The sequence below is a fragment of the Streptomyces sp. NPDC023723 genome (assembly GCF_040639815.1).
Classification (GTDB): Bacteria; Actinomycetota; Actinomycetes; order Streptomycetales; family Streptomycetaceae; genus Streptomyces.
Genome location: NZ_JBFAAP010000027.1, coordinates 57,672 through 108,332, shown reverse-complemented (window position 1 = coordinate 108,332; position 50,661 = coordinate 57,672). Strand labels below are relative to the sequence as shown.

Genomic DNA, 50,661 nt, shown 5'->3' with positions numbered 1-50,661 from the left:
GCCCGCGCCGCGAAGTCCGCGGTCCGTACGCCGGCCCGCGCGCCGCCCGCCACGGCGCCGGCCGCGAGGCCCGCCGCGGGCGCGGCGCCGCGCGCGAGCAGCCGGGGCCCGGCCAGCACGAGCCCGGCCGCGGCCCCGGAGGTACGGGTCAGAAGTCCAGCCCCCATCACCACGGCCGCTCAGCCCGCCTTCCGGCCCGTCCCCGTCGACTTCCGGCCCGGTTTCCCGGCAGCGGCGGCCCGCTCGGCCGCCGACCCGCTCTTCATCGCGGCCCCACTCCGCGCCACCGCCCCGGCACCCTTCGCCACGGCGGTGTTCTTCGCCCGGGTACCCGTGGCCATTCCGCTGTCGGCGGGGGCGGTTCCGGCGGAGGTGGTCCGCTTGGCACCGGCGGTCGCCTTCTTGACCGGGGCGGCAGCCGCGCTCGCCGGGGCGGAGGTCTTCTTGGCCGAGGCGGAGGCCGTCTTCGGGGTCCCGGACGTCGTCTTGGTGGCCCCGGCGGCCCCGGTGGCCTTCTGGGCAGCCCCGGCGGTCCTCTTGGCGGCCGCAGCGGTCGTCTTCCGGCCCGCCACGGCCGGCTTGGCGGCCCCGGTCGTCTTCTTGGCAGCCGCGACGGCCGACTTCCGACTCGCCACGGCCGGCTTGACGGTCCCAGTGGTCTTCTTGGCAGCCGCGACGGCCGACTTCCGGCCCGCCACGGCCGACTTGGCCGTCCCAGCCGCCGACTTCCGAGCGGCGACCGTCGACTTCGCCGTCCCGGCGACCGTCGACTTCGCCGTCCCGGCGGCCGCCGTCTTCCGAGCCCCGGCGGCCGACTTACCGGCCGCTCCAGGGGTCCCGGCGGCCCCGGCGCCCCTCTGCGTCCTCGCCCCGGCCGTCTTCCCGGCCGTCCCCGCCGTCTTACGGGTCCCGGCCGCCGTCTTACGAGCCCCCGCCCCCGTCTTCCCGGCCCCCGCCGCCGTCGTGGCCGACCGCGCCGCCGTCTTCCGTACGCCGGCCGCCGCCTTACGGGCGCCGGCCGCCGCCTTACGGGCGCCGGCCGCCGTCTCCTCGCCAGCAGCCGCAGCCGCAGCCGTTCCCGACCGCGTCCCGCCCCGAGCCGCCGTCACCGCCCCGCCCCCGGCCCCCTCAGCCGTATCCGAGCCCGCGCCCGAGCCCACCGCCCCCCGGCCCCGACCCTGAGCCCTGCCCGAATCCCGCCCCCGCTCCTGATCCCGCTCCCGCTCCCGCCCCCGCTCCTCATCCCGATCCCGAGGCCGCGTAAGCCAAGCCACCGCCGCTCCCGCGGCCGCCACCGGCCACTCCACGAGCCCGGCGATACCCGCCACTCCCGCGCCGGTGTAGACGGCCAGCCGCCGCCCGCGCGGCGACACCGCGCCGATCCGGTCCAGCACCCCGCCGGCCACCTTGCCGACCGTCCCGGCACCCGGCACCCGTTCCAGCGCCGTGACGGCGGCGCCGAGCGGCCCCGGGAGCCCCTGTGCCGCCGACTTCTGCTCAGCCATGACCGTCCTCCACGCGCGTGCTCGCCCCTGGCAACATCACCTTCCGGTAAGCGCCGGGTTCCCGCACCTCGGACAGCCATCCGTGCTAGCTGGACCGGCTGGACCGCATCCGCAACCCCCGCACCAGCAACCCCACCACCGCCTCGAACTCGTCCTCGATCCCCGGCCGCCGCCACTCCCCCGCGTGGCACGGGTCGTGGAAGTGGGCGGTGGCCCGGAAGAACGCGCCGGCGGCCGTCGCCGGGTCACCCGCCGCGAAGTCCCCCGCCGCCATCCCGTCCCGCACGATCCGGGTCAGCTGGGTGGTCAGGTCGTCCAGGTGGTCCCCGACCACCGTGCCGTTCTCCCCGACCAGCACCGAGTACGTGGCGAACAGTTCGGGATCGTCGCCCGCCTTGCGGCGCTTGGCCTCGAACAGCGCCCGCGCCCAGTCCCGCAGCCGGGTCTCCGGGTCGCCGTCGGCGGCGACGATCCCGGCCAGCGCCTCGGAGGTGCGGTCCAGCCACCGCTTGGTGACCGCCTCGCGCAGCGCCGCCTTGGTCCGGAAGTGCCGGTAGACACTGCCGTGGCTGACGCCGAGCGCGCGGGCCACGTCCACCACGGTGGCCTTGGCCGGGCCGTGCCGGCGCAGCACCTCCTCGGTGGCTTCGAGGATGCGCTCGGCGGTCAGGGTCTCGGAGGTCGGTGCCATGGCCTAGACCGTACCGGGCGCCGGTCAGCGCTCGACGTGGGCCATCTGGGCCGCCGGGTAGCGGTCTCCGGCGGCGGCGCCGGCGGGTACCGCCTCCTCGACGGCGGCCAGGTCGGCGGCGTCCAGCGTGACGTCCACCGCGCCCAGCGCCTCGCCGAGCCGCTCACGGGTCCGGGCACCGATCAGCGGCACGATGTCCGCGCCCCGGGAGAGCACCCAGGCGATGGCGACCTGGGCGACGCTCACGCCCTTGCCCGCGGCGATCTTCCGCAGCGCCTCGACGAGGTCCAGGTTGTGCCGGAGGTTGTCGCCCTGGAAGCGCGGCGAGTGGGCGCGGAAGTCGGTGGCGGCGAGCTGCCGGTCCGCGGTGAAGTGCCCGGAGATCAGCCCGCGCGAGAGCACGCCGTACGCCGTGACACCGATGCCCAGTTCCCGCACGGCCGACAGGATCTCGTCCTCGATGCCGCGCGAGATGAGCGAGTACTCGATCTGGAGGTCGCTGATCGGCGCGGTGGCGGCGGCCCGCCGGATGGTGCCGGCCCCGACCTCGCTGAGGCCGATGTGGCGTACGTACCCCCGCTCGACCAGCTCCGCGATGGCGCCGACCGTCTCCTCGATCGGCACGTCGGGGTCGAGCCGGGCGATGCGGTAGACGTCGATGTGGTCGACGCCGAGCCGCTGGAGCGAGTAGGCGGCGAAGTTCTTCACCGCGGCGGGCCGCCCGTCGTAGCCGGACCAGCCGCCGTCCGGGTCGCGCAGCGCGCCGAACTTCACGCTGACCAGCGCCCGCTGCCGGGCGGCGGCGGGGGCGGCGCGCAGCGCCTCGCCGATCAGCATCTCGTTGTGGCCCATGGCGTAGAAGTCGCCGGTGTCGAGCAGCGTGACCCCAGCGTCGAGGGCAGCATGGATCGTGGCGATGGACTCGGTCCGGTCCGCCTCTCCGTAGAGCGCGGACATGCCCATGCAGCCGAGGCCGAGGGCGGAGACCTGGGGGCCGGTGGTTCCGAGGGAGCGCGTTGGCATCGTCATGCCACCACGATGACATAACAACTGACAGATTTCAATATCTGTCAGTTGTTACTCACTGCGGTGGGCGCCGGAACGCCGCCGGCCCCCGCCCCGGACCCGGAGGTCCGGCACAGGGGCCGGCGAAGACGGAAGGGACGGGCTCAGCAGCCCACCAGCCGCCCGGCGAGGTAGCCCTCGATCTGGTCCAGCGACACCCGCTCCTGCTTCATCGAGTCCCGCTCGCGCACCGTCACCGCGTTGTCCTCGAGGGTGTCGAAGTCGACCGTCACGCAGTACGGCGTGCCGATCTCGTCCTGCCGGCGGTAGCGGCGGCCGATCGCGCCGGCGTCGTCGAAGTCGATGTTCCAGTTCTGCCGCAGCGCCTGGGCGAGCCCCTTGGCCTTCGGGGACAGCTCCGGGTTGCGGGACAGCGGCAGCACGGCGACCTTCACCGGGGCCAGCCGGTGGTCGAGCCGCAGCACGGTCCGCTTCTCCATCTTGCCCTTGGCGTTGGGCGCCTCGTCCTCGATGTAGGCGTCCAGCAGGAACGCCAGCATCGCGCGGCCGACACCGGCGGCCGGCTCGATGACGTACGGCGTCCAGCGCTCGCCGGCCTCCTGGTCGAAGTAGGAGAGGTCCTGGCCGGAGGCCTTGGAGTGGGCGCCGAGGTCGTAGTCGGTGCGGTTGGCGACGCCCTCCAGCTCACCCCACTCGCTGCCGCCGAACTGGAAGCGGTACTCGATGTCCGCGGTGCGCTTGGAGTAGTGCGAGAGCTTCTCCGCCGGGTGCTCGTACCACCGCATGTTCTCCTCGCGCATACCGAGGCCGGTGTACCAGTTCCAGCGCTGCTCCATCCAGTACTCCTGCCACTTCTCGTCCTCGCCCGGCTTGACGAAGAACTCCATCTCCATCTGCTCGAACTCGCGGGTGCGGAAGATGAAGTTGCCGGGCGTGATCTCGTTGCGGAAGGACTTGCCCATCTGGGCGATGCCGAACGGCGGCTTGCGGCGCGAAGTGGTCTGCACCTGGCCGAAGTTGGTGAAGATGCCCTGCGCGGTCTCGGGCCGCAGGTAGGCGACGGAGCCGGTGTCCTGGGTCGGGCCGAGGTGGGTGGAGAGCAGGCCGGAGAACTGCTTGGGCTCGGTGAACTGGCCCTTGTTGCCGCAGTTGGGGCAGTTGATGTCGGCGAGGCCGTTCTCCGGGGCGCGGCCCTTCTTCTCCTCGTACGCCTCTTCCAGATGGTCCGCGCGGAACCGCTTGTGGCAGGCGGTGCACTCGGTCAGCGGGTCGGAGAAGGTGGCGACGTGACCGGAGGCGACCCAGACCTCGGGGGCGAGGATCACGGACGAGTCGATACCGACGACGTCCTCGCGCGAGGTCACCATGTAGCGCCACCACTGGCGCTTGAGGTTCTCCTTGAGCTCGACACCCAGCGGACCGTAGTCCCAGGCGGCACGCTGGCCGCCGTAGATCTCACTACAGGGGAAAACGAAGCCACGGCGCTTGCTCAGGCTGACGATGGTGTCGATCTTGTCGGCGGCCACGGTGCTCTCTTCATTACGACGACGGGCGACGAAGCGAGATGCTTCCAGCGAATGCTTCAGGTTACCGGCGCCGCCCGGCCCGTAACCAAATCGGGTCCTTGTTGACAACCGTTTCCAGATTTGTTGAAAATGAGTGTCATGAACGTACGACGACGTCCCATATCCGGCATAGCGGTCGCCGCGGTCACCGCGCTCGGCCTCGGCACTCTCTCCGCCTGCTCCAGCGACAGCGCGGAGGCGAGCGGCGGAGGTGGCGACAAGCTCGACGTCGTCGCGTCGTTCTATCCGATGCAGTACCTCGCCGAGCAGATCGGCGGGGACCATGTGAACGTCACCACCCTCACCGAGCCCGGCCAGGAACCGCACGACCTGGAGCTGAGCACCAAGCAGACCGCCGAACTGGGCGAGGCGGACGCGGTGCTCTACCTGAAGTCGCTGCAGCCCGCCGTGGACGAGGCGGTCGCCCAGTCCGGCGTCAAGACGAAGATCGACGCGGCCTCGCTGACCAAGCTGGAGAACCACGGCGACGTCGAGCACGAGCACGCGGACGAGGAGTCCGGTTCCGCCGAGGAGGAGTCCGCCCTCGACCCGCACATCTGGCTGGACCCGGTGAAGTACGCCGAGGTCGCCAAGGGCGTCGCCAAGGCCCTGGAGCAGGCCGACCCGGACCACGCCGCCGACTACAAGAAGAACGTCACGGCGCTGACCACCAAGCTCGACGGACTGGACACGGCGTACGCGAACGGTCTGAAGAACACCACCACCAAGGTCTTCTTCACCAACCACGCCGCCTTCGGCTACCTCGCCGAGCGCTACGGCCTGACCCAGGAGGCCATCGCCGGGCTCGACCCGGAGAGCGAGCCCAGCCCCGCCCGGATCAAGGAACTCCAGCAGGAGGCCAAGGCCGACGGCGTGACCACCGTGTTCTACGAGACACTGGTGTCGGACAAGACCGCGAAGACGCTCGCCCAGGACGCGAACCTGAAGACCGATGTCCTCGACCCGCTCGAAGGCATCACCGACAAGTCCGAGGGCGAGGACTACATCGAGGTCATGCAGTCCAACCTCGAAGCGCTGAAGACCGCCCTCGGCGCCAAGTGACAGCTCCTGACCGTACGGAGGCCCTCGTGAGCGACGAGCCCGTCATATCCCTGCGCGGAGTCCGCGCCGAACTGGGCTCGCGCCTCGTCCTGCGCGGCATCGACCTCACCGTGCGCCGCGGTGAGGTCGTCGCGCTGCTCGGCGCGAACGGCTCCGGCAAGTCGACGGCCGTGCGCGCCGTCATCGGCCAGGTGCCGGTGGCGGCCGGCGAGGTCGAGCTGTTCGGCACCCCGCGGCGCCGGTTCCGCGACTGGGCCAAGGTCGGCTACGTCCCGCAGCGCACCACGGCCGCGGGCGGCGTGCCCGCCACGGTGACCGAGGTGGTCTCCTCCGGGCGGCTGTCCCGGACCCGCTTCGGCGTGCTGCGCAAGGCCGACCACGCGGCGGTGCGCCGCGCCCTGGACCTGGTCGGCATGGCCGAGCGCGCCAAGGACTCGGTCGACGCCCTCTCCGGCGGTCAGCACCAGCGCGTCCTGATCGCCCGCGCGCTCGCCGCCGAACCCGAGCTGCTGATCATGGACGAGCCGATGGCCGGCGTCGACCTGGCCAGCCAGCGGGTGCTCGCCGAGACCCTGGAGCGGCAGGTGGCGGCCGGTGCGACGGTGCTGCTGGTGCTGCACGAACTCGGCCCCCTGGAACCTCTCATCGACCGGGCGGTCGTCCTGCGCGACGGCTGCGTGCTGCACGACGGCCCGCCCCCCGAGGCGGTCGGCCAGCACGCGCTGCCCGGCCACGACCACGTACACCCGCACGACACGGCGGGCGCCGAACCGATCCGCACCGGACTGCTGAGCTGATAGCCGATGGAATTCCTGAACTACGCCTTCATGCAGCGGGCCCTGCTGGCCGCCGTCCTGGTCGGCATCACCGCGCCCGCGATCGGCATCTACCTGGTCCAGCGCCGCCAGGCCCTGATGGGCGACGGCATCGGCCACGTCGCGATGACCGGCGTCGGCCTCGGCTTCCTGCTCTCCTGGTCCCCGGTGTGGATGGCCACCCTGGTCTCCGTGCTGGGCGCCGTACTGATGGAACTGATCCGCTGGTACGGCCGCACCCGCGGCGACATCGCCCTCGCCATGCTCTTCTACGGCGGCATGGCCGGCGGCGTGATGTTCATCAACCTGGCGCCGGGCGGCTCCAACGCCAACCTCACCTCGTACCTCTTCGGCTCCCTGTCGACGGTGAGCGAGTCGGACGTCACCGCGATCTGCTGCCTGGCCGCCTTCGTGGTGCTGGTCACCCTGGGGCTGCGCCGCCAGCTCTTCGCGGTCAGCCAGGACGAGGAGTTCGCCCGGGTCACCGGGCTGCCGGTGCGCGCGCTGAACCTGCTGACCGCCGTCACCGCCGCGATCACCGTGACCGTCGCCATGCGGGTGGTCGGCCTGCTGCTGGTGTCCGCGCTGATGGTGGTCCCGGTGGCCGCCGCGCAAGCGCTCAGCCGCAGCTTCGCCGCCACCTTCGCCATCGCCGTCGCGATCGGCGTCGCGGTGACCCTCGGCGGCACGGTCACCTCGTACTACCAGGACGTGCCGCCCGGCGCGACGATCGTGCTGCTGACCATCGCCGCGTTCATCGTGCTGAGCGCCCTCGCCACCCCGCTGGCCAGGCGACGCGCGCGGGCGGCCGCCGCCGCGCGGGGCGCCGCCGACCCGGCCGAGTGCCGGGTCCCGGCGGGGCGGACGGCCGGCGACGAGGCCGGCGTCTGATCGGCGTCCGGCCGACGGCTGCCGGGGCTGGCACAATGGCCCCGGCAGCGCAGACGTGAGGAGGCAACCCGGTGACCACCGCTGGACCACCCGTGAAGGGCCGCGCCACACGGCAGCGCGCCGCCGTGTCGGCGGCCCTCCAGGAGGTCGAGGAGTTCCGCAGCGCGCAGGAACTCCACGACATGCTCAAGCACAAGGGCGACTCGGTCGGGCTGACCACGGTCTACCGCACCCTCCAGTCCCTCGCCGACGCCGGCGAGGTCGACGTGCTGCGCACCGCCGACGGCGAGTCCGTCTACCGCCGCTGCTCCAGCGGCGACCACCATCACCACCTGGTCTGCCGCTCCTGCGGCAAGGCCGTCGAGGTGGAGGGCCCCGCCGTGGAGAAGTGGGCGGAGGCGATCGCCGCGGAGCACGGCTACGTCAACGTGGCCCACACGGTGGAGATCTTCGGCACCTGCGCGGAGTGCGCCGCGGGTTGAGCGGGGTTCGTCCGCGGGTGTGGGAAAAGCGCGGCGCAGCCGCGGCTTTTCAGGGGCGCGGGGAACTGCGCGACCAGCCCCCACCCACCCGCACCCGACCGACTACCCCTCGGCCCGCGGCACCTCGTTGGGGATCGCTCCGCCGAAGCGCCGGTCCCGGGAGGCGAACTCCAGGCACGCGCGCCACAGATCACGGCGGTCGAAGTCCGGCCACAGGACGTCCTGGAAGACCATCTCCGCGTACGCGCTCTGCCACAGCAGGTAGTTGGACGTGCGCTGCTCCCCGCTGGGCCGCAGGAACAGGTCGACGTCCGGCATGTCCGGGTAGTAGAGGTACTTCGCGATCGTCTTCTCGTTGACCTTGGACGGGTCGAGCCGCCCGGCCGCCACCTCCTCGGCGATCGCCTTCGCGGCGTCCGCGAGCTCGGCCCGGCCGCCGTAGTTCATGCAGAAGTACAGCGTGAGCCGGTCGTTGCCCTTGGTCTGCTCCTGGGCGATCTGGAGTTCCTTGGCGACCGACTTCCACAGCTTGGGCATCCGGCCCACCCAGCGCACCCGGACCCCGAGCCCGTCGAGGGTGTCGCGGGACTTGCGGATGAAGTCCCGGTTGAAGTTCATCAGGAAGCGCACCTCGTCGGGCGAGCGCTTCCAGTTCTCGGTGGAGAAGGCGTACAGGGAGATGCTCCCCACGCCCATCTCGATGGCCCCCTGGAGCACGTCCATGACCTGCTCGGCGCCGACCTTGTGGCCCTCGGTGCGGGGCAGCCCGCGCTGCTTGGCCCAGCGGCCGTTGCCGTCCATGACGATGGCCACGTGCTCCGGGACCAGTTCCCCGGGGAGCTTCGGCGGCCGGGCGCCGGACGGGTGCGGCTCGGGTGTCCGGTACTCCCGGCGCTGGCGCCCCAGAATCCCGCGTACGGCCATATCGCTACATCTCCTACTTCTTGTCCTACGTCTCGTCCTACGCCGCTACTTCTCGACGTACCGCAGGGAGCGCAGTCCCCGCTCCAGATGCCAGTGCAGGTAGGCGGAGACCAGTCCGCTGCCCTCCCGGACGTGCCGCGGCTCGGCCGCGTCCGCCGTGGCCCAGTCTCCCGCAAGCAGCGCGCCGAGCAGTTCCAGGGCCTGCGGCGAGGGTACGACGGAGCCGGGCACCCGGCAGTCGACGCAGACCGAGCCGCCCGACCCGACCGAGAAGAACCGGTTCGGGCCCGGCATGCCGCACTTCGCGCAGTTGCCGAAGGTCGGCGCGTACCCGTTGACGGCGAGGGAGCGCAGCAGGAACGCGTCCAGGACCAGGCCGGGGGCGTGCTCGCCCCGGGCCAGCGTGCGCAGCGCCCCGACCAGGAGCAGGTACTGCTGCACCGCCGGTTCGCCCTCGTGGTCGGTGAACCGCTCCGCCGTCTCCAGCATGGCCGTCCCGGCGGTGTACCGGCCGTAGTCGGTGACGATGCCGCCGCCGTACGGCGCGATGGTCTCGCTCTGCGTGCACAGCGGCAGCCCGCGGCCGACCAGCTCGCTGCCCTTGGCAAAGAACTGCACGTCGACGTGGGAGAACGGCTCAAGGCGGGCGCCGAACTTGGACTTGGTGCGCCGCACGCCGCGTGCCACGGCGCGTACCCGGCCGTGACCGCGGGTGAGCAGCGTGATGATCCGGTCCGCCTCACCCAGCTTCTGGGTGCGCAGCACGATGCCGTCGTCGCGGAACAGACTCATGGCACCCATTGTCGCCCACGTTTCAAGGCACCTCGCCGCGGCTGCGGGCGTTGGCGTACGCCGTGCCCGCGCCGATCCGCTCGGCGGGCGTGGCCCGGCGCACCGCGCCCGGTTCGGCGTCCCACTCCCGTCCGCCGCCGCACGGCCGCAGCTGGACGTACGGCCCCTCGTGCCCCATGACGATCCCCACCCTTCCGTTCCGGGTGTCCACGACGTACGAACCGACGGGTTCCAGCACCGCGTCCTCCGCTCCTCGGCCCCGTTCGCTGCGGGCCGATCACCGTTGTCCGACCGAGTCCCCCGTCTCCTCTGTTTTTCGGTTTCGCGCCCCGCCTCCCCAAGGTGACGTTTCCCCACCTGCCCCGCGAGCCGCCCGCGCCCCGTAAGTGCGGTGGGAGGCAGGGGAGTTCGGGATCGTCGCCGGGTACGGGGGGAACCTGCCGTTCGAGCATGTGATGCCCAGGGCGGACGGTGTTCGAGTAAAGGACCCGATCGGGTACGAGGGGGCGTCTCGGGGGCGTCCCCGAGACGGCCCCGGGGGCAAACCCCCAGGCGGATCGGGTGCTTCCCGGATGGGTCCGACGGCCCGTCTCGGCGACGCTGCTCGTATGACACAGACCACACGCAAGCCGCACACCACACCTGCGACGGGCGCCGCACCTGCTACGGGCACCACACCCGCGTCGCGGACCGTGCACGCGTCGCGGACCGCGGCCGTCCCGCGCCCGCGGGGCCGCCGCACCGCCGCCCTCGTGGGCGCCGGTGCCGTCCTGCTCGGCCTGACCGTGCCGGTGACGGCCATGACGGCCATGACGGCCGTGCCCGCCGCCGCGGCGCCGGCCGCCACCGCCCCGCTCGCCTGGACCGCGTGTCCCGAGGGGCCGGGTGTCGATCCCCGGCAGCGGTGCGCCACCCTGCGCGTTCCCCTGGACCACGCCGACCCCGGCGGCGGGACGATCGGCATCGCCGTCTCCCGCGTCCCGAGCGAGAAACCGGCCGCCCGGCGCGGCTCCCTGTTACTGATCCCGGGCGGACCGGGCGGCTCCAGCCTCAACGACCCGTCCGGGAAGGGCCAGAAGCTCCCTCAGGAGGTACGGGACGCCTACGACCTGATCGGTTTCGCGCCGCGCGGCGTCGCGCCCTCCACCGCCGCCGACTGCGGCCTGGACCCCGCCGACCTGGCACCGGCCGTCACCCGCCCCTGGCCCGCCCCGGACGGCTCGATCGACGGCAACCTGGCCACCGCCGCGCGGATGGCGGCCGCCTGCGCCCGCAACGGCGGCGAACTGGTCAAGCATCTGAGCACGGTCGACGAGGTCCGGGACCTCGACCTGCTGCGGGCCGCGCTCGACGAGCGCCGGATCTCCGCGTGGGGGGTGTCGTACGGCACGTACGTCGGCGCGGTCTACCGCGAGCTGTTCCCCCACCGCACCGACCGGATCGTCCTCGACAGCAACGACGACCCCGACCCGAAGCGGGTGGCCCGCGCCTGGCTGGCCGGGCACGAGCAGGGGGTGGAGGACGTCTTCCCGGACTTCGCCGCCTGGGCGTCCCGGCCGGGGCCGTACCGGGTGGCGCGGACGGCCGCCGAGGTCCGGCCACTGTTCCTGGAGCTCGCCGCCCGCCTGGACCGCGAGCCGATCCCGTGGCCGGGCGCCAACCCGCCCGAACTGACCGGCAATGTGCTGCGGCAGACCATGCTGGACAGCCTCTACTCCCCCGCCAAGTATCCGGTGCTGGCCGAGCTGATGAACGCCGCCCGCCGGGGCACCGTGCCGCCCGCGCCGGCCGCCCCGCCCGAGGCCGTGCTGCAGAACGTCACCGCGGTCGTCGCCGCGACCATATGCAACGACGTGGCCTGGCCCCGGACCGCCGCCGCGTACCAGCAGGACGTCGCCGAGAGCCGGGCCGCGTACCCGCTCACCGCGGGCATGCCGCGCAACGCGATGCCGTGCGCCGCCTGGCCGTACCCGCCGCGGCGGGCACCGGTGCGGATCACGGACCGGGGGCCGTCGAACGTGCTGCTCATACAGAACGAACGGGACGTCGCCACCCCGCTCGCCGGCGCGCACCGGCTGCGGGCCGCCCTCGGCGGGCGCGCGGTCATGGTCACCGTGGACGCCACCGGCCACGACGCCTACCTGGCCAACGGCAACGCCTGCGGGGACGCCGCGGTCTCCCGCTTCCTGGCGACCGGCGAGCGGCCGGCCGGCGACACGTACTGCCCCTGACCGAACCCGCCGGGAGGCCCGGCTCACCCCTGGTCGACCATCCAGGTGCCGTCCTCCTCGTCGTCGACGCGGACCTCCAGTTCGCGCAGGTTCATGCCCGCCTCCCACAGCTCCCGGAACCGCTTCATCCGGTCCTGTACGTGGTCCTGGCGGGCGTTGAGCCGGGTGCGGACGTTGACCTCGCGCAGATCCTGCTCGATCTCGAAGGTGACCTCCTCGTCGTAGACGATGAAGTCGTCGGTGGTGCCGCGCTGGAGGTGCGGCGGGAGTTCGGGCAGCACGGCGACGCGGATCTCGATGCGCAGCAGTTCCTGTTCGTCGCACAGCCGCAGCAGTTTGTCGTCGAGTTCGCGGGCGCTCTGGAGCAGGAAGAGCCGGCTCACCGGGATGCCCCGCTCCTCGATCACCTCCTTCTGGGCCTGGAGGTAGCGGCTGGCGGGCTCGCTGTTCCAGAATTCGCGGTCCACGGAGGTGCTGATGGCGCAGATGGAGTGCTGGGCGGCGCGGGTGAGGGTGAGCATCCAGTCGTGGTTCTCGCCGGGGCACTCCGCGGTCAGGTTGGTCAGGTCCGACAGATGGCCGACCACCCGTTTCATCTCCATGCGGACGAACGTGCCGAGGATCGCCGGACCGGGGGCCAGTACGTCGGCGAAGCTGTGCGCCAGGTCCGGCACCCCGTCGGCGTCGGTGCGGACCTCCAGGTCGCGGGCGGCATCCTCGTCCCGGCCGGTGCCGGGCAGCCGGGTGTCGACCAGGTGCCGCAGGTCCTCGGTGCAGCGGGCCAGGCCGGTGCGGAGTTCGTCGTCGTGGCGCCGCAGGCCGTCCGCGAGGGCGGCGGCGGTCTCGGCCAGCGCGCCGCGGGTGCGCCGGTCCTGGTCCAGTACTCGCCGGTCCAGGGCGAGGACGTGCTGGACGGCGACCGCGGCGGCGGCGCACAGCAGCGCCGCGGCCACCTGCCGGGCCACCCCGGTCTCGGGGCCGAGCAGGGCGGCGACGCCCCAGGCGAGGGCGCCGACGACCAGGCCGGCCGCCAGCCGGCGGGGCCACAGGCCGGCGCCGGGAGGTCGCTGTCCGATGCTCCGCACCCGGGCCGCCAGGGTGGCGGGTGGCGGTGCGGGGTCCGGTGGTTGCGGTGACTGTGCCGTGCTCATCTCGCTTCTCCCCCCGTCGGGATGCGCTCGGATCGAGGTGCGGTGATGTGCTGGGGGCGGCTGGGCGGTGCGGCGTCAGGGGGCGGGCTCCACCTCCCGGTACAGCGCGGGGATCGCGTGCAGGGTGAGCTGGTCGCGGATGCGCTGCACCAGCGCCTGCCACTGCCGGGTGAAGCCGGGACTCTCCTCCAGCGTCTGCCAGAGCGGGGCCAGTTCGGCGGCCACCCGGGCCCGGGGCATCCACAGGTGCAGCAGGTGGTCGACGGCCGGGCGCAGCGCCAGGACGACGGCGGGCCGGTCGTCGGCGCCGGGCCGGGCGGGCGGCTGCGGGGTCCCGAGCCGTACGCCGTCCAGCAGGTGGACGACGGTGGTCAGCAGCCAGTCGTGCAGGGCGAGGTCGTCGCAGAGCCCGGCGATCCGGTCGGCCGGCGTGCCCGGCGGCACCCGCAGGCGCACGGTGCGTAGTTCGTCCTCGGCGAGGGTGAACCGTTCGAGGGCGGGGCCCTGGCCGGGCGCGGCGGGCAGGGCCGCCCAGCGCAGCCGGGTGGGGCGGGAGCGCAGCGGCGGGCGCTGGTCGAGGAGGGGGTGGCGGAGCAGCCGGGTGAGCAGTTGGTCGGCGATCAGGCCGACGTCCAGGTCGCCGTGGCGGCCGCCGCCGAGCACGCCCTCGGCGACCGCCTCGGGCCGCGCCCGGCCGAACGGTTCGACGGTGCCGGGCCGTACCAGATAGTGGCCCCAGGGACGGCGTTGGTCGGGTCCGGTGGGCGGCAGCCGGAAGTAGGCGGAGGTCTGCAGGACCCGGCCCTCGGTGAGCGCGGCGCGGGCGGCGACGGTGCCGACGGCGCGGACCCGGGAGCCGTTGGCGCTGGGCAGCGGGCAGTCGACGCCGGTGAGGGTCTCGGGGGAACGCGCGTAGAGGCCCGGCCGTTCGGACAGCAGGACGCGTTCGTCGGCGCGCAGGGCGAGGAACTGGGCGGCGCTGCGGATGTCGAGCGCCTGCCGGGTGGGCAGCAGGCGGGTGCGGATCTCGCCGCAGGCGAGTACGGCCTCCGGTGCGGTCGGCTCGGCCGGCGCCATGTCAGGGCCCCGAGTAGAAGACGTAGGAGACCCGGTCGGCGACCGAGTCGGGGACGGCGGCGTGCTCGGCGGCGGACCGCCTGGCGACCTGCTCCAGCGCGCCGTGGTCGACGTCGAGCTGGTCGAGGACGACGCGCACCGCGTGCTCCACGGGCAGGAACCGGCTGGGCAGTACGGAGGCGGTGCGGTAGGCGGCGAAGGGGTCGGCGCGCGGGTTGAGCCGGATCAGGGCGGGCAGTTCGTCCCAGTCGTCGGGGAAGCCAGCGGCGGGCCGCTGCTGGGGGACGAAGACGGCCTCGCCCTCGTTGCGCAGCAGTCCGAGGCGGGCGAGCTGCCAGACGGCGGCGAGGAACGGGCAGGACCACAGCCGCTGGCCGTCGGCGCCGTCGCTCCACAGTTCGACGTCGAGGAAGACGGAGTGCCGGCGGGCGGCGGTCTCCTTGGGCGGCTGCCAGACGGTGGCCGGTTTCATCGCCTGCGCGGCCCGCATCACCGGGCTGCGCTCGCCGTTGGCCAGCCAGCCGGTCTGGGTGGCGGGCGGGCGTGCCCCGTAGCTGCCGGGCGGCGGGGACTCGACGATGCGGGCGGCCACCGCCTCGGCGACGGGCACCTTGCCGGTGACGGCGCAGCCGGACTCGCGGGCCAGGTAGTCGACGGTCAGTCCGGCCCGGGCGGCCTCGTCGACGATGCGCGGGACGAGTTCGGCGGGGCTGGAGAACCGGGCGAAGTAGTCGTCGATCAGGAAGCAGGTGCTGATCCGGGCGCGTTTGGGGCCGGCGGCCGCGGCGGCGACGGCGCGGGCCGCCTGGGCCCAGGGCACCACCCGGGCGAAGTGGTCCCGCAGCCGCTCGGGTCCGGCCTCGAAGTCCTCCAGGTACAGGTGGCCCAGTTCCAGCGAGAGGTGGGACAGCCCGACCGCCTGGGTGCGCGGATCGGCGGTGGTCTCCCGGAAGACCGGCCCGGCCCCCGGCCCCGGCTGCGGCTCCGTCACGGCAGCCCCCAGTACGAGTCGTCGGTCAGCCGCCGGGCGATCTCCTCCAGCGCCTCCAGCGTCTCCTTGTTCGCTATCTGCGTGGCGAGCACGTCCTCCTCGGTGATCAGCTGCTCCCGCCACTGGAGGATGGGCTCCAGCGGTACGACGCCGAGGACGACGCTGTCGCCGATGGCGTGCTCGGCGGCGAGCCGGCGCAGTGCCTCGTCGCAGGACTGCATCCAGGCGGCCTGCGCGGGCGAGCCCTGGGACCAGAGGGCCGACTCCGGGTCGGGAACGGCGGCCCGGACGAACCGGACGGCGGCCCGCAGCGCCCGTTCGTCGTGGCCGCGCTCGACGCCGCCCCTGATGATGCCGTGCTCCCGGTGGACCAGGCCGGAGGCGGCGATCACGTGCTGCCGGGTCCAGCGGTGGAAGACCAGCCAGCGGAAGGGGACGTTGCGCATCCGGGGGTGGGCGGTGGCGGCCAGCGCCATGTCGACGGCGTAGCTGCGGCCGGCGCTCAGATCGACCATGATCACGTCGAACTCGCCGTTGAGCCGCAGCAGCAGGTCGACGCAGCGCTCCAGGGCGTCCTCGTCGGTGGCGAACTCGCCGCCGCCGAGGTCGCCGGGGAACAGCACCAGGCGGCCGGACTGGTTGGGCCAGGCGTGCAGTTGCGGGTGCTCGGTCTGCCGCCACACGTCGATCATGGCGGGGTCCGGGGTGAGGCCCTCCAGGTAGGAGTGCAGGCCGCGGTCGGCGGTGCCGCGCACGGCGCTGGGCACGTCGAAGACCGCGGCGGCGGTCGGTGAGCCGAAGTCGAAATCCACGTAGGCCACGTGGTCCCCGTTCAGCGCGCGCTGGTAGGCCAGGTTGGCGCTGGTCACCGAGCGCCCGGTGCCTCCCTTGTCGGAGGCGGCGAAGACGAGCACGGAATCACCCCTCCTTCACGCCGGCGTCCCTGGCCTGGGCCAGGGTGTCGAGTTCCTGGAGCACCGGCAGGACCAGTGCGAAGGCGGTGGCGGGCTGTTTGTCGACCAGGGTGCGGGCCCGGTCCAGGCGGCTCTCGATGCTGCGCATCGCCCGGCCCCGGTTGCCGCCGATGCCGGTGGCGGCCTGCAGCTGTTCCTTGCCGAACAGGTGGGTGGCCTCGCTGAGCAGTTCCTGGGCGAGCTGCGCCAGTTCGTTGCTCGGGATGGGCTGCTGCTCGTACAGGTCGCGGGCGGCGACCAGGCACTCGGTGACGCGCTCGGTGACGCTCCAGGACAGCCGCCGGTCCACGTCGTGCGCGTCCGGGTAGACGGCGCGTACGTCGTCCCAGAGGTCGGCGCCGTCGTCGGCCCGGATCCGCCGGTGCCACAGGTGCTCGAAGGTCTGCTCGGCCAGCCGCAGCAGCCGGCCCTGGGAGTTGATGTTCTGGGAGAGGATGGCGAGCTGGATGATGCGTTTGAGGAGCTGGGCGGAGTAGTCCGTCATCCGCCACTGGAGGACGCCGCCGGAGAGCTCGGAGCCGGCGAGCGGCATGGTGACGCCGGGGTGGTGCAGCCGGATGGTGGGGTCGTCCTTGGTCATCCGGCTGTTGACCCGGCCGCGGTCGGCGAGCCGCTCCATGATGCCGACGGTGCGGGTGAGGTCGTCGTCGGTGGCGTTCCGGCGGACCAGGTCGTGCACCAGGATGGCCGCGACGGTCAGCGAGAAGTACTCCGACTCCAGCTGGAGTCCGGTGGTCTGCCAGGGCAGGTCCTCCAGCGGCCAGCGGTCGGCGCCGAAGCGGGCCACCGCCGACCAGTACTGCTGGCTCAGCTCCCAGCGCAGCCGCAGCATCTCGGCGAGTTTCTGCTGGTCCTCGTCGAGCAGGCCGAGGGTGAGGGTGCGGTTGGAGAACAGGTCCTGGATGCCGTCCAGGGCGACGACGGTGAAGTACACGTAGGGCAGCCGGTCGGCGATGCCGGCGGGCTGGCCGGGGACCGGGATCTCCAGGTCGGTGATCTCCGGCGCGTCCCGCACCACGCCCCAGGCCCAGCCGCACTCGAAGAGCTGGCTCTCGTCGCGGATGGACTCGTCGACCTGGATGCCGCGGGTGAGGCTCTCGATGATCGTGGCGCGCAGCGGGCGCAGCCGGCGGGCGAACTGCTGGAGCACGACGCGGTCGGACTGTCTGTTCTGCCCGATGACCTGGATCAGCCGCTTGCCCTGTTCGGACTCGGCGTCGAAGACGTTCACCGTGAAGGAGCGCAGCAGGCTGACCATCGCGGCGGTGAGCCGGGTGTTGGTGGCCTGGCGCAGTTCGCCGATGGCGGCGCGGATCTCGGGCCGGGTGGTGGTGGACTCGTAGACCTTGAGGAACCCGAGGGTGGCCAGGCAGAGGGTGACGGACATGGAGTAGGAGTCGACCACGCCCAACTGGGACTGCTGATGGGTGAGTTCGATGCCCGGCTGGGACGGTTTGAAGTAGTAGCCGCCGGCGAAGGTGGGGCTGTCGTCCGGTCCGGTGTGGGTGCGCATGTACTGGGTCAGGGCGGTGATCAGGTTGGACGGGATGTCCAGCCGGCCGCCGACGTCCTCCAGGACGCGCAGCACCTCCCGGTCGGTGGTGTCCGGCTGGTCCAGCCGGAAGGCGGGCACCTCGGTGGCCGGGTACAGCAGGCAGAGCAGCCGCTCGGCGTCCGCGACGCTGCTCAGTCCGCCGGTCTCCCCCGAGAGGTATTTCCCGTTGTCGAACGAGTAACGGGCCACCGCCCGCCAGACGTCCAGCAGATGCTGGCGTGGCTTGATCTGCATCCCCGCACCCCTCGTACAGATCTCATTGCCTGGTCCTGTGCAGACATGGTCCCCGTTTCCGGAGTTCTAGGGAACGGCAACCACGGAATTGCGTCGGCCGAGCACCAGCAGCATTCCCTCGTGTCCCTTTCGCACCACCTGGTGGAGATCGTGGATCTCCAGTTCCTCGGTGAACTCCGCCAGGCTGTCCCGGGCCCGCTCCTCGTTCACCCGGTAGGCCGGGAAGTGCTGGTCCCCGACCTGGTATCCGACCGATTCCTTCATGAACGCGGCGGCGAACGGGGCGCCCGGTGACAGCGTGTTCAGGAAACAGCGCACGCCGCGCCGGAACTCTTCGGGGCACTCGGACATCGAGTCCGCGACGAAGAACATCGTCCCCAGGTCGTAGCGCTGCTGTCCGTCCAGGTCGAAGAGGTTGCGGCGCTCGACGCGGACGATGTCGGCGACCCGGGCGGCCGGGTCGACGTCGTGGTAGGCCGGGTTTTCCCGCAGCACCTTCCAGAAGGCGTCCCAGATCGAATCCAGGCCGCCTTCGGCGGTCTGCCGTTCCAGATATTCCACGTTCGGCTGCGCGTATTCGAGCAGTACGATCTTCTCGCACCACGGAAGCATGGCCAGCGCCGGATACATGTTCGCACCCGCGCCGACGTCGACACCCTGCACCGATTGCGGGACGGTCCCTCCGAAACAGCGGCTGAAATGGTCTCGCATCGCCCGCAGGATCAGCAGATCCACATCGAGCGGAGTTCGATAATTGACGTCGACATATGCCTCCGGATCGAACTTCGACCAAGGCGCGTCGGCGTTGCGATCCATAGTCACCCTGCCGCTTTCCATTCGTCTTCCGACAAAATCGGGTGCCGCGTACCTGATCTCCCGTGGACATCGGCGGACGAAAACGGCACTCGTTATTCCGCACGGTAGGCCACCCATAACGGCACGGCCAGCACGGAATACGCCAGTCCCCTTCTGCCGGGCGCACGTCCGGCGCACCGTCGCACACTCGAACTCGCCCTTGCACGGCGGAAGTTGACAGCACACTCTAGCCAGAAGCCGTCACTGGACGCCACACAAGGCCGGCTTTCCCGAGGGGTGAATGGCGCAGCCCTCAAGTTGACTTCCGTCCGAGATTCACCGACCGGGGGGTGGCATGACCGCCGAACCGCTGGAACGTTTCCTCAATCGCCACGAGCAGCTCAGCGCACCCGTCCGCATCCCGGATCCACGGTCCGAGCCGGACCCGGGGACACTGCTGCTGCGCACGGCACGGGAGACCGACCTGCCCGAATTGCGGCGCCTGGACAAGGAGGTCTTCCAGGAGGTCGCCTACCCTGGTTTCCTGCTGCGCCAGCTGTACGACATGTACGCCGAGCACTTCCTGGTCCTGGACGACGGCCGGGGCCTGCTGCGCGGCTACGTACTGGCCGGCACGACCGCGCTGGACCGGGACAGCTGGATCCTGGGCCTGTGCGTGACCCAGGACCGCCGGCGGCACGGCCTGGGGCGGGAGCTGATGCGGGAGGTCCTGGTGCGGCTGCGCGGCGCCGGGGTGGAACGGGTCCGCCTCACCGTGGAGCCCGGCAACCGGGCCGCGATCCTCCTCTACCGCTCCCTGGGGTTCCGTCCCGAGCCGCCCGACAAGGGCATGCGGCCGGACTACTTCGGGCCCGGCATGCACCGGCGGGTGCTGCGGCTGGACCTGGTCCCGCCGGAGTGAGCCCGCCGGCGCCCCGGGAAGCGCCCCGGCGCGGGCCCGCTCAGGAAGGCGTCCGGGCGGCCGCCGCCAGCAGCCGGGTCACGTCGGCCGAGCAGATGGTCAGGGCCGCGCCCACGGTGGCCAGGGCGTCGCGCTCGGCGGGGCGGTAGGGGCCGTCGGCGAGGGCGATCCGGGCGCCCTGGAGGAGGATCGACTCACGGCCGGCCGCGGCGAGGTGCGGGGCCAGCGGGTCCAGCGCCTCGTGCAGCTCTATGGCGAGGCCGGGCCCGCAGGGCTCGCCCTGGATCCGTCCGGTGTCCGCCGCGAGCGCCGCCACCAGCGCGTCCAGCCGCTCCTCGGTGCAGTCCTCGTAGCCCGCCGCGCGCACCGCCTCGGCCGCCGCCGCCAGCGCCGGCCGGGAGCCGGTGCCGCCGGCCGCCAGCACCGCGAGGGCGACGGTGTGCACGGCGTCGCGGAGCATCGCGGAGAAGCGGGTGGTGGTCGGGTGGTCGAGGACGTCGGTGCCGAAGTGGCGCCGGCAGGCCGCGCACTCGACGACCGGGCCGGTGTCGCCGCGGGGCAGCACCGGCAGGCCCAGCAGCGCGAGGCGGCGCCGACCGGTCAGGCGCCGGTAGTTGCGGTCCCCGCCGCAGCCGGGGCAGAAGAACTCGCCGTCGCCGACGGCGGTCCACGCGGTGCGGGTCCCCAGGATGCGCGGCGGCCGGGCAGCTCGGCCGTTCCGTCCCCGTCCAGGCAGCACGTCGCACCTCCGTAACCGCACGGCAACATCGCCGTGCTGGCGTGATGTTAGCCACATCCTGGACGTGGAGTCAGTACCCCGTACGAGACCTTTCCGTGACCTGCACAGGTATGTGGCCGGTACCGGACGCCGCCCCGCCCGCCCGCATAGCGGGGCGAACGGGGCGGCGGTTCACCGGTTCGGCTGGTCAGCGAGCCGCGCGGTTGACGGCGGAGACGACCGCCTTCAGCGAGGCACGCGTCGTGTTCGCGTCGATTCCGATCCCCCACAGAACCTTGTCGCCGATGGCGCACTCGATGTAGGAGGCGGCCTGCGCGGAGGCGCCCTCGCTCATCGTGTGCTCCTGGTAGTCCAGCAGCCGTACATCGATGCCGACCCCCTGGAGGGCGTCGAAGAAGGCCGAGATCGGACCGTTGCCGGAGCCGGTCAGCACGGTGTCGGCGCCGTCCACGACGGCCTCGACGGTGAGGGTGTCCACCCCGTCCCGGTCGGTGGTGGTCTGGCCGGTCCTGACCTGGATGCGGCCCCAGGCGTTGTCCGGGTTGGGCAGGTACTCGTCCTGGAAGACCTCCCAGATCGCCGACGGGGTGATCTCGCCGCCCTCGGCGTCCGTCTTGGCCTGGATGGTCTTCGAGAACTCGATCTGCATCCGGCGCGGCAGGTCCAGCTTGTGGTCGTTCTTCAGCACGTAGGCGATCCCGCCCTTGCCGGACTGCGAGTTGACCCGGATGACCGCCTCGTAGGACCGGCCGACGTCCTTGGGGTCGATGGGCAGGTACGGGACGGCCCACTCCAGGTCGTCCACGGTGACCCCGCGCGCCGCCGCGTCGGCCTCCATCGCGTCGAAGCCCTTCTTGATGGCGTCCTGGTGGGAACCGGAGAAGGACGTGTAGACCAGGTCGCCCACGTACGGGTGGCGCGGGTGGACCTCCATCTGGTTGCAGTACTCCCAGGTACGACGGATCTCGTCGATGTCGGAGAAGTCGATCTGCGGGTCGACGCCCTGCGAGAACAGGTTCATGCCCAGGGTGACCAGGTCGACGTTGCCGGTCCGCTCGCCCTGCCCGAACAGGCAGCCCTCGACGCGGTCGGCGCCGGCCATCACGGCCAGCTCGGCCGCCGCCACCGCCGTACCGCGGTCGTTGTGCGGGTGCACGGACAGCACCACGTGCTCGCGGCGGGACAGGTGGCGGTGCATCCACTCGAAGCGGTCCGCGTGCGTGGCCGGGGTGGAACGCTCCACGGTGGCCGGCAGGTTGAGGATGATCTCGCGGTCCGGGCCGGGCTGGTAGACGTCCATCACCGCCTCGCAGACCTCCAGCGCGAAGTCCAGCTCGGTGTCGGTGAAGATCTCCGGGCTGTACTGGTAGCCGAACACCGTCTCCGGGCCGAGCAGCTTCTCCGCGTACTCCATCACCAGCCGGGTACCGTCCACGGCGATCTGCTTGATGTCGTCCCTGGAGCCGCGGAAGACGACCCGGCGGAAGACCGGGGCGGTCGCGTTGTACAGGTGCACGGTGGCCCGCCTGGCGCCCTGCAGCGACTCCACGGTCCGCTCGATCAGGTCCTCGCGGGCCTGCGTCAGTACGGAGATCGTGACGTCGTCGGGGATGGCGGCGGGGTCCTCGATGATGGACCGGACGAAGTCGAAGTCGGTCTGGCCGGAGGCCGGGAAGCCGACCTCGATCTCCTTGTAGCCCATCTTGACCAGCAGATCGAACATCGCGCGCTTGCGGGCGGGCGACATGGGGTCGATCAGGGCCTGGTTGCCGTCGCGCAGATCGGTGGAGAGCCAGCGGGGGGCGGTGGTGATCCGCTGGTTCGGCCAGGTGCGGTCGGCGATGTCGACCTGCTCGTAGCCGCGGTACTTCTGGACCGGCATGGAACTGGGCTGCTGGCGATTGACCATGGTGGCGGGGGCTCCTCGATGTGTCCGCGATGTCCGCGAGTCCGGAAGGACGGCCGACGGCAACGCAGAAGCTCCGCGGGGAGGGAGTCGGCCTTGTCTACAGGCCCTCGCCGCGGCAGCTAAGGAGAAGCAGCCCGAAACGCATGGTGCTGTGCAGCCTAGCCCAGTCGTGCCGGATACGCGGGTCCGTATCAGTATGCGGGACCGGTGGGAGCACTGGGACAAAAAGTGCCGCATACCACTTCAAGGGCACCGTGTTCACTCACCGGCGCCTCAGTTTCACCAATCATGATTGCAGGTAGTGACAAGCCCGCTACACAGTGCGATGGTCATCGCATGAACACCAACGGGGGCTTCCAGCCCGTCTTCTGCACCATCGTTCCGCCGCACCTGCTCGACCGGCTCTCCCGGGCCGAGAACAGCACGGTCGCCGACCGGGCCCGCCGCACCCTGCGGCGCGACGCCGCCGAGCGTACCCAGCGCCGCCTGACCACGGTGGTCGGCGCGCGCACCGTGGCCGCGCCCGCGGGCGCCGAGGCCGGCAAACCGCACCGCACCATCTACGACCTGAGGCACGGCACCGACCTGCCGGGCACCAAGGTGCGCGGCGAGGGCGACAAGCCCGGCAAGGACGCCACCGTCAACCGCGCCTACGCGGGCCTCGGCGCCACCTTCGAGATGCTGCTCAAGGCGTACGGGCGCAACTCGATCGACGGCAACGGACTGCCGCTGGTCGCCTCCGTGCACTACGACCACGAGTACGGCAACGCGTTCTGGAACGGCGAGCAGATGGTGTTCGGCGACGGGGACGGCGAGATCTTCCTCGACTTCACCGTCTCCATCGACATCATCGGCCACGAACTCGTCCACGGCGTCACCCAGTACACGGCCAACCTGGCCTACTTCAACCAGAGCGGCGCCCTGAACGAGTCGGTCTCGGACGTCTTCGGCTCCCTCATCAAGCAGTACTCCAAGGACCAGACCGCCGAGCAGGCCGACTGGCTGATCGGCGAGGGCCTGCTCGGACCGGACGTCACCGGCACCGCGCTGCGCTCGCTGAAGGCCCCGGGCACGGCGTACGACGACGACGTGCTCGGCAAGGACCCGCAGCCCGCGACGATGGACGACTACGTGCGGACCGGCCAGGACAACGGCGGCGTGCACATCAACTCCGGCATCCCCAACCACGCCTTCTACCTGTTCGCCAAGGCGCTGGGCGGCAAGGCGTGGGAGCGCGCCGGGCAGGTCTGGTACGACGCGCTGACCGGCGGCGAGCTGGGCTCGGACGCGACCTTCGAGGAGTTCGCCGGGCTGACCCTGGCCGCGGCCCGGGAGCGGTACGGCGACGACGGGGAGGAGCTGGACGCGGTGGCCAAGGCGTGGGAACAGGTCGGGGTGGCCACCTCCTAGTTCGCCACCTCCTGGTTCCTTATCCGGCCGGGAAGCACTAGACACGGAGCCATGCGGATTCAGGTGAGGCGTACAGGAGGCTTCGCGGGCATCGAGCGGCGCGCGGAGGTGGACACCGCCGGGCGGCCGGACGCGCAGGAGTGGCACGCGCTGGCCGAGCGGGCGGTGGAAACCGCCCGGGCCACTCCGCCCGCAGGGGTGCCGGACGGGTTCAGCTACCAGATCACCGTGGACGGCCGGACGGTGTACGCGGCCGATCCCCGGCTGACCGAGGAACAGCGGCGGCTGATCTCCCGGGTGCTCAAGGAGGGCGCGTGACCGGACCGATACCCGCGTTCCCGGCCGGCTTCCGGTGGGGTGTGTCGACCTCGGCGCACCAGATCGAGGGGTCCGTCGAGACCCGCGAGCGGTCGGTGTGGGACGCGTTCACGGACCGGCCGGGGCGGGTGCGGGACGGTACGACGGCGGCGGTGGCCTGCGACCACTGCCACCGTTACCGCGAGGACGTGGCGCTGCTGGCCGGCCTGGGGGTGACCGCGTACCGCTTCTCGGTGTCCTGGCCGCGGGTGAACTCCCCCGGCGGACTGGACTTCTACGACCGGCTGACGGACGAGCTGTGCGCGGCGGGCGTGCGCCCGGTGCCGACCCTCTTCCACTGGGACCTGCCGCTCGGCCTGGACTGGCGGCAGCGGGACACGGCGGACCGGTTCGCCGGGTACGCGGCCCGGGTCGGTGACCGGCTCGGTGACCGGGTGAGCGAGTGGATCACCCTCAACGAGCCGGCCGAACACACCTTCCTCGGCCACGCCCTGGGGGTGCACGCGCCGGGCGAGCGGCTGCTGTTCGACGCGCTGCCGGTGGCCCACCACCAACTCCTCGCGCACGGCCTGGCGGTCCGGGCGCTGCGCGCGGCCGGCGCGGCCGGCATCGGCATCGCCAACTCGCACGGCCCGACCTGGCCGGCCTCCGAGCAGCCCGCCGACCAGGAGGCGGCGGAGCTCTACGACGCCCTGCTGAACCGGATGTTCGCCGGCCCGCTGCTGCTCGGCCGTTACCCGGACGGCATCGGCGAGCTGATGCCGGGGGACGTCGACGCCGACCTGAAGGCGATCGCCGAGCCGCTCGACTTCTACGGCGTGAACTACTACGCGCCGGCCCGGGTGGGCGCCCCGGACGGTACCGACCAGTTCGGCGCCGAACTGCCCTTCTCCCGCCGGGACATCCCGGGCCGCCCGGTGACCGGCTCCGGCTGGCCGGTGGTCCCCGAGGCGCTGACCGACCTGCTCACCGGCTTCCGCGCCCGCTACGGCGACCGCCTCCCGCCGATCGTGATCACCGAGAACGGCTGCGCCTACGACGGCCTCGACGACCAGGCCCGCATCGCCTACCTCGACGGCCACCTGCGCGCCCTGCACCGGGCGCTGGCCGCCGGGGTGGACGTACGCGGCTACTTCGTGTGGTCGCTGCTGGACAACTTCGAGTGGGCGGAGGGGTACGCGCACCGGTTCGGCCTGGTGCACGTGGACTTCACGACCCAGCGGCGGACGCCCAAGGCGTCGTACCGGTGGTTCCGGGAGGTGGTACGGGGGCAGCAGCGGTGAAGGTCAGAAACCGAGCCGCCGCAGCTGCTTGGGGTCCCGCTGCCAGTCCTTCGCCACCTTCACATGCAGGTCCAGGAAGACCGGCGTGCCCAGCAGCGCCTCGATCTGCTTGCGGGACTTGATGCCGACGTCCTTCAGCCGCTTGCCCTTGGGGCCGATGATGATCCCCTTCTGGCTGGGCCGCTCGATGAAGACGTTGGCGTGGATGTCGAGCAGCGGCTTGTCGGCCGGGCGGTCCTCGCGCGGCAGCATCTCCTCCACGACCACGGCGATGGAGTGCGGCAGCTCGTCGCGGACGCCCTCCAGCGCCGCCTCCCGGATCAGCTCGGCGACCATGACCTGCTCGGGCTCGTCGGTCAGGTCGCCCTCGGGGTAGAGGGTGGGGCCCTCGGGCATGAGCGGGACGAGGAGGTCGGCGAGCAGGTCCACCTGCTGCCCGGCGGTGGCCGACACCGGGACGATCTCGGCCCAGCTGATGCCCAGCTCCTGTCCGAGCTGGTCGACCGCGATGAGCTGCTCGGCCAGCGTCTTGCCGTCCACCAGGTCGGTCTTGGTGACGACGGCGACCTTCGGGGTCTTCTTGATCCCGGCGAGTTCCTTGGCGATGAACCGGTCGCCGGGGCCGAGCTTCTCGTTGGCGGGCAGGCAGAAGCCGATCACGTCGACCTCGGCCCAGGTGGTGCGCACCACGTCGTTGAGCCGCTCGCCGAGCAGGGTGCGCGGCTTGTGCAGTCCCGGGGTGTCGACCAGGATCAGCTGGGCGTCGGGCCGGTGCACGATGCCCCGCACGGTGTGCCGGGTGGTCTGCGGACGGTTGGAGGTGATCGCCACCTTCTGCCCGACCAGAGCGTTCGTGAGGGTGGACTTGCCGGCGTTGGGACGGCCCACGAAGCAGGCGAAGCCGGCCCGGTGAACAACCTCTGCCGGTTCTTCGGATGACTGGGTACGAACGCTCATGGCGCCCATTGTCCCTGATCCACAGGGCCCCGCCGTACCAGCGTCCTGGCGTGCCCCCGACAGGCTCGGGCGGCACGGCGGGGACGGCTCACGGACGGTGAGGTCCGCGAAACCCGTACGCAACGAAACGTTACGGAAACACCCCTGTGCGCGAGCGGAAACGCGCGGCGGTGACGCTCGGACGAGCCCCCGCCCGTCGGAGACCCGTTGGAGACCGACCGTGCCCCTCGCCGCCGCCACCGTGGACACCGGTGACACCGCCTGGCTGCTCGCCGCCACCGCCCTGGTCCTGCTGATGACACCGGGCCTGGCCCTGTTCTACGGGGGCATGGTCCGCGCGAAGAGCGTGCTCAACATGCTGATGATGAGCTTCGTGTCGATCGCGCTGGTGACGGTGGTGTGGCTGGCGTGCGGCTACTCGCTGGCCTTCGGCGCCGACGCCGGCGGCGGGCTGATCGGCGGCCTGGAGCACGCCGGGATGGCGGGCCTGGGCCCGGACAGCGTGCGGGGCACGGTCCCCACCGTCCTGTTCGCCACCTTCCAGCTCACCTTCGCGATCATCACCGCCGCCCTGGTCAGCGGGGCGGTCGCGGACCGGGCGAAGTTCGGCGCGTGGCTGGTCTTCGTCCCCGTCTGGGCACTGCTCGTATACGTTCCGGTCGCGCACTGGGTGTGGGGCCCCGGCGGCTGGATCATGGACGAGCTCGGCGCCCTCGACTTCGCGGGCGGCCTGCCGGTCGAGATCACCTCCGGCGCCTCCGGGCTGGCGCTGTGCCTGGTGCTCGGCCCGCGGCTCGGGTTCAAGCGGGACGCGATGCGCCCGCACAACCTGCCGATGGTGGTGCTGGGCGCGGGGCTGCTCTGGTTCGGCTGGTTCGGCTTCAACGCGGGCTCCGCGCTCGGCGCGAACGGCCTGGCGGCCGCGGCCTTCCTCAACACCCTCGCGGCCGGCTGTACGGGTCTGCTGGGCTGGCTCTTCGTCGAGCAGCGGCGCGACGGCCACCCCACCACGCTGGGCGCGGCCTCCGGTGCGGTGGCCGGCCTGGTCGCCATCACCCCGTCCTGCGGCTCGGTGTCGCTGCTGGGCGCGCTGGTCGTGGGCCTGGCCGCGGGCGGCGTCTGCTCCTGGGCGGTGAGCTGGAAGTTCAGGCTGAACTACGACGACTCGCTGGACGTCGTCGGCGTCCACCTGGTCGGCGGGATCATCGGCACGCTGCTGATCGGCGTCTTCGCCACGTCCGCGATGACCGGCGGCGCCCAGGGTCTGCTGTACGGCGGCGGTCTCGCCCAGCTCGGCAAGCAGCTGGTGGCGGTGGTGGCCGTGGCCGGGTACGCCTTCGGGATGACGTACGGCATCGGCCGGCTGCTGGACCGGACGATGGGCCTGCGGGCGAGTGCCGAGCAGGAGCAGACCGGCCTGGACCTTACGGTGCACGCGGAGACGGCCTACGATCACGGGGTCCTGGGCCACGGCGCCCCGGTCGGCGCGTCCGCTCTCCCCACCGCTCAGAAGGTCAAGCCCCCGGCATGAAGCTCATCACCGCCATCGTCAAGCCGCACCGCCTCGACGAGGTCAAGACCGCCCTGGGGGACCTGGGCGTCCAGGGCCTGACCGTCACCGAGGCCAGCGGTTACGGCCGGCAGCGCGGCCACACCGAGGTCTACCGCGGCGCCGAGTACCAGGTCGACCTGGTGCCGAAGGTCCGGATCGAGGTGGTCGTGGCGGACGCGGACGCCGAGGCGGTGCTCGACGCGGTCGTCCGGGCCGCGCGGACCGGCAAGATCGGCGACGGCAAGGTGTGGGCGGTACCGGTCGAGACGGTCGTCCGGGTCCGCACCGGCGAACGCGGCCCGGACGCGCTCTGACCTCAGCCGGCGGTGACGGTCTCCCGGACCTCGCCGTCGGGCCCGGCCACCAGCACCGGCGTCTTCGGACCGCCCAGGTCCCGGACGGCCGCCAGGTCCTCGTCGGGCAGGGACGCGGCGCCGGTCACCACCGCCGCCGCCTCCAGCGAGGCCGCCCCGGAGGCCACCGCCATCGCCACCGCCGTCCGCAGCGCGCTGAGGTGCAAGGAGTCCAGGGCCACGGTGCCGGCGACGTAGGTACGGCCGGTCTCGTCGCGCACGGCGGCACCCTCGGGCACCTGGTTGCGGGCCCGCGCGGAACGGGCCAGGGTGACGATCTTCTTGTCCTCGGGGGCGAGCGCGCTGTCGGTCATGGAGTGAGCATACGAAAGCCCCGCGGCCGGCTACCCCGCCACCGGGTACATCGCCCCGCGCCGCCCCTCCGGGGAGGCCAGCCACGCCAGCTTGGCCGCGGTGTTCGCCTCGTCCAGCGGAGTGTGCAGCACGATGGTCAGGTCCGGCCGGGCGGGCACCTTCAGCGCCGTCGACTCCACGCACAGCAGCCCGGCCAGCGGATGCTCCAACTCCTTGCGCACCTGCCCGGCGTCCTCGACGTCCCGCTCGGCCCACAGCCGCGCGAACTCCTCCCCGGCCTCCGCCTCCAGCCGCCGCAGCACCTCCTGGAACCCCTCGTCGCGGGGCGCGGCCGAGCAGGCGGCGCGGAACTGGGCGACGACGGTACGGGCGTTGCGCTCCCAGCTCTTGGACCGGGCCCGGTACAGCGGGTCGGTGAAGAAGTCGACGACGCAGTTCTGCGTGGTGTCCGGGCGCATGCCGAGGACCATCGCGGCGGCGTCGTTGTACAGCACGCAGTTGTAGTACTGGTCCATGATGTGCGCCGGGTACGGCATCCAGGTGTCGATCAGCCGCCGCAGCCCCTCGCACATGTCCTTGCGGCCGGACTCCACCTCGGGCACCGGCGGGTTGAGCCCGGCGAGCAGGTACAGATGCCGCCGTTCGGCGTGGCTGAGCCGCAGTACCCGGGCGACGGCGTCCAGCACCTGCGGCGACACGGAGATCTCCCGCCCCTGTTCCAGCCACTGGTACCAGGAGGCGCCCACCCCCGCGAGCACGGCCACCTCCTCCCGCCGCAGCCCCGGCGTACGCCGCCGCCCACCGCCCTCCGGCAGCCCCGCCGCACCGGGCGTCACCCGGGCCCGCCGGCTCATCAGGAACTCCCGCAGCTCGTCCCGCCGCCCCCGCACCTCGCGCACGCGCTCCCCCTGTCCTGGTGGTGGCACCGACAGAGCCAACCACCCGCGCCCCCAACGCTATTCCTGGTGCTGTCACCACCAGCACAACTGCCCGCTCCCCACGCCCGTTCCGGGACCGCGAGGCTCGTCCGCATGACGATCGAAGCACCTTTCCCCGTCCCCGCTCCCCGGCTGTCGCCGCGGGACCGGCTGGTTCTGTTCGTGTTGTGCGCGGCGCAGTTCATGGTCGCGCTGGACTTCTCCGTGCTGAATGTCGCGCTGCCCGTGCTCGGGGCCGACCTGGGGATGAGTCCGGCGGTGCTGCAGTGGGCGGTGACCGCGTTCGCGTTGCCGTCCGGTGGTTTCCTGCTGCTGTTCGGGCGGGCCGGTGATCTGTTCGGGCGGCGGCGGCTGTTCCTGGCCGGACTCGCGCTGTTCGGGGCGGCCTCGCTGCTGGCGGCCTGCGCCTGGGACCCGGCGTCGTTCCTGACCGGGCGGGCGTTGCAGGGGCTGGGCGCGGCGGCGATCGTGCCGACCGGGATGTCGTTGCTGACGACGACCTTTCCGGAGGGTCCGGCGCGGGACCGGGCGCTCGGCATCTCGGGCACGCTGCTCTCGCTCGGGTTCACCGTGGGCATGGTGGCCGGCGGGGTGCTGACCGACCTGCTGGGGTGGCGGTCGACGATGGGGCTGCTGACGCTGTTCGTGCTGGTGGTGCTGCCGCTGGCGCCGGGGCTGCTGCCGGAGTCCCGGACGCCCGACCGGCCCCGGCTCGACGTGCCGGGCGCGGTGACCGTGACCGGTGGGCTGCTGGCGCTGGTCTACGCGCTGTCGACCGCCGCCGCGCAGGGCTTCGGGCGGGTGGACGTGCTGGTGAGCCTGGTGGTGGGCGCGGGGCTGCTGGGCGCGTTCGTGGTCGTGGAGTCGCGCAGTGCCGCGCCGCTGGTGTCGCTGCCGATGCTGCGGCGGCCCACGGTGGCCTGGGGCAACCTGGGTGGTCTGGTCACCTTCTCGATGATGTCGACGGTGGTCTTCGTGCTCACCCTCTACCTCCAGGACGTGCTGGGCCTGTCGGCGTTCGAGACCGGGCTGGTCTTCGGGGTGCAGGGCGTGCTGTCGGTGGTGGCGGGGTCGCTGGCGTCCCGGGTGGTCGGACGGTTCGGCGCCCGCCGTACGCTGGCCGGCGCGCTGGCCGGGCAGGGGCTGCTGAGCGCCGCGCTGCTCGGGCTCGGCGAGGGCGGCGGGTCGGTGTGGCTGGCGACGGCCGCCGTCTCGCTGGCCAGCATGTGCCACCTGGGCGCGATCGTCTCCTACGGCCTCACCGCCACCTCCGGGGTGCCCGACGAGGAGCAGGGGCTGGCGACCGGTCTGGTCACCTCCACCCAGCAGATCGGCACGACGGTCGGCATCCCGCTGCTGGGCGTGCTCGCCACCACCGCGGGCGACCTGATGTCGGGGGTGCGTACCGTGCTGGCGCTGGACGCGGCGATCGTGCTGGCGGCGGCCGGGCTCGTCGCGGCCGGGCTGCGCGGTCGGCGGCGGGCGGGGTCAGGGGCGGTCGAGGCGGAGGCGGTCGGCGCGCGGTAGGCCGGCCACGACCAGGTCGTAGGAGTCCTCGACCAGCTCCCGGACCATGCGGTCCGGGAGTCCGCCGTCGACCGTGACCGTGTTCCAGTGCCGCTTGTTCATGTGCCAGCCGGGGATGATCCGGTCCGGCCGCTCGGCGCGCAGCCGGACCGCGTCGTCCGGGTCGCACTTGAGGTTCACCGTGAGCGGGCGGGCGTCCAGGTCGGTCAGGGCGAACATCTTGCCCAGCACCTTGAAGACCGAGAACTCGGGGCCGAAGGGGAAGTCCTCCACCGCCGCGTTGAAGGACAGGCACAGGGCGCGCAGTTCCGGTCCGTTCATTCCGGCTCCGCCAGAACCGTGACGATCTTGTTCCGGCGGCCCGCGGCGGCCTCCGCGGTCAGCCGCAGACAGCGGCCGTCGGGCAGTTCGACCACGGCCGAGGCGCCCGCGATCGGCACCCGGCCCAGCGCCTTGGCCAGCAGACCGCCGACCGTCTCCACGTCCTCGTCGTCGAACGACTCCAGGCCGTACAGCTCGCCCAGGTCACCGATGTCGAGCCGGGCGGTGACCCGGTAGCGGTCCTCGCCGAGCTCCTGGACCGGCGGGAGTTCGCGGTCGTACTCGTCGGTGATCTCGCCGACGATCTCCTCCAGGATGTCCTCGATGGTGACGATGCCGGCCGTGCCGCCGTACTCGTCGATGACGACGGCGACGTGGGTGCGGTCCTTCTGCATGTCGCGCAGCAGGTCGCCGGCGTTCTTGGTGTCGGGCACGAAGTACGCCGGGCGCATCGCCGTCGACACCAGCTCGCTCTCCGCGTCCCGGCTGATGTGCGTCTTGCGGGCCAGGTCCTTCAGGTACACGATGCCGACGATGTCGTCCTCGCTGTCACCGGTGACCGGGATGCGGGAGAACCCGGAGCGCAGGGCGAGGGTGAGGGCCTGCCGGATGGTCTTGTAGCGCTCGATGACGACCAGGTCGGTGCGCGGCACCATGACCTCGCGGACCAGGGTGTCGCCCAGCTCGAAGACCGAGTGCACCATGCGGCGCTCCTCGGCCTCGATGAGGGACTCCTTCTCGGCGAGGTCGACCAGGGCGCGCAGTTCGGCCTCGGAGGCGAACGGGCCGCGGCGGAAGCCCTTGCCGGGGGTGAGCGCGTTGCCGATGAGGATCAGCAGCGGCGGGATCGGGCCCATGATCCGGGCCAGCGGCACCAGGACGTACGCCGCCGCCGTGGCCGTGTTCAGCGGGTGCTGGCGGCCGATGGTGCGCGGCGAGACCCCGACGGCGACGTAACTCACCAGCACCATCACGGCGATGGCGATCAGCAGGGCCTCGGTGGTGTTGCTGAACTCGTTGAGGCAGCCGTACGTCACCAGTGCCGCGGCGGCCATCTCGCAGGCGACCCGGACCAGCAGCGCCACGTTGAGATAGCGGGTCGGGTCGGCGGCGACCTTGGCCAGTTTGGCGCTGCCGCGCCGCCCGGAGCGGACGGCCTCCTCGGCGCGGAAGCTGGAGACCCGGGCGAGCCCGGCCTCCGCGCTGGCCGCGAGCCAGGCGACGACGACCAGGGCGACCGCGCCCGCGACGAGTGGCAGGCTCATGAGACGGTCGGGGCCGGGGACGGGCCGGTGAGGCCCTTCTCCGCGCGCCAGCCGTCCACGATGGCCGTCTGGAGGCCGAACATCTCGGCCTTCTCGTCCGGCTCCTCGTGGTCGTAGCCGAGCAGGTGCAGCACCCCGTGGACGGTGAGCAGTTGCAACTCCTCGTCCATGCTGTGCCGGGTCTCGGCGTCATTGCCCTGCTGCTCGGCGACCTCGGGGCAGAGCACGATGTCGCCGAGCAGACCCTGCGGCGGCTCGTCGTCGTCCTTGGCCGGCGGACGCAGCTCGTCCATCGGGAAGGACATGACATCGGTGGGGCCGGGGAGGTCCATCCACTGGATGTGGAGCTGCTCCATGGCGTCGGCGTCCACGACGATCACCGACAGTTCGGAGAGCGGGTGGATGCGCATCCGCGCGAGCGCGTAGCGGGCGATGTCGAGGATCGCCTGCTCGTCGACCTCGGTTCCGGACTCGTTGTTGACGTCGATCGACATGGTGGTGCTGGTCTACTTCCCCTGGGAGCCGTCGTACTTCTCGTAGGCGTCGACGATACGGCCCACCAGCTTGTGCCGGACCACGTCCCGGGAGGAGAGCCGGGAGAAGTGCACGTCCTCCACACCGTCCAGGATGTCCTGGACCTGGCGCAGCCCCGACTTGGTGCCGCCCGGCAGGTCGACCTGGGTGACGTCACCCGTGATCACGATCTTCGAGTCGAAGCCGAGGCGGGTGAGGAACATCTTCATCTGCTCGGGGCTGGTGTTCTGCGCCTCGTCCAGGATGATGAAGGCGTCGTTCAGGGTGCGACCGCGCATGTACGCGAGCGGTGCCACCTCGATCGTGCCCGCTGCCATCAGCCGGGGGATCGCGTCCGGGTCCATCATGTCGTGCAGCGCGTCGTAGAGCGGGCGCAGGTAGGGGTCGATCTTCTCGTAGAGGGTGCCGGGCAGGAAGCCGAGGCGCTCGCCGGCCTCGACCGCGGGGCGGGTCAGAATGATGCGGTTGACCTGCTTGGACTGGAGGGCCTGGACCGCCTTGGCCATCGCCAGGTAGGTCTTGCCGGTGCCCGCCGGGCCGATGCCGAAGACGATGGTGTGCTTGTCGATGGCGTCGACGTACCGCTTCTGGTTCAGCGTCTTGGGGCGGATGGTGCGGCCGCGCGAGGACAGGATGTTCTGCGTGAGCACCTCGGCCGGGGTCTCCTGGCCGTCGCTCTCCCCGTTCTCGCTCGCCTTGAGCATGGCGATCGAGCGTTCCACTGCGTCCTCCGTCATCGGCTGCCCGGTGCGGAGCACGAGCATCATCTCGTCGAACACGCGCTGGATGAGGGCGACGTCCGCCGGGTCGCCGCTCGCGCTGATCTCGTTGCCCCGGACGTGGATGTCGGCCGCCGGGAAGGCCTTCTCGATCACACGCAGGAGGGAGTCGCCGGACCCCAGGACGGTCACCATGGGGTGCTGGGCGGGGACGTTGAACCGTGCCCTCGTCTGCCGCTGCGCGGGAGTGTGAGCTGTGGGTGTCTGAGTCATGGGCCGGCGCTGAAGGCCTGCGGATCCTCCTCGTCATGGCCGCACGGCTGAGGTGCGGCCTCGCGTGTTCCAGGGTACGACGGGGCACCGACAACGCCGTAAGACTTTTCGTATCACTCCGGTCCGCTCACTGGGGTCCGCTCACTGCGGGGTGCGGAAGCCGATCGTCGGGACCGCGCGGCGCAGCGGCCAGGGCCGGGCCGTGTGGCCGGGGTCGTCGGGGAGCAGGGCGCCCAGGAAGGCGTACCGGGACAGCGCCGCCGGGTCCTGGCCGTCGAGCGACCGCACCTCGCGCCACCAGGCGGCGACCTCGGACCAGCCGGGCGCGGACAGCGAGCCGCCGAACTCCTGGACGGAGAGGGCGGCGGTCAGTCCGGCGAAGGCCAGCCGGTCGGCGAGCGGCCAGCCGGCCAGGGTGCCGGTGACGAACCCGGCGACGAAGACGTCCCCGGCGCCGGTCGGGTCCAGCGCCCGCACGGCGATGGCGGGGACCTCGGCGGTCTCCCCGGTGCGCCGGTCCACCGCGTAGGCGCCGTCCGCGCCGAGGGTGACCACGGCCAGCGGCACATGCTCGGTGAGGGCGTGCGCGGCGGCCCGCGGGCAGTCGGTGCCGGTGTAGCGCATCGCCTCCTCGGCGTTGGGCAGGAACGCCTCGCAGTGCGCGAGGTCGGGCAGCGCGGCCAGGTCCCAGGCACCGGTGTCGTCCCAGCCGACGTCGGCGAAGACACGGGTGCCGTGCCCGGCGGCGCGGGCGATCCAGGGGGCCCGGACGCCGGGGGTGAGGGAGGCGACGGCGGCCCGGGCGCGGGGCGGGCAGCCGGGGGCGGGCTGTTCCTCGGCGGGGGCCTCGTGGCCGTGCGAGACCATCGTGCGTTCGCCCTCGTAGGCCATCGAGACCGTGACCGGTGAGTGCCAGCCGGGGACGGTGCGGGAGGGGGACAGGTCGATGCCCTCGCCCTGTTCGAGCGCGTCCCAGCAGTAGTCGCCGTAGTGGTCGTCGCCGAACGCGGCGGCCAGTGAGGTGCGCAGGCCGAGGCGGGCCAGGGCGGTGGCCATGTTGGCGACGCCGCCCGGGCTGGAGCCCATGCCGCGGGCCCAGGACTCGGTGCCGCGCACCGGGGCGGAGTCGAGGCCGGTGAAGACGATGTCGAGGAAGACGGTGCCGGTGAGGTAGACGTCCATGGGCGGGTCGCCGGGGGCGCGCAGGGCGGCCAGCGGGTCGGTCCCCGGGCGGTGGTGGTGTCCCTCTCCGAAGGGCCCCTCGATGGGCGCGATGGACGCGGTCACGGTGTGCGCTCCCCTGACATGGTGCGGATCCAGACACGGTGCGGATCCAGGCCAGTCTGCATCACGGCACCGACAGCCCGTCCACTGTCGCACGCGGTGACGGGGAGCGGCGCACGCTGCTACCCGGTATTACAAATGCCAAACCGGTAAGTGAGCTTCATCATACTTTTCGGTTTCGCTCGCGCGCCCTCGTTCTTGATAGAAATTGCCCGCGCTCCCGTCCATCGACGGTCGTCGCCATTCCCTTTTTGCCCACTTCCTTTCGCATGCCCTGGGAACGCCCGTGTCTGCCCGCACCACTTCGTGGCCCCTGGTCGCCCTCTTCACGGCCGGGTACCTCCCCCCGTACCTGCTCCCCACCGCCGTCGGCCGGCTCGGCTCGGGACTCGAGCTGACCGCCACCGAGGCCGGCGCGGTCGGCAGCGCCCTGCTGCTCGGCTCCGCGACCGCCGGTCTCCTGCTCGCCGCCCGGGTGGAACGCGCCGGCCCGCGCGCCCTGGCCCGGGCCGGTCTCGCCCTGGCCGCCGCCGGCTACGGCACCGCCGCGCTCACCACCTGCGTCCCGGCCGTCGTGGCCGGTGTCGTCGCGGGCGGGATCGGCTCGGGCACCGCCACCACCGTCGCCGCCACCCGCGTCGCGGCCGAGAAGGACCCGCACCGCACCTCCACGTTCGGCCTGCTCACCGTGTCGGCGCTGGCCGCGGCGGTGTACCTGGCCGTACCGCGGCTCGGGCCCGGCCACGGCACACCGCTCGCCGCGATCGCGCTGACCGCGCTCGTCGTGTGGCCGCTGACCGCGCGGCTGCCCGGCCCGGCGCCGGACGTGCCGCCGGGTCACCGGCGGGCGCCGCTCCCCCACCGCCGCTCCGGCCTGGTGCTGGCCGCCGCGATGGTGTGCTGGTCGCTGGCGCAGAACTCCCTGTGGGGCGTGAGCAGCCGCATCGGCCTGGAACAGGCGCACCTCGGGGAGGCCGCGCTCGGCGCGGTGCTCGCGGCGGCGCTCGGCGCGGGGCTGATCGGAGTGCTGGCCGCGGGAGCGCTCGGCTCCCGGCTCGGGCGCGCGGTGCCGGTCGGCGCCGGGACGGTGCTGATCGCCGGGTGCATCGCGCTGACCGCGTCCGCGACCGGGCCGGTGTCCTTCACCGCCGGGGAGATCGCCTGGAACACCCTCTACCCGGTGGTGCTGTCCTACCTGATCGGCCTCGCCGCCTCGCTCGATCCGCGCGGCCGGTGGGCGGTGCTCATAGGGTCGGCGTCCTCGCTGGGCACCGCGGCCGGACCGCTGACCGGCAGTGTGCTGGCCGCGCAGGCCGGGTTCGCGGGCATGGGCGTGGTGCTCGGCACCGGGCTGCTGCTGATCGCCGTACCGATGACGGCGGTGGCCCTGCACGCCGGCGGGCGCCCGCTGCTGCCCGGCGCGGTGCGCCGGCGCGGCGGTCACCCGGCCGCCCTGGTCGCCGCCACTACCGGCACGCCGAGCGGCGCGGTGCCGGAGGTCGGCGCCCCGGAACAGCCGGTGGTGGAGATCCCGGTGGACGGCGCGGCCGTCCCGGTCCGGGGCGCCTACGGCCCGGCGGGCCCCCGGCAGCAGGGGTCCGGGACGGGCTGAACTACGGGAAGACGTACGCCTCCACCTCGGCGAGGTACCGCGCCCGCAGCTTCTCGTCGTCGTCCAGGAAGGAGGCGAGGAAGGAGTTGCGGGCCAGTTCGCGCAGGCGGTCCTCGGTGAGGCCGAGGGTGTCGCGGACGGCGTCGAAGTTGTCGCCCGCGTAGCCGCCGAAGTAGGCCGGGTCGTCGGAGTTGACCGTGCACAGCAGCCCGGCGTCGAGCAGCGCGGGCAGCGGGTGGTCGGCGAGGGTCTCGACGGTGCGCAGCCGGACGTTGGACAGCGGGCACAGGGTGAGCGGTACGCGGTCCCGCACCAGCCGCTCCACCAGCGCCGGGTCCTCGGCGCAGCGCAGGCCGTGGTCGATCCGCTCGACGCCGAGCACGTCCAGCGCCTCGGTGATGTAGGCCGGCGGGCCCTCCTCGCCGGCGTGCGCGACCCGGCGCAGGCCGAGGGCCGCGGCCTCGGCGTAGACCTCGCGGAACTTGGCCGGCGGGTGGCCGACCTCGGCGGAGTCCAGGCCGATACCGGTGATCCGGTCCAGGTACGGCCGGGCGGCGGTCAGCGTCTCCAGGGCCGCGTCGGCGGGCTGGTCGCGCAGGAAGCAGAGGATCAGCCGGGTGGAGACGCCGTGGTGGTGCTCGCTGCTGCCGAGTGCCCGCCACAGTCCCTCGACGACCGTGCCCAGCGGGACGCCCCGGGCGGTGTGCGCCTGCGGGTCGAAGAAGATCTCGGCGTGCCGCACGCCCTGCGCGGCGGCGCGGGCGAGATAGGCGTTGGCCAGATCCTCGAAGTCGCGCTCGGTGCGCAGGACCGCCATCAGTTCGTAGTACAGGTTCAGAAAGGACTGGAGGTCGGCGAAGCGGTACGCCTCGCGCAGCGCCTCGGTGTCCGGGTAACGCAGGGCGACCCCGTTGCGGGCGGCCAGCTCGAAGGCCAGCTCGGGCTCCAGGGTGCCTTCGATGTGCAGGTGCAGTTCAGCTTTGGGCAGGGGCATCAGAGAATCTTACGGGGGTTTCACCGACGTTTCGGAACTGGCACCCGGAGCAGGTCGTGGGCCACGGTCAGCTCCCCCCCGTATCCGGCGGCCCGCGCCTGCCGTGCGAACTCCTCGGGGTCGGAGTAGCGCTGGCTGAAGTGGGTGAGGACGAGATGGCGGACGCCGGCGTCGCGGGCCGCCCGGGCGGCCTGGCCGGCGGTGAGGTGGCCGTGCTCCTCGGCGAGCCTCAGATCCTCGTCGAGGAAGGTCGACTCGATGACCAGCAGGTCGCAGCCGTCGGCGAGGGCGTGCACACCGTCGCAGAGCCGGGTGTCCATGATGAACGCGAACCGCTGGCCGGGGCGGGCCTCGCTGACCTGGTCCAGGGTCACCCCGTGCAGGGAGCCCTCGCGCTGGAGACGGCCGACGTCCGGTCCCTGGATGCCGTGCGCGGCGAGCCGGTCGGGCAGCATGCGGCGGCCGTCGGGCTCGGTGAGGCGGTAGCCGTAGGACTCGACGGGGTGGGAGAGGCCGTGCGCGGTGAGGGTGTAGCCAGGGGTGCGGGCCAGCACCCCGTCGGTGTCGACCGGGGCCTCGGTGAGCGCGACCGTCTCGCGGTAGGCGGTGGCGTACCGCAGGCGGTCGAAGAAGCGCCGCCCGGAGCGGGGGTAGTGGGCGGTGACCTCGTGCGGGACCCGGTCGAGGTTGATCCGCTGGATCACGCCGGCCAGGCCCAGGCTGTGGTCGCCGTGGAAGTGGGTGACGCAGATCCGGTTCAGGTCGTGCGCGGCGACCCCGGCGCGCACCATCTGGCGCTGGGTACCCTCGCCGGGGTCGAACAGGATGCCGTCGCTGTCCCAGCGCAGGAAGTAGCCGTTGTGGTTGCGGTGGCGGGTGGGGACCTGGCTGGCGGTGCCGAGGATCACCAGTTCGCGGACGGACATCGGGTACCCGGGCTATCCGGGGGGCCACTGGAGGCCGCGGCCGCCCAGCACGTGCGCGTGGGTGTGCCAGACGGTCTGGCCGGCGCCGGCGCCGGTGTTGAAGACGATGCGGTAGCTGTCGAGTTTCTCGTCGTCGGCGACGGCCTGGGTTTCGCGCAGTACGTCGGCGGCGAGTTCCGGGGCGCCGGCCGCGAGGGCGGCGGCGTCCCGGTAGTGGGCCTTGGGGATGACCAGGACGTGGGTGGGGGCCTGGGGGTTTATGTCACGGAAGGCGACGGTCGTCGCGGTCTCGCGGACGATGGTCGCCGGGATCTGGCCGGCGACGATCTTGCAGAAGAGGCAGTCTTCCTGGGGTTCCCCTGGCATGCGGTTCCCTTCGGGGTTGGTCGAATTCAAGGATCGTATCGTTGCCGGGTGCGGATGCTTCGTGGCTGGTCGCGCCCACGCGGCGGAGCCGCGAATCGATACCGCCCCGCGCCCCTTTAGGCCGGCAGAGTCGGCGGTGTTTTCGCGGGTACCGACTCCAGCGCCTCAAGTGCGATGCGTACCGCCTCCTCCAACTGGGGGTCGCGGCCCGCCGCGTGGTCCTGCGGGCGTTGCTCGACCTCCACGTCCGGGTCGACGCCGTGGTTCTCCACGCCCCACTCGTAACCCTCCAGCCAGAAGGCGTACTTCGGCTGGGTGACCAGGGTGCCGTCGACCAGGTGGTAGCGGGAGTCGATGCCCACGACGCCGCCCCAGGTGCGGGTGCCGACGACCGGGCCGAGGCCGAGCGCCTTGATCGCGGCGTTGACGATGTCGCCGTCGGAGCCGGAGAACTCGTTGGCGACGGCGACGACCGGGCCGCGCGGGGCGTCCTGCGGATAGCTGTAGGGCCGCATGCCGCGCGGGACGCCCCAGCCGACGATGCGGCGGGCCAGTTTCTCGACGACGAGCTGGGAGGTGTGGCCGCCGCGGTTCTCCCGGACGTCGACGACCAGGCCCTCGCGGGCGACCTCGACGGCCAGGTCGCGGTGGATCTGGGCCCAGCCGGGGGCCTGCATGTCGGGGACGTGCAGGTAGCCGAGCCGGCCGCCGGAGAGTTCGTGGACGCGGGCCCGGCGGTCGGCGACCCAGGCGTGGTAGCGCAGGGGTTCCTCGTCGGCGACGGGGACGACGACGGCGTGCCGGGGCTCGCCGCCGCCGGCGGGCAGGACGGTCAGCTCGACGGGTTTGCCGGCCGTGCCGACCAGGAGCGGGCCGGGGCCGGTGACCGGGTCGACCGGGCGGCCGGCCACCGCGACGACCGCGTCCCCGGCCCGGATGGCGACGCCGGGGGCGGCCAGCGGGGAGCGGGCGTGCGGGTCGGAGGTCTCCGAGGGCAGTACCCGGTCCACCCGCCAGCTGCCGTCCTGGTGCCGGGACAGGTCGGCGCCGAGCAGGCCCTGCCGGGCGCCGTGGCCGTGGCCGCCGCGCGGGACGACGTAGGCGTGCGAGGTGCCCAGTTCGCCCTGCACCTCCCAGAGGAGGTCGACCAGGTCGTCGTGGGTGGCGACGCGGTCCAGGACGGGGCGGTAGCGGTCGAGTACGCCGTCCCAGTCGACGCCGCTCATGTCGGGCCGCCAGAAGTGGTCCCGCATGACCCGGCCGGTCTCCTCGTACATCTGCCGCCACTCGGCGGCCGGATCGACGGTCGCCAGGACGCGGGAGAGGTCGACGGTGATGTTGGTGTCGCTGTCGTCGTCGCTGGAGGCACGGCGGTCGCTGGGGACGACCTTGAGGCGGCCGTCGGTCCACAGCAGGACGCGTTTGCCGTCGCCGCTGACGGTGAAGCGGTCGGCGTCCGAGGCGAGGTGCTCGACGCGCTGCTGGGCGAGGTCGTAGCGCTCCAGCTCGGTGCCCGGGTCGGGGTCCTCGGGGGTGGCCCGGGAGGCGCCGAGGACGCCGGTGACCGGGTGGCGCAGCCACAGCACGCCGTCCTTGGCGGCGCGCAGGCCGGAGTAGCGGGCCGCCTCCACCGGGAAGGGCACGATCCGGTCGGCGAGGCCGTCCAGGTCGACGCGGGTGGTGGGGGCGCCCTCGCTGTCGGGGGTCTCGTCCTTGTCGGCGGGGTCGAAGGGGCGGCCGTGGCGCTGCGGGCCGAACGGCGACGGGGTGGTCGCGGCCAGCGTGATCAGGTGCGGGCGGGTGCCCTCGACGAAGCCCAGGTCGAAGACGTGTTCGTCGTAGACCGGGTCGAAGGAGCGGGTGGACAGGAACGCCAGGTGCTTGCCGTCGAGGGTGAAGGCGGGGGCGTAGTCCTGGAAGCGCAGCGGGGTCGCCTCGGTGACCGTGAGGTCGGTGGTGTTGGCGAGTTTGAGCTGGGACAGCGGGCGCGGGCCGGGGTGGGACCAGGCCAGCCAGTTGGAGTCGGGCGAGAAGACCAGGCCCCGGGCGTCGCCGTCCTCGCTGCGGTCGACCTCGCGGACCTCGCCGGTGGCCCGCTCGACGAGCAGCACCCGGCCGTCGTGGGCGGCGACGGCGGCCTTGCTGCCGTCGGGGGCCATCGCGAGGCCGAGGACCCGGCCGAGCTGTCCGGCGGCGAGGCGGCGCGGGGTGGCGCCGGGCAGCAGGCCGGTGGCGGGCGCGAACTCCAGGGCGTCCTCGCCCTCCGCGTCGGTCACCCACACCACCCACTGCTCGCCGTCGGCGCGGAAGGCGCGCGGCAGCCTCGCCCGGACACCGGGGGTGACGGCCAGCGCGCGGGCGGGTCCGGCGCGGTGGGTGACCCAGTGCACGCCGCCGCGTACGGCGACGGCGCTGCCCCGGCCGGTGTGGTCGGGGGAGGCGGAGCCGAACCAGCGGGCGGCGTTGACCGGGTAGGGCTGGAGGTCGGCGCGGGAGCCGCCGAGCCGGATGTCGAGGCGGCGGGGCTCGGCGCCGTCCAGGTCGTCCAGCGTCCACAGCTCCCCGGCGCTGGAGTAGACGACCCGGGCGCCGTCGGTGGCCGCGTGCCGGGCGTAGAAACCGCCGAGGGGGGTGTGCCGGCGCAGGTCGGAGCCGTCGGCGAGGGAGGAGTAGAGCGCGCCGGTGCCCTCGTGGTCGCAGAGGAAGGCGAGCCGGTCGCCGACCCAGAACGGGTACTCGATGTTGCCGTCGAGGTTCTGGTGGACGCGGACGAACTCGCCGTCGCCCTCCCGGTCGATCCACAGCTTGCCGGCCGTGCCGCCCCGGTACCGCTTCCACCAGGCGGCCTCGCGGCCCATCGGCGCGGACAGCAGCACGGTGTGCGGGCCGAACGCGACGTCGCCGACCGGGCCGTACGGCAGGGTCTCGGCGGGGCCGCCGTCCAGCGGGACGGCGCGGGCCCAGCTGCGGCGCAGGCTGGCCTGGCCGTAGGTGCTGATGGCCAGCACCCGGCCGTCCGGCAGCCAGCCGCGCACCTGGGTGCGGTGGCTGCCCCAGTGGGTCAGCCGCCGGGACGGGCCGCCGTCGACCGGGGCGACGTGCACCTCGGGGGCGCCGTCCCGGGTGGAGGTCCAGGCGACGGTGGTGCCGTCCGGCGAGACGCGCGGCTGGGTGACGGGGGTGTTGTCGGCGCTGACCCGCCAGGCCCGTCCCCCGTCGAGGGGCGCGAGCCACACGTCGTCCTCGGCGGTGAAGGCGGTCAACTCGCCGTGCGGATGCGGAAACCGGAGGTAGGCAGGGGCTGCGGGCTGAGTCACCCCCTCACCCTAAGCAGCGGCGGCGGCGCCGGACAGCGGTTTGGATCACTTGCCCTCGGGCCAGCACTCGGGGCGGGTCTGGCAGTACACGGTCCTGGTGACGGTCACGGTGACGGTGGGTCCGCCGGGCCGGTACGTACTGGAGTCGCTCGTCGGGTTGTTCACCGGCGGGGTGGGGGTGGCGTCGCAGTCGCCCAGCCCGCTGACCCGGAACCGCTCCTTGCCGTCCACCTTCGCGGTGAGTTCGCCGCGCACGCAGGCGCCCTCGACGACGCGGGTGACGTGGCCGTCCACGGTGATGTCCTTGCCGTCGTCGGTCTGTCCCTCGCAGCTCACCTCGGCGACCGTCTCCTCGCTCGCCGAGGCGCTCGCTCCGGAGCCGTCGTAGGACGCGTTGCAGGTGATCCACTGCACGTTCGTGTCCCGTCGCTCCAGCTCGCGGGTGACCACCCCGTCGGTGGTGTACGCCACCGACGCGGAGTTCAGCCCGGCGGGATCGCACGCGACGACGCCACCGACGGCGACGACGACCGCTCCGGCCGCCAGCATCCCGCGCCGCCTCTGCCGAATACGCCTCAATGCCCCCATGCCGCTTCAGCCTGCCACCGTCCCGCGCCGGGCGGTAGAGCGCATACGGACACTCCGCACCACCCCGCTGGGCTCCGCACCCCCCGGGGTGACCGCGGGCGTCAGCCCCAGCGGCCGGTGCGGCCCAGCAGCAGGGCGGCGGCGGCCGTACCGGCCGTCGAGGTGCGCAGCACGGTCGGGCCGAGCAGGTACGGGCGGGCACCGGCCTGCGCGAAGAGGTCCAACTCCGCGGGGGCGACGCCGCCTTCGGGGCCGACGACCAGGACGATGTCGCCCTCGGTGGGGAGTTCGGCGGTGGCCAGCGGGAGGTCGCCGCTCTCGTGGAGTACGGCGGCGAAGTCGGCGGCCGCCAGCAGGGCGGCGACCTGCTTGGTCGTCGCCGCGTCCGCGACCTCGGGGAACCGGTCCCGGCGGGACTGCTTGCCGGCCTCCCGGGCCGTCGCCCGCCACTTGGCGAGCGCCTTCAGACCCCGGTCGCCCTTCCACTGGGTGATGCAGCGCGCCGCCGTCCACGGCACGATCGCGTCGACCCCGACCTCGGTCATCGTCTCCACCGCGAGTTCGCCCCGGTCGCCCTTGGGCAGCGCCTGGACGACGGTGATCCGGGGCTGCGGGGCGGGTTCCTCGACCACGGTGTGCAGTCCCGTGACGACCAGCCGGTCCTTGCCCTCGGCGGCCTTGACGACGCCCTGGGCCCAGTGGCCGCGCCCGTCGGTGAGGACGACCTCCTCGCCGGGCCGCAGCCGCTTCACGGAGACGGCGTGCCGCCCCTCGGGGCCGTCGAGGACGTACTCCCCGCCGGGAAGGTCGTCGAGGGAGCCGGCCACGAACACCGGTGCCGTCATCGGCCCGTACCTCCGGTCGCGTAGTGCGACAACGCTGTCCCGGCGGCGGTGAGTTCGGCCACCAGCACCTCGACCAGCTGCCCGGCGGTCAGGTCGCGGGCCATCCGGTGGCCCTGCCCCGCCCACAGCGCCAGGCCCTGTACGTCGCCCGCCTTGGCCGCCGCCTTGCGCAGCGGCGCGGTGAGGTGGTGGACGTCCGGGTAGGCGGCGGGGGCGTAGGGGCCGTGCTCGCGCAGGAAGCGGTTGACCAGGCCGCGGGCCGGGCGCCCGGAGAAGGCCCGGGTCAGTTCGGTGCGGACGAACAACGGGTTGGTCAGCGCCAGCTTGTGCAGGGCGTGCGCGCCGGACTCGGCGGTGGCGAGGAAGGCGGTGCCGAGCTGGGCCGCGCTCGCGCCGGCCGCGAGGACCGCGGCGATCTGGCCGCCGCGCATCAGGCCGCCGGCCGCGATGACCGGCAGGCTCACCGTCTCGCGGGTCTGGGCGAGCAACGACAGCAGGCCGATCCCGGAGCCGTCCGTCTCCGGGACGTCCCGGTGGGTGCCCTGGTGGCCGCCGGCCTCGACGCCCTGCGCGATCACCGCGTCTGCGCCGCACTCCTCGACCGCCCGGGCCTCCTCGGCGGTGGTGGCGGTCACCACGGCGAAGGTGCCCACCCGGTGCAGGGCGTCGACCACCTCGCGGGTGGGCGTGCCGAAGTGGAACGACACCACGGGTACCGGGTTGTCGAGGAGGACGGCGAGTTTCGTCTCGTAGCCGTCGTCGCGGCCGCTGTCCGGGTCGCCCAGTTCCGTCTCGTACCAGGCGGCCTCGCCGGCCAGCTGATGGGCGTAGACCCCGACGGCCGCGGGGTCGGCGGTCTCCGGCTGCGGCAGGAAGAGGTTGACCCCGAACGGGCGGCTCGTCAGGCTCCGCAGCTGCTTGATCTCCTGGTACATCCCGTCGGGCGTCTTGTACCCGGCGGCCAGGAAGCCGAGCCCGCCCGCCTCGCAGACGGCGGCGGCCAGCCGGGGCACGGAGACGCCGCCCGCCATCGGAGCCTGCACGATCGGATACGGGAAGAGATCGGTCAGCGCGGAGGACATGACCGCATGGTGCCATGTCCTCCGGACAGGACCGAATCCGACCTTCCGTCCCCGGACCGGGCCGCCTTGACCGGGAACCCGGACCCGTAGGGGAGCGGACTCACCGCCCGTACGGGAGTGGACTCACCGTCCGTTGAAGGCGTCCTTCAGCCGCGAGAACAGCCCCTGCTGGCCCGGCTGGAACTGCCCCTGCGGCCGTTCCTCGCCGCGCAGCTTGGCGAACTCGCGCAGCAGCCGCTCCTGGTCGGGGTCGAGCTTGCCCGGGGTCTGGACCTCGACGTGCACGATGAGGTCGCCCCGGCCGCCGCCGCGCAGGTGGGTCACGCCGCGGGCGTGCAGCGGGATCGACTGGCCCGACTGGGTGCCCGGCCGGATGTCGACCTCCTCCAGGCCGTCCAGCGTCTCCAGCGGCACCTTGGTGCCGAGGGCCGCCGCCGTCATCGGGAGGGTGACCGTGCAGTGCAGGTCGTCGCCCCGGCGCTGGAACTGGGAGTGCGGCAGCTCGTGGATCTCGACGTACAGGTCACCGGCGGGACCGCCGCCGGGGCCGACCTCGCCCTCGCCCGCGAGCTGGATGCGGGTGCCGTTGTCGACACCGGCCGGGATCTTCACCGTCAGCGTGCGGCGGGAGCGGATGCGGCCGTCGCCGGCGCACTCCGGGCACGGCGTGGGAACCACCGTGCCGAAGCCCTGGCACTGGGGGCAGGGCCGCGAGGTCATGACCTGGCCCAGGAAGGACCGGGTGACCTGGGAGACCTCACCGCGGCCCCGGCACATGTCACAGGTCTGGGCACTGGTGCCCGGCGCCGCGCCCTCGCCGTTGCAGGTGTTGCAGACCACGGCCGTGTCGACCTGGATGTCCTTGGTCGTGCCGAAGGCCGCCTCGTCCAGCTCCACCTCGATCCGGATCATCGCGTCCTGGCCGCGGCGGGTGCGCGAGCGCGGCCCGCGCTGCGACGCCGTGCCGAAGAACGCGTCCATGATGTCCGAGAAGTTCCCGAAGCCGCCCTGGCCGAAGCCGCCGGCCGCGCCGCCCGACTGGGACAGCGGGTCGCCGCCGAGGTCGTAGACCTGCTTCTTCTGCGGGTCCGAGAGCACCTCGTAGGCGGCGTTGATCTCCTTGAACCGCTCCTGCGTCTTCGGATCGGGGTTGACGTCCGGGTGCAGCTCGCGGGCGAGCCTCCTGAACGCCTTCTTGATCTCGTCCTGGGACGCGTCGCGGCGCACGCCGAGTACGGCGTAGTAGTCCGTGGCCACTTATGACTCCGCCAGGATCTGTCCGACGTACCGTGCCACTGCGCGTACCGCTCCCATCGTTCCCGGGTAGTCCATGCGGGTCGGTCCGACCACGCCGAGCTTGGCAACCGCCTCGCCGCCCGAACCGTAGCCCACCGACACGACGGACGTGGAGTTGAGTCCCTCATGGGCGTTCTCATGACCGATTCGCACGGTCACGCCCGGATCCTTCGCCTCGCCGAGCAGCTTGAGGAGCACCACCTGCTCCTCCAGCGCCTCCAGCACCGGCCGGATCACCAGGGGGAAGTCATGGCCGAAGCGGGTGAGATTGGCGGTGCCGCCGATCATCAGCCGCTCCTCGTTCTCCTCGACCAGCGTCTCCAGCAGGGTGGAGAGCACCGTCGCGACCGTACCGCGCTCCTCCGCGCCGAAGGCGTCGGGGAGGTCCTCGACGAGCGTCGGCACGTCCGTGAACCGGCGCCCCGCGACCCGGCTGTTGAGCCGGGCCCGCAGATCCGCCACCGAGGTCTCGCCGAACGGCGCCGGACAGTCCACCATGCGCTGCTCGACCCGCCCGGTGTCCGTGATCAGCACGAGCATCAGGCGCGCGGGCGCGAGCGGCAGCAGTTCCACGTGCCGCACGGTCGAGCGGGTCAGCGACGGGTACTGCACCACGGCGACCTGCCGGGTGAGCTGCGCGAGCAGCCGCACCGTACGGGCCACCACGTCGTCGAGGTCGACGGCGCCCTCCAGGAAGTTCTGGATGGCGCGCCGCTCGGGCGCGGTCATGGGCTTGACGCCGGCGAGCTTGTCGACGAAGAGCCGGTAGCCCTTGTCGGTGGGGATGCGCCCGGCGCTGGTGTGCGGCTGGGCGATGAACCCCTCCTCCTCCAGCGCCGCCATGTCGTTGCGCACGGTGGCCGGGGAGACGCCGAGGCTGTGCCGCTCGGTGAGGGCCTTGGAGCCGACCGGCTCCTCGGTGCCGACGTAGTCCTGGACGATGGCGCGCAGCACCTGAAGCCTGCGTTCACTGAGCATCGCGCACACCTCCCGATCACGTCCGCCCGTCTGCCCTGGCACTCAAAGCGTGCGAGTGCCAGACTTCCCCGGCCCAGTGTACGGCCGTGGGGTACACCCCCGGCAAGGCCGGGCCCGCGCTGCCGTCCGCGACAGGTGCGCACCGCTAGCGTCGCCGCCATGACGGTGACTTGGGAAGAGCTGGGATGGGAGCGGTTGGCGGCCGGGGTGGGGCGGTGCCGGCTGCCGGTGTGGGACTGCACGGCCGGGCTGGTGGTCGGCGGGGACGCGGCGCTGGTGATCGACGCCGGGTCGAGTCCGGGCGAGGGCGCGCGGCTGCGCGCCGAGGCGGAGCGGCTGGCCGGTCACCGTGTGACGCATCTCGCGCTGACCCATGCCCACTTCGACCACGTCTTCGGCGCGGCGGCGTTCGCGGGGGCGCAGGTGTACGGCGCGGTGGGCGTCGACGCGGTGCTCGGCGAGGGGCGGGAGGCGCTGCGGGCGGACGCGACCGCCAACGGGCTGGACCGGCGCCGGGCGCGGGAGGCGGTGGACGCCCTCGTGTCCGTCCGGCACCAGGTGAGCGGTGAGTGGACGCTCGACCTGGGCGGCGGCCGGCAGGTGCTGCTGGCGAACGTGGGTCCCGGGCACACCGCCCATGACCTGGCGGTGCTGGTGCCGGGCAGTCCGGAGGTGGTCTTCTGCGGGGACCTGGTGGAGGAGTCCGGGCCGCCGCAGACCGGGCCCGACGCGCTCCCCGGGCACTGGCCGGACGCCCTGGACCGGCTGCTCGCGCTGGGCGGCGAGGACGCACGGTACGTGCCCGGTCACGGGGCCGTGGTGGACGCGGAGTTCGTGCGGGCCCAGCGGGACGCGCTGGCGGCGCGGTTCGGCGTGTCGCGCTGATCGGGTCCGTGGCGTTCCTCGTATCGTCAGCGGAATGCGCCAGTACTCCGCCGATCTCACTCCCCCGTGGAAGAAGCCGCGGCCGGTGCCCGAGGTGCCGGCCGATCCGGGCCTGGTGGTCGAGGAGCCCGGTAGCGGGTTCTGCGGCGCGGTGACCGGCTGCGAGGCGGGCACGGTGACGCTGGAGGACCGCTTCGGCAAGCGCCGGGTGTTCCCGCTGGAGCCGCGCGGGTTCCTGCTGGAGGGCCGGGTGGTGACGCTGGTCCGGCCGTCCTCGCCGGGTCCGGTACGGCCGTCCCGTACGGCGTCCGGTTCGGTCGCCGTGCCCGGCGCGCGGGCCCGGGTGGCCCGGGCCGGGCGGATCTACGTCGAGGGCCGGCACGACGCCGAGCTGGTCGAGAAGGTGTGGGGCGACGACCTGCGGGTCGAGGGCGTGGTCGTGGAGTACCTGGGGGGCGTGGACGACCTGCCGTCGATCGTCGACGAGTTCGCGCCGGGTCCGGACGCCCGGCTGGGGGTGCTGGTGGACCACCTCGTGCCGGGGTCGAAGGAGTGGCGCATCGCCGAGTCGGTGACCAGTGACCACGCGCTGGTGGTCGGCCATCCGTACATCGACATCTGGGAGGCCGTGAAACCGGCCGCGGTGGGGATCGCAGCGTGGCCCCGGGTGCCGCGCGGTCAGGACTGGAAGACGGGGGTGTGCCGGGCGCTGGGCTGGCCGGCGGAGAACACGGGGGCGGTGTGGCAGGCGATCCTGGCCCGGGTGGGGTCCTACCGGGACCTGGAGCCGGAGCTGCTGGGGCGGGTGGAGGAACTGATCGACTTCGTCACGGGCAGCGGTGCGGCCTGACGCCGGTCGAAACCAGGTCAGGGGCCGAACTGGCATTCCGACGTGATGCGCCCGCCCGAGTGATCAGTCCACCAAATCCCTGACCACCCCGTCCGCCAGCAGCCGCCCGCGCAGCGTCAGCGCCGCGCGGCCCGCGTCGTACGGCCCCGCCTGGAGCAGTCCGTCCGACAGCGCCCGGCGCGCGGCCGCGCGGCCCTCCGGTCGCAGGAGGGAGAGCGGGACGCCCTCGCGCAGCCGCAGTTCCAGCAGGATCCGCTCGACGCGGCGGTCCTCGTCGGTGAGGAGTTCCCGCCCGGCGCCCGGGGAGCCGCCCCGCGCCAGCGCCGCCGCGTAGGCGCCGGGGTGCTTGACGTTCCACCAGCGCACGCCGCCCACGTGGGAGTGGGCGCCGGGGCCCGCGCCCCACCAGTCGGCGCCCCGCCAGTACAGCTCGTTGTGCAGGCAGCGGGCGGCGTCGGAGGTGGCCCAGTTGGACACCTCGTACCAGTCGAAGCCGGCCGCGGCGAGGGTCTCCTCGGTGATCAGGTACCGGTCGGCGTGCACGTCGTCGTCGGTCGGCGGGACCTCGCCGCGGCGGATCCGGCGGGCCAGCTGGGTACCCTCCTCGACGATCAGCGCGTACGCGGAGACGTGGTCGGGTCCGGCGCCGAGCGCGGCGTCCAGGGAGGCCCGCCAGTCGTCGTCGGACTCGCCGGGGGTGCCGTAGATCAGGTCGAGGTTGACGTGCTCGAAGCCGGCCGCGCGGGCCTCGGCGACGCAGGCCTCGGGGCGGCCCGGGGTGTGCGTGCGGTCGAGGATCTTCAGTACGTGCTGTCTGGCACTCTGCATGCCGAAGGAGATCCGGTTGAAGCCGCCCTCGCGGAGGGTGGCCAGATAGGCCGGGTCGACGGACTCCGGGTTGGCCTCGGTGGTGATCTCCGCGTCCGGCGCGAGACCGAACTCGTCGCGGATCGCGTCCAGCATCCGTACCAGGTCGGCGGCTGCCAGCAGGGTGGGGGTGCCGCCGCCGACGAAGACCGTGCGGACCTCGCGGGGGTCGTCGCCGAGCACCTTGCGGGCGAGGCGGACCTCGTCGGTGAGGGTGTCGGCGTAGTTGTCGCGGGAGGCGAGGACGCCGCCGGTGCCGCGCAGCTCGGTGGCGGTGTAGGTGTTGAAGTCGCAGTAGCCGCAGCGGGTCGCGCAGTACGGCACGTGCAGGTAGAAGCCGAGGGGGCGGTGCGCGGCCCCGGCGAGCGCGGACGCGGGCAGCGCACCGTCGGCGGGGACGGGCTCGCCGTCGGGGAGTGCGGAGGGCATGGGCTCCATTGTCCCGCACGGTGGGAGGTGGGCGGGGCGGGGCCGGGCGGAGCGGGGCCGGTGTTCCTACTCGGCCTGGAGGACCAGCAGCGCCAGGTCGTCCTCCGGGGGACCGTCGCCGAACTCGTGCACCAGGCGTCTGACGCGCTCGGCGATCAGCTGGGCGTCCAGGCCCGCGCACCCGGCGAGCGCGGCGGCGAGGCCGTCTTCGTCGTCGAACTGGCGGGAGCCGTTGCGCCGCTCGGT

At 72.8% G+C, this 50,661-nt stretch carries 49 protein-coding genes (1 of these 49 cut by a window edge); 15 read left to right on the top strand and 34 right to left on the bottom strand.

Translation table 11 applies throughout. From position 1 onward, the window contains the following. Positions 1–179 precede the first annotated feature (179 nt). From AB0G32_RS25535 to AB0G32_RS25520, 4 genes are all read right to left on the bottom strand, one after another. Positions 180–1,505 carry a hypothetical protein gene (locus AB0G32_RS25535; RefSeq protein WP_361167615.1) on the bottom strand — a complete coding sequence of 442 codons (1,326 nt, stop codon included), beginning with the start codon at positions 1,503–1,505 and terminating at the stop codon, positions 180–182. Positions 1,506–1,590: 85 nt separating this feature from the next. Further along, positions 1,591–2,196, bottom strand: a complete 606-nt coding sequence (locus AB0G32_RS25530; RefSeq protein ID WP_361167612.1) for a TetR family transcriptional regulator — start codon at positions 2,194–2,196, stop codon at positions 1,591–1,593. A gap of 24 nt (positions 2,197–2,220) precedes the next feature. After that, the gene (locus AB0G32_RS25525) at positions 2,221–3,225 is read right to left on the bottom strand and encodes an aldo/keto reductase (RefSeq protein WP_361167609.1); all 1,005 of its coding nucleotides are present in this window, start codon (positions 3,223–3,225) and stop codon (positions 2,221–2,223) included. Between the two features lie 140 nt (positions 3,226–3,365). Next, positions 3,366–4,748, bottom strand: a complete 1,383-nt coding sequence (locus AB0G32_RS25520; RefSeq protein WP_361167606.1) for a glycine--tRNA ligase — start codon at positions 4,746–4,748, stop codon at positions 3,366–3,368. A gap of 138 nt (positions 4,749–4,886) precedes the next feature. Between AB0G32_RS25520 and AB0G32_RS25515 the strand changes: the two genes are divergently transcribed. The 4 genes from AB0G32_RS25515 (at position 4,887) to AB0G32_RS25500 (ending at position 8,037) form a co-directional block, all read left to right on the top strand. After that, positions 4,887–5,849: a zinc ABC transporter substrate-binding protein gene (locus AB0G32_RS25515; protein WP_361167603.1), complete on the top strand. Its 963-nt coding sequence runs from the start codon at positions 4,887–4,889 to the stop codon at positions 5,847–5,849. 26 nt (positions 5,850–5,875) lie between these two features. Next, positions 5,876–6,646 carry a metal ABC transporter ATP-binding protein gene (locus AB0G32_RS25510; RefSeq protein WP_361167600.1) on the top strand — a complete coding sequence of 257 codons (771 nt, stop codon included), beginning with the start codon at positions 5,876–5,878 and terminating at the stop codon, positions 6,644–6,646. 6 nt (positions 6,647–6,652) lie between these two features. Further along, positions 6,653–7,555, top strand: a complete 903-nt coding sequence (locus AB0G32_RS25505) for a metal ABC transporter permease (protein WP_361167597.1) — start codon at positions 6,653–6,655, stop codon at positions 7,553–7,555. Positions 7,556–7,626: 71 nt separating this feature from the next. Then, on the top strand, positions 7,627–8,037 hold the full coding sequence (locus tag AB0G32_RS25500; protein WP_361167594.1) for a Fur family transcriptional regulator: 411 nt from the start codon (positions 7,627–7,629) through the stop codon (positions 8,035–8,037). 102 nt (positions 8,038–8,139) lie between these two features. On the opposite strand, the gene AB0G32_RS25495 is transcribed toward AB0G32_RS25500, so the two are convergent. Genes AB0G32_RS25495 through AB0G32_RS25485 form a run of 3 tightly spaced genes read right to left on the bottom strand, consistent with a single transcriptional unit; the run spans position 8,140 to position 9,991 of the window. Beyond that, positions 8,140–8,961 carry an isoprenyl transferase gene (locus AB0G32_RS25495; RefSeq protein ID WP_361167591.1) on the bottom strand — a complete coding sequence of 274 codons (822 nt, stop codon included), beginning with the start codon at positions 8,959–8,961 and terminating at the stop codon, positions 8,140–8,142. Positions 8,962–9,006: 45 nt separating this feature from the next. After that, complete coding sequence (gene recO / locus AB0G32_RS25490) at positions 9,007–9,753, bottom strand: DNA repair protein RecO (protein ID WP_361167588.1); 747 nt, start codon at positions 9,751–9,753, stop codon at positions 9,007–9,009. Between the two features lie 22 nt (positions 9,754–9,775). Continuing rightward, positions 9,776–9,991 (bottom strand): hypothetical protein, encoded by a 216-nt coding sequence (locus tag AB0G32_RS25485; protein WP_361167585.1) that lies wholly within the window; start codon positions 9,989–9,991, stop codon positions 9,776–9,778. A gap of 562 nt (positions 9,992–10,553) precedes the next feature. Between AB0G32_RS25485 and AB0G32_RS25480 the strand changes: the two genes are divergently transcribed. Continuing rightward, complete coding sequence (locus AB0G32_RS25480) at positions 10,554–11,984, top strand: alpha/beta hydrolase (protein WP_361167633.1); 1,431 nt, start codon at positions 10,554–10,556, stop codon at positions 11,982–11,984. 23 nt (positions 11,985–12,007) lie between these two features. Here AB0G32_RS25480 and AB0G32_RS25475 read toward each other — a convergent pair whose 3' ends face one another. The 6 genes from AB0G32_RS25475 to AB0G32_RS25450 all read right to left on the bottom strand — a co-directional run bounded on the left by AB0G32_RS25475 (position 12,008) and on the right by AB0G32_RS25450 (position 18,782). Further along, positions 12,008–13,135: a hypothetical protein gene (locus AB0G32_RS25475; RefSeq protein ID WP_361167582.1), complete on the bottom strand. Its 1,128-nt coding sequence runs from the start codon at positions 13,133–13,135 to the stop codon at positions 12,008–12,010. 75 nt (positions 13,136–13,210) lie between these two features. Next, positions 13,211–14,212 carry an SCO2521 family protein gene (locus tag AB0G32_RS25470; protein WP_361167579.1) on the bottom strand — a complete coding sequence of 334 codons (1,002 nt, stop codon included), beginning with the start codon at positions 14,210–14,212 and terminating at the stop codon, positions 13,211–13,213. 1 nt (position 14,213) lies between these two features. Further along, the gene (locus AB0G32_RS25465; RefSeq protein ID WP_361167576.1) at positions 14,214–15,203 is read right to left on the bottom strand and encodes an SCO2522 family protein; all 990 of its coding nucleotides are present in this window, start codon (positions 15,201–15,203) and stop codon (positions 14,214–14,216) included. After that, complete coding sequence (locus tag AB0G32_RS25460; RefSeq protein WP_361167573.1) at positions 15,200–16,117, bottom strand: SCO2523 family variant P-loop protein; 918 nt, start codon at positions 16,115–16,117, stop codon at positions 15,200–15,202. The genes AB0G32_RS25465 and AB0G32_RS25460 overlap by 4 nt, the downstream gene beginning before the upstream one ends. A 4-nt stretch (positions 16,118–16,121) precedes the next feature. After that, entirely contained in the window at positions 16,122–17,966 is a 1,845-nt protein-coding gene (locus AB0G32_RS25455) for an SCO2524 family protein (protein ID WP_361167570.1), read from the bottom strand. 66 nt (positions 17,967–18,032) lie between these two features. Then, entirely contained in the window at positions 18,033–18,782 is a 750-nt protein-coding gene (locus tag AB0G32_RS25450; protein WP_361167567.1) for an SCO2525 family SAM-dependent methyltransferase, read from the bottom strand. Between the two features lie 334 nt (positions 18,783–19,116). Here AB0G32_RS25450 and AB0G32_RS25445 point away from each other — a divergent pair, with 334 nt between their 5' ends. Further along, positions 19,117–19,683 carry a GNAT family N-acetyltransferase gene (locus tag AB0G32_RS25445; protein ID WP_361167564.1) on the top strand — a complete coding sequence of 189 codons (567 nt, stop codon included), beginning with the start codon at positions 19,117–19,119 and terminating at the stop codon, positions 19,681–19,683. Between the two features lie 40 nt (positions 19,684–19,723). Here AB0G32_RS25445 and AB0G32_RS25440 read toward each other — a convergent pair whose 3' ends face one another. Together AB0G32_RS25440 and leuA are read right to left on the bottom strand one after the other, a co-directional pair. After that, positions 19,724–20,422, bottom strand: a complete 699-nt coding sequence (locus AB0G32_RS25440) for a TerB family tellurite resistance protein (RefSeq protein ID WP_361167561.1) — start codon at positions 20,420–20,422, stop codon at positions 19,724–19,726. A 187-nt stretch (positions 20,423–20,609) separates the two neighbouring features. Then, complete coding sequence (leuA, locus tag AB0G32_RS25435; RefSeq protein WP_361167558.1) at positions 20,610–22,331, bottom strand: 2-isopropylmalate synthase; 1,722 nt, start codon at positions 22,329–22,331, stop codon at positions 20,610–20,612. Between the two features lie 336 nt (positions 22,332–22,667). Here leuA and AB0G32_RS25430 point away from each other — a divergent pair, with 336 nt between their 5' ends. The 3 genes from AB0G32_RS25430 to AB0G32_RS25420 are packed head-to-tail and all read left to right on the top strand — an operon-like array spanning position 22,668 to position 25,342. Next, on the top strand, positions 22,668–23,741 hold the full coding sequence (locus AB0G32_RS25430; protein WP_361167555.1) for a M4 family metallopeptidase: 1,074 nt from the start codon (positions 22,668–22,670) through the stop codon (positions 23,739–23,741). A 51-nt stretch (positions 23,742–23,792) separates the two neighbouring features. After that, positions 23,793–24,059 carry a protealysin inhibitor emfourin gene (locus AB0G32_RS25425; protein ID WP_361167552.1) on the top strand — a complete coding sequence of 89 codons (267 nt, stop codon included), beginning with the start codon at positions 23,793–23,795 and terminating at the stop codon, positions 24,057–24,059. Next, entirely contained in the window at positions 24,056–25,342 is a 1,287-nt protein-coding gene (locus tag AB0G32_RS25420; RefSeq protein ID WP_361167549.1) for a GH1 family beta-glucosidase, read from the top strand. The genes AB0G32_RS25425 and AB0G32_RS25420 overlap by 4 nt, the downstream gene beginning before the upstream one ends. Before the next feature lie 3 nt (positions 25,343–25,345). Here AB0G32_RS25420 and era read toward each other — a convergent pair whose 3' ends face one another. Further along, the gene (gene era / locus AB0G32_RS25415; RefSeq protein ID WP_361167546.1) at positions 25,346–26,299 is read right to left on the bottom strand and encodes a GTPase Era; all 954 of its coding nucleotides are present in this window, start codon (positions 26,297–26,299) and stop codon (positions 25,346–25,348) included. A gap of 220 nt (positions 26,300–26,519) precedes the next feature. Here era and AB0G32_RS25410 point away from each other — a divergent pair, with 220 nt between their 5' ends. Both AB0G32_RS25410 and AB0G32_RS25405 read left to right on the top strand, forming a co-directional pair. After that, entirely contained in the window at positions 26,520–27,830 is a 1,311-nt protein-coding gene (locus AB0G32_RS25410) for an ammonium transporter (protein ID WP_361167543.1), read from the top strand. Next, on the top strand, positions 27,827–28,165 hold the full coding sequence (locus tag AB0G32_RS25405) for a P-II family nitrogen regulator (RefSeq protein WP_361167540.1): 339 nt from the start codon (positions 27,827–27,829) through the stop codon (positions 28,163–28,165). Before AB0G32_RS25410 ends, AB0G32_RS25405 begins: the two co-directional genes overlap by 4 nt. 2 nt (positions 28,166–28,167) lie before the next feature. Here the strand turns inward: AB0G32_RS25405 and AB0G32_RS25400 are convergent, their stop codons facing one another. Further along, positions 28,168–28,518, bottom strand: coding sequence for a cytidine deaminase (locus AB0G32_RS25400; protein ID WP_361167538.1), 351 nt, complete (start codon positions 28,516–28,518; stop codon positions 28,168–28,170). Between the two features lie 30 nt (positions 28,519–28,548). Next, on the bottom strand, positions 28,549–29,418 hold the full coding sequence (locus AB0G32_RS25395; RefSeq protein ID WP_361167535.1) for a helix-turn-helix transcriptional regulator: 870 nt from the start codon (positions 29,416–29,418) through the stop codon (positions 28,549–28,551). Between the two features lie 132 nt (positions 29,419–29,550). Here AB0G32_RS25395 and AB0G32_RS25390 point away from each other — a divergent pair, with 132 nt between their 5' ends. Then, positions 29,551–30,984, top strand: coding sequence for an MFS transporter (locus tag AB0G32_RS25390; protein ID WP_361167532.1), 1,434 nt, complete (start codon positions 29,551–29,553; stop codon positions 30,982–30,984). On the opposite strand, the gene AB0G32_RS25385 is transcribed toward AB0G32_RS25390, so the two are convergent. The 5 genes from AB0G32_RS25385 to AB0G32_RS25365 all read right to left on the bottom strand — a co-directional run bounded on the left by AB0G32_RS25385 (position 30,946) and on the right by AB0G32_RS25365 (position 35,278). Beyond that, positions 30,946–31,305, bottom strand: a complete 360-nt coding sequence (locus AB0G32_RS25385; RefSeq protein ID WP_361167529.1) for an MmcQ/YjbR family DNA-binding protein — start codon at positions 31,303–31,305, stop codon at positions 30,946–30,948. The two genes, AB0G32_RS25390 and AB0G32_RS25385, sit on opposite strands and share 39 nt — an antisense overlap. After that, positions 31,302–32,570 (bottom strand): hemolysin family protein, encoded by a 1,269-nt coding sequence (locus AB0G32_RS25380; protein WP_361167526.1) that lies wholly within the window; start codon positions 32,568–32,570, stop codon positions 31,302–31,304. Before AB0G32_RS25380 ends, AB0G32_RS25385 begins: the two co-directional genes overlap by 4 nt. Further along, a complete protein-coding gene (gene ybeY / locus AB0G32_RS25375; RefSeq protein ID WP_361167523.1) occupies positions 32,567–33,064 on the bottom strand; it encodes an rRNA maturation RNase YbeY in 498 nt (165 codons plus the stop codon). Before ybeY ends, AB0G32_RS25380 begins: the two co-directional genes overlap by 4 nt. A gap of 12 nt (positions 33,065–33,076) precedes the next feature. Then, positions 33,077–34,096: a PhoH family protein gene (locus AB0G32_RS25370; RefSeq protein WP_361167520.1), complete on the bottom strand. Its 1,020-nt coding sequence runs from the start codon at positions 34,094–34,096 to the stop codon at positions 33,077–33,079. A gap of 141 nt (positions 34,097–34,237) precedes the next feature. Further along, the gene (locus AB0G32_RS25365) at positions 34,238–35,278 is read right to left on the bottom strand and encodes a PfkB family carbohydrate kinase (protein WP_361167630.1); all 1,041 of its coding nucleotides are present in this window, start codon (positions 35,276–35,278) and stop codon (positions 34,238–34,240) included. Between the two features lie 388 nt (positions 35,279–35,666). Here AB0G32_RS25365 and AB0G32_RS25360 point away from each other — a divergent pair, with 388 nt between their 5' ends. After that, positions 35,667–36,992 carry an MFS transporter gene (locus tag AB0G32_RS25360; RefSeq protein WP_361167517.1) on the top strand — a complete coding sequence of 442 codons (1,326 nt, stop codon included), beginning with the start codon at positions 35,667–35,669 and terminating at the stop codon, positions 36,990–36,992. A gap of 1 nt (position 36,993) precedes the next feature. Here AB0G32_RS25360 and AB0G32_RS25355 read toward each other — a convergent pair whose 3' ends face one another. The 9 genes from AB0G32_RS25355 to hrcA form a co-directional block, all read right to left on the bottom strand. Continuing rightward, on the bottom strand, positions 36,994–37,986 hold the full coding sequence (locus AB0G32_RS25355) for an adenosine deaminase (RefSeq protein ID WP_361167514.1): 993 nt from the start codon (positions 37,984–37,986) through the stop codon (positions 36,994–36,996). 20 nt (positions 37,987–38,006) lie between these two features. Then, positions 38,007–38,912, bottom strand: a complete 906-nt coding sequence (locus AB0G32_RS25350) for a ribonuclease Z (protein ID WP_361167511.1) — start codon at positions 38,910–38,912, stop codon at positions 38,007–38,009. Between the two features lie 12 nt (positions 38,913–38,924). Then, positions 38,925–39,278, bottom strand: coding sequence for a histidine triad nucleotide-binding protein (locus AB0G32_RS25345; RefSeq protein WP_361167508.1), 354 nt, complete (start codon positions 39,276–39,278; stop codon positions 38,925–38,927). A gap of 116 nt (positions 39,279–39,394) precedes the next feature. Further along, a complete protein-coding gene (locus AB0G32_RS25340) occupies positions 39,395–42,595 on the bottom strand; it encodes a S41 family peptidase (protein WP_361167505.1) in 3,201 nt (1,066 codons plus the stop codon). Positions 42,596–42,640: 45 nt separating this feature from the next. Then, positions 42,641–43,144 (bottom strand): hypothetical protein, encoded by a 504-nt coding sequence (locus AB0G32_RS25335; protein ID WP_361167502.1) that lies wholly within the window; start codon positions 43,142–43,144, stop codon positions 42,641–42,643. Between the two features lie 140 nt (positions 43,145–43,284). Then, entirely contained in the window at positions 43,285–44,028 is a 744-nt protein-coding gene (locus AB0G32_RS25330; RefSeq protein WP_361167499.1) for a 16S rRNA (uracil(1498)-N(3))-methyltransferase, read from the bottom strand. Beyond that, entirely contained in the window at positions 44,025–45,110 is a 1,086-nt protein-coding gene (locus AB0G32_RS25325; protein ID WP_361167496.1) for a nitronate monooxygenase, read from the bottom strand. Before AB0G32_RS25325 ends, AB0G32_RS25330 begins: the two co-directional genes overlap by 4 nt. Positions 45,111–45,233: 123 nt before the next feature. Further along, a complete protein-coding gene (gene dnaJ, locus AB0G32_RS25320; RefSeq protein ID WP_361167493.1) occupies positions 45,234–46,367 on the bottom strand; it encodes a molecular chaperone DnaJ in 1,134 nt (377 codons plus the stop codon). Beyond that, positions 46,368–47,384 (bottom strand): heat-inducible transcriptional repressor HrcA, encoded by a 1,017-nt coding sequence (gene hrcA, locus AB0G32_RS25315; RefSeq protein ID WP_361167490.1) that lies wholly within the window; start codon positions 47,382–47,384, stop codon positions 46,368–46,370. It abuts the gene before it with no gap. Between the two features lie 159 nt (positions 47,385–47,543). On the opposite strand from hrcA, the gene AB0G32_RS25310 reads away from it, so the two are divergent. Together AB0G32_RS25310 and AB0G32_RS25305 are read left to right on the top strand one after the other, a co-directional pair. Continuing rightward, entirely contained in the window at positions 47,544–48,269 is a 726-nt protein-coding gene (locus AB0G32_RS25310) for an MBL fold metallo-hydrolase (protein WP_361167487.1), read from the top strand. A 34-nt stretch (positions 48,270–48,303) separates the two neighbouring features. Next, positions 48,304–49,119, top strand: coding sequence for a DUF3097 domain-containing protein (locus AB0G32_RS25305; protein ID WP_361167484.1), 816 nt, complete (start codon positions 48,304–48,306; stop codon positions 49,117–49,119). A 63-nt stretch (positions 49,120–49,182) separates the two neighbouring features. Here AB0G32_RS25305 and hemW read toward each other — a convergent pair whose 3' ends face one another. Continuing rightward, the gene (hemW, locus tag AB0G32_RS25300; RefSeq protein ID WP_361167481.1) at positions 49,183–50,415 is read right to left on the bottom strand and encodes a radical SAM family heme chaperone HemW; all 1,233 of its coding nucleotides are present in this window, start codon (positions 50,413–50,415) and stop codon (positions 49,183–49,185) included. A 66-nt stretch (positions 50,416–50,481) separates the two neighbouring features. Next, positions 50,482–50,661, bottom strand: partial view of a SpoIIE family protein phosphatase gene (locus tag AB0G32_RS25295; RefSeq protein WP_361167627.1) — the 3' end only. The gene runs 1,620 nt beyond the window's last position; the window shows 180 of its 1,800 coding nt (coding positions 1,621–1,800); its start codon lies beyond the right edge, outside the window — the gene reads right to left on this strand; it ends in the stop codon at positions 50,482–50,484.

Coding starts and splice junctions, on each gene's coding strand:
- AB0G32_RS25535 (WP_361167615.1), bottom strand. CDS start 1,505: ATGGCTGAGCAGAAGTCGGCGGCACAGGGGCTCCCGGGGCCGCTCGGC.
- AB0G32_RS25530 (WP_361167612.1), bottom strand. CDS start 2,196: ATGGCACCGACCTCCGAGACCCTGACCGCCGAGCGCATCCTCGAAGCC.
- AB0G32_RS25525 (WP_361167609.1), bottom strand. CDS start 3,225: ATGACGATGCCAACGCGCTCCCTCGGAACCACCGGCCCCCAGGTCTCC.
- AB0G32_RS25515 (WP_361167603.1), top strand. CDS start 4,887: ATGAACGTACGACGACGTCCCATATCCGGCATAGCGGTCGCCGCGGTC.
- AB0G32_RS25505 (WP_361167597.1), top strand. CDS start 6,653: ATGGAATTCCTGAACTACGCCTTCATGCAGCGGGCCCTGCTGGCCGCC.
- AB0G32_RS25495 (WP_361167591.1), bottom strand. CDS start 8,961: ATGGCCGTACGCGGGATTCTGGGGCGCCAGCGCCGGGAGTACCGGACA.
- recO (WP_361167588.1), bottom strand. CDS start 9,753: ATGAGTCTGTTCCGCGACGACGGCATCGTGCTGCGCACCCAGAAGCTG.
- AB0G32_RS25480 (WP_361167633.1), top strand. CDS start 10,554: ATGACGGCCATGACGGCCGTGCCCGCCGCCGCGGCGCCGGCCGCCACC.
- AB0G32_RS25475 (WP_361167582.1), bottom strand. CDS start 13,135: ATGAGCACGGCACAGTCACCGCAACCACCGGACCCCGCACCGCCACCC.
- AB0G32_RS25470 (WP_361167579.1), bottom strand. CDS start 14,212: ATGGCGCCGGCCGAGCCGACCGCACCGGAGGCCGTACTCGCCTGCGGC.
- AB0G32_RS25455 (WP_361167570.1), bottom strand. CDS start 17,966: ATGCAGATCAAGCCACGCCAGCATCTGCTGGACGTCTGGCGGGCGGTG.
- AB0G32_RS25450 (WP_361167567.1), bottom strand. CDS start 18,782: ATGGATCGCAACGCCGACGCGCCTTGGTCGAAGTTCGATCCGGAGGCA.
- AB0G32_RS25445 (WP_361167564.1), top strand. CDS start 19,117: ATGACCGCCGAACCGCTGGAACGTTTCCTCAATCGCCACGAGCAGCTC.
- leuA (WP_361167558.1), bottom strand. CDS start 22,331: ATGGTCAATCGCCAGCAGCCCAGTTCCATGCCGGTCCAGAAGTACCGC.
- AB0G32_RS25430 (WP_361167555.1), top strand. CDS start 22,668: ATGAACACCAACGGGGGCTTCCAGCCCGTCTTCTGCACCATCGTTCCG.
- AB0G32_RS25425 (WP_361167552.1), top strand. CDS start 23,793: ATGCGGATTCAGGTGAGGCGTACAGGAGGCTTCGCGGGCATCGAGCGG.
- era (WP_361167546.1), bottom strand. CDS start 26,299: ATGAGCGTTCGTACCCAGTCATCCGAAGAACCGGCAGAGGTTGTTCAC.
- AB0G32_RS25405 (WP_361167540.1), top strand. CDS start 27,827: ATGAAGCTCATCACCGCCATCGTCAAGCCGCACCGCCTCGACGAGGTC.
- AB0G32_RS25400 (WP_361167538.1), bottom strand. CDS start 28,518: ATGACCGACAGCGCGCTCGCCCCCGAGGACAAGAAGATCGTCACCCTG.
- AB0G32_RS25390 (WP_361167532.1), top strand. CDS start 29,551: ATGACGATCGAAGCACCTTTCCCCGTCCCCGCTCCCCGGCTGTCGCCG.
- AB0G32_RS25385 (WP_361167529.1), bottom strand. CDS start 31,305: ATGAACGGACCGGAACTGCGCGCCCTGTGCCTGTCCTTCAACGCGGCG.
- AB0G32_RS25380 (WP_361167526.1), bottom strand. CDS start 32,570: ATGAGCCTGCCACTCGTCGCGGGCGCGGTCGCCCTGGTCGTCGTCGCC.
- ybeY (WP_361167523.1), bottom strand. CDS start 33,064: ATGTCGATCGACGTCAACAACGAGTCCGGAACCGAGGTCGACGAGCAG.
- AB0G32_RS25370 (WP_361167520.1), bottom strand. CDS start 34,096: ATGACTCAGACACCCACAGCTCACACTCCCGCGCAGCGGCAGACGAGG.
- AB0G32_RS25365 (WP_361167630.1), bottom strand. CDS start 35,278: ATGGACGTCTACCTCACCGGCACCGTCTTCCTCGACATCGTCTTCACC.
- AB0G32_RS25355 (WP_361167514.1), bottom strand. CDS start 37,986: ATGCCCCTGCCCAAAGCTGAACTGCACCTGCACATCGAAGGCACCCTG.
- AB0G32_RS25350 (WP_361167511.1), bottom strand. CDS start 38,912: ATGTCCGTCCGCGAACTGGTGATCCTCGGCACCGCCAGCCAGGTCCCC.
- AB0G32_RS25345 (WP_361167508.1), bottom strand. CDS start 39,278: ATGCCAGGGGAACCCCAGGAAGACTGCCTCTTCTGCAAGATCGTCGCC.
- AB0G32_RS25335 (WP_361167502.1), bottom strand. CDS start 43,144: ATGCTGGCGGCCGGAGCGGTCGTCGTCGCCGTCGGTGGCGTCGTCGCG.
- AB0G32_RS25330 (WP_361167499.1), bottom strand. CDS start 44,028: ATGACGGCACCGGTGTTCGTGGCCGGCTCCCTCGACGACCTTCCCGGC.
- AB0G32_RS25325 (WP_361167496.1), bottom strand. CDS start 45,110: ATGTCCTCCGCGCTGACCGATCTCTTCCCGTATCCGATCGTGCAGGCT.
- hrcA (WP_361167490.1), bottom strand. CDS start 47,384: ATGCTCAGTGAACGCAGGCTTCAGGTGCTGCGCGCCATCGTCCAGGAC.
- AB0G32_RS25310 (WP_361167487.1), top strand. CDS start 47,544: ATGACGGTGACTTGGGAAGAGCTGGGATGGGAGCGGTTGGCGGCCGGG.
- AB0G32_RS25305 (WP_361167484.1), top strand. CDS start 48,304: ATGCGCCAGTACTCCGCCGATCTCACTCCCCCGTGGAAGAAGCCGCGG.
- hemW (WP_361167481.1), bottom strand. CDS start 50,415: ATGCCCTCCGCACTCCCCGACGGCGAGCCCGTCCCCGCCGACGGTGCG.